General features: G+C 42.7%; 63 protein-coding genes (2 of these 63 running past the window's edge). 7 read left to right on the forward strand and 56 right to left on the reverse strand.

The window, feature by feature from the left end:
* The 6 genes from M1K46_RS11325 to M1K46_RS11350 all read right to left on the reverse strand — a co-directional run.
* Positions 1–271, reverse strand: partial view of a hypothetical protein gene (locus M1K46_RS11325; RefSeq protein WP_053357860.1) — the 5' portion only. It extends 122 nt beyond the left edge of the window; the window shows 271 of its 393 coding nt (coding positions 1–271); its start codon is at positions 269–271; its stop codon lies beyond the left edge, outside the window.
* A 126-nt stretch (positions 272–397) separates the two neighbouring features.
* Positions 398–610 carry a DUF1540 domain-containing protein gene (locus M1K46_RS11330; RefSeq protein WP_053357859.1) on the reverse strand — a complete coding sequence of 71 codons (213 nt, stop codon included), beginning with the start codon at positions 608–610 and terminating at the stop codon, positions 398–400.
* Positions 611–674: 64 nt separating this feature from the next.
* On the reverse strand, positions 675–1,088 hold the full coding sequence (locus tag M1K46_RS11335; protein ID WP_062234930.1) for a Fur family transcriptional regulator: 414 nt from the start codon (positions 1,086–1,088) through the stop codon (positions 675–677).
* 12 nt (positions 1,089–1,100) lie between these two features.
* On the reverse strand, positions 1,101–1,955 hold the full coding sequence (locus tag M1K46_RS11340; RefSeq protein ID WP_091004627.1) for a metal ABC transporter permease: 855 nt from the start codon (positions 1,953–1,955) through the stop codon (positions 1,101–1,103).
* A 15-nt stretch (positions 1,956–1,970) separates the two neighbouring features.
* A complete protein-coding gene (locus M1K46_RS11345) occupies positions 1,971–2,738 on the reverse strand; it encodes a metal ABC transporter ATP-binding protein (protein ID WP_062234925.1) in 768 nt (255 codons plus the stop codon).
* An 84-nt stretch (positions 2,739–2,822) separates the two neighbouring features.
* Complete coding sequence (locus M1K46_RS11350) at positions 2,823–3,473, reverse strand: HAD family hydrolase (RefSeq protein WP_256226063.1); 651 nt, start codon at positions 3,471–3,473, stop codon at positions 2,823–2,825.
* A gap of 158 nt (positions 3,474–3,631) precedes the next feature.
* On the opposite strand from M1K46_RS11350, the gene M1K46_RS11355 reads away from it, so the two are divergent.
* Both M1K46_RS11355 and M1K46_RS11360 read left to right on the forward strand, forming a co-directional pair.
* Positions 3,632–4,915 carry an NCS2 family permease gene (locus M1K46_RS11355; RefSeq protein ID WP_256226064.1) on the forward strand — a complete coding sequence of 428 codons (1,284 nt, stop codon included), beginning with the start codon at positions 3,632–3,634 and terminating at the stop codon, positions 4,913–4,915.
* Between the two features lie 86 nt (positions 4,916–5,001).
* Positions 5,002–5,262: a DUF2624 family protein gene (locus M1K46_RS11360; protein WP_053357853.1), complete on the forward strand. Its 261-nt coding sequence runs from the start codon at positions 5,002–5,004 to the stop codon at positions 5,260–5,262.
* Between the two features lie 27 nt (positions 5,263–5,289).
* On the opposite strand, the gene M1K46_RS11365 is transcribed toward M1K46_RS11360, so the two are convergent.
* Together M1K46_RS11365 and M1K46_RS11370 are read right to left on the reverse strand one after the other, a co-directional pair.
* On the reverse strand, positions 5,290–6,183 hold the full coding sequence (locus M1K46_RS11365; protein ID WP_091004618.1) for a deoxyribonuclease IV: 894 nt from the start codon (positions 6,181–6,183) through the stop codon (positions 5,290–5,292).
* 28 nt (positions 6,184–6,211) lie between these two features.
* Positions 6,212–7,498 (reverse strand): DEAD/DEAH box helicase, encoded by a 1,287-nt coding sequence (locus M1K46_RS11370; RefSeq protein ID WP_256226065.1) that lies wholly within the window; start codon positions 7,496–7,498, stop codon positions 6,212–6,214.
* 178 nt (positions 7,499–7,676) lie between these two features.
* On the opposite strand from M1K46_RS11370, the gene vrrA reads away from it, so the two are divergent.
* Both vrrA and M1K46_RS11380 read left to right on the forward strand, forming a co-directional pair.
* Positions 7,677–8,258, forward strand: coding sequence for a VrrA/YqfQ family protein (vrrA, locus tag M1K46_RS11375; RefSeq protein WP_062234914.1), 582 nt, complete (start codon positions 7,677–7,679; stop codon positions 8,256–8,258).
* A gap of 112 nt (positions 8,259–8,370) precedes the next feature.
* The gene (locus M1K46_RS11380; RefSeq protein ID WP_256226066.1) at positions 8,371–9,315 is read left to right on the forward strand and encodes a 4-hydroxy-3-methylbut-2-enyl diphosphate reductase; all 945 of its coding nucleotides are present in this window, start codon (positions 8,371–8,373) and stop codon (positions 9,313–9,315) included.
* 45 nt (positions 9,316–9,360) lie between these two features.
* Here M1K46_RS11380 and M1K46_RS11385 read toward each other — a convergent pair whose 3' ends face one another.
* From M1K46_RS11385 to gpr, 37 genes are all read right to left on the reverse strand, one after another.
* Entirely contained in the window at positions 9,361–10,482 is a 1,122-nt protein-coding gene (locus M1K46_RS11385; RefSeq protein WP_256226067.1) for a Nif3-like dinuclear metal center hexameric protein, read from the reverse strand.
* Positions 10,479–11,186 carry a tRNA (adenine(22)-N(1))-methyltransferase gene (locus tag M1K46_RS11390; RefSeq protein WP_053357847.1) on the reverse strand — a complete coding sequence of 236 codons (708 nt, stop codon included), beginning with the start codon at positions 11,184–11,186 and terminating at the stop codon, positions 10,479–10,481. Before M1K46_RS11390 ends, M1K46_RS11385 begins: the two co-directional genes overlap by 4 nt.
* A 115-nt stretch (positions 11,187–11,301) precedes the next feature.
* Positions 11,302–11,646, reverse strand: a complete 345-nt coding sequence (gene cccA, locus M1K46_RS11395; protein WP_053357846.1) for a cytochrome c550 — start codon at positions 11,644–11,646, stop codon at positions 11,302–11,304.
* Between the two features lie 230 nt (positions 11,647–11,876).
* On the reverse strand, positions 11,877–13,502 hold the full coding sequence (locus tag M1K46_RS11400) for an AMP-binding protein (protein WP_256226068.1): 1,626 nt from the start codon (positions 13,500–13,502) through the stop codon (positions 11,877–11,879).
* A 21-nt stretch (positions 13,503–13,523) separates the two neighbouring features.
* Complete coding sequence (locus M1K46_RS11405; protein WP_062234899.1) at positions 13,524–14,663, reverse strand: acyl-CoA dehydrogenase; 1,140 nt, start codon at positions 14,661–14,663, stop codon at positions 13,524–13,526.
* A gap of 296 nt (positions 14,664–14,959) precedes the next feature.
* Complete coding sequence (gene rpoD / locus M1K46_RS11410) at positions 14,960–16,084, reverse strand: RNA polymerase sigma factor RpoD (protein WP_053357843.1); 1,125 nt, start codon at positions 16,082–16,084, stop codon at positions 14,960–14,962.
* 36 nt (positions 16,085–16,120) lie between these two features.
* Positions 16,121–17,932 carry a DNA primase gene (gene dnaG, locus M1K46_RS11415; RefSeq protein ID WP_062234897.1) on the reverse strand — a complete coding sequence of 604 codons (1,812 nt, stop codon included), beginning with the start codon at positions 17,930–17,932 and terminating at the stop codon, positions 16,121–16,123.
* A gap of 66 nt (positions 17,933–17,998) precedes the next feature.
* Positions 17,999–18,469 carry a YaiI/YqxD family protein gene (locus tag M1K46_RS11420; RefSeq protein WP_256226069.1) on the reverse strand — a complete coding sequence of 157 codons (471 nt, stop codon included), beginning with the start codon at positions 18,467–18,469 and terminating at the stop codon, positions 17,999–18,001.
* 271 nt (positions 18,470–18,740) lie between these two features.
* Positions 18,741–19,565: a pyruvate, water dikinase regulatory protein gene (locus tag M1K46_RS11425; protein WP_175501848.1), complete on the reverse strand. Its 825-nt coding sequence runs from the start codon at positions 19,563–19,565 to the stop codon at positions 18,741–18,743.
* A gap of 22 nt (positions 19,566–19,587) precedes the next feature.
* Complete coding sequence (locus M1K46_RS11430; protein WP_082316198.1) at positions 19,588–20,238, reverse strand: helix-turn-helix transcriptional regulator; 651 nt, start codon at positions 20,236–20,238, stop codon at positions 19,588–19,590.
* A 92-nt stretch (positions 20,239–20,330) separates the two neighbouring features.
* A complete protein-coding gene (recO, locus tag M1K46_RS11435) occupies positions 20,331–21,074 on the reverse strand; it encodes a DNA repair protein RecO (RefSeq protein WP_256226070.1) in 744 nt (247 codons plus the stop codon).
* Between the two features lie 35 nt (positions 21,075–21,109).
* A complete protein-coding gene (locus tag M1K46_RS11440) occupies positions 21,110–21,253 on the reverse strand; it encodes a YqzL family protein (RefSeq protein WP_082316197.1) in 144 nt (47 codons plus the stop codon).
* Between the two features lie 93 nt (positions 21,254–21,346).
* A complete protein-coding gene (era, locus tag M1K46_RS11445) occupies positions 21,347–22,255 on the reverse strand; it encodes a GTPase Era (RefSeq protein WP_053357839.1) in 909 nt (302 codons plus the stop codon).
* Positions 22,248–22,646 carry a cytidine deaminase gene (locus tag M1K46_RS11450; RefSeq protein WP_062234887.1) on the reverse strand — a complete coding sequence of 133 codons (399 nt, stop codon included), beginning with the start codon at positions 22,644–22,646 and terminating at the stop codon, positions 22,248–22,250. Before M1K46_RS11450 ends, era begins: the two co-directional genes overlap by 8 nt.
* Before the next feature lie 52 nt (positions 22,647–22,698).
* Complete coding sequence (locus M1K46_RS11455) at positions 22,699–23,106, reverse strand: diacylglycerol kinase family protein (RefSeq protein ID WP_305584887.1); 408 nt, start codon at positions 23,104–23,106, stop codon at positions 22,699–22,701.
* The gene (ybeY, locus tag M1K46_RS11460) at positions 23,072–23,542 is read right to left on the reverse strand and encodes an rRNA maturation RNase YbeY (protein ID WP_256226073.1); all 471 of its coding nucleotides are present in this window, start codon (positions 23,540–23,542) and stop codon (positions 23,072–23,074) included. The genes M1K46_RS11455 and ybeY overlap by 35 nt, the downstream gene beginning before the upstream one ends.
* Positions 23,542–25,680: an HD family phosphohydrolase gene (locus tag M1K46_RS11465; protein WP_256226074.1), complete on the reverse strand. Its 2,139-nt coding sequence runs from the start codon at positions 25,678–25,680 to the stop codon at positions 23,542–23,544. The genes ybeY and M1K46_RS11465 overlap by 1 nt, the downstream gene beginning before the upstream one ends.
* Positions 25,681–26,029: 349 nt before the next feature.
* The gene (locus M1K46_RS11470) at positions 26,030–26,992 is read right to left on the reverse strand and encodes a PhoH family protein (RefSeq protein ID WP_053357836.1); all 963 of its coding nucleotides are present in this window, start codon (positions 26,990–26,992) and stop codon (positions 26,030–26,032) included.
* Positions 26,993–26,997: 5 nt separating this feature from the next.
* Positions 26,998–28,191, reverse strand: a complete 1,194-nt coding sequence (gene yqfD / locus M1K46_RS11475; protein WP_053357835.1) for a sporulation protein YqfD — start codon at positions 28,189–28,191, stop codon at positions 26,998–27,000.
* 21 nt (positions 28,192–28,212) lie between these two features.
* Positions 28,213–28,497, reverse strand: a complete 285-nt coding sequence (gene yqfC / locus M1K46_RS11480) for a sporulation protein YqfC (protein WP_053357834.1) — start codon at positions 28,495–28,497, stop codon at positions 28,213–28,215.
* A gap of 101 nt (positions 28,498–28,598) precedes the next feature.
* Positions 28,599–29,000, reverse strand: a complete 402-nt coding sequence (locus M1K46_RS11485) for a hypothetical protein (RefSeq protein ID WP_256226076.1) — start codon at positions 28,998–29,000, stop codon at positions 28,599–28,601.
* Positions 29,001–29,003: 3 nt separating this feature from the next.
* Positions 29,004–30,011 carry a flotillin-like protein FloA gene (gene floA, locus M1K46_RS11490; protein ID WP_053357832.1) on the reverse strand — a complete coding sequence of 336 codons (1,008 nt, stop codon included), beginning with the start codon at positions 30,009–30,011 and terminating at the stop codon, positions 29,004–29,006.
* Positions 30,012–31,346, reverse strand: a complete 1,335-nt coding sequence (locus M1K46_RS11495; protein WP_256226077.1) for an NfeD family protein — start codon at positions 31,344–31,346, stop codon at positions 30,012–30,014.
* A 183-nt stretch (positions 31,347–31,529) separates the two neighbouring features.
* Positions 31,530–31,973, reverse strand: a complete 444-nt coding sequence (locus M1K46_RS11500) for a GatB/YqeY domain-containing protein (RefSeq protein ID WP_053357830.1) — start codon at positions 31,971–31,973, stop codon at positions 31,530–31,532.
* A 14-nt stretch (positions 31,974–31,987) separates the two neighbouring features.
* Positions 31,988–32,161, reverse strand: a complete 174-nt coding sequence (gene rpsU, locus M1K46_RS11505) for a 30S ribosomal protein S21 (RefSeq protein ID WP_007202240.1) — start codon at positions 32,159–32,161, stop codon at positions 31,988–31,990.
* Positions 32,162–32,276: 115 nt separating this feature from the next.
* Positions 32,277–32,942, reverse strand: a complete 666-nt coding sequence (gene deoC / locus M1K46_RS11510; protein WP_091005261.1) for a deoxyribose-phosphate aldolase — start codon at positions 32,940–32,942, stop codon at positions 32,277–32,279.
* 133 nt (positions 32,943–33,075) lie between these two features.
* Positions 33,076–34,428, reverse strand: coding sequence for a tRNA (N(6)-L-threonylcarbamoyladenosine(37)-C(2))-methylthiotransferase MtaB (gene mtaB / locus M1K46_RS11515; RefSeq protein WP_053357829.1), 1,353 nt, complete (start codon positions 34,426–34,428; stop codon positions 33,076–33,078).
* 5 nt (positions 34,429–34,433) lie between these two features.
* Positions 34,434–35,186 (reverse strand): 16S rRNA (uracil(1498)-N(3))-methyltransferase, encoded by a 753-nt coding sequence (locus M1K46_RS11520; protein ID WP_256226079.1) that lies wholly within the window; start codon positions 35,184–35,186, stop codon positions 34,434–34,436.
* Positions 35,187–35,189: 3 nt separating this feature from the next.
* Positions 35,190–36,149 (reverse strand): 50S ribosomal protein L11 methyltransferase, encoded by a 960-nt coding sequence (prmA, locus tag M1K46_RS11525; protein ID WP_256226152.1) that lies wholly within the window; start codon positions 36,147–36,149, stop codon positions 35,190–35,192.
* A 27-nt stretch (positions 36,150–36,176) separates the two neighbouring features.
* A complete protein-coding gene (dnaJ, locus tag M1K46_RS11530; protein WP_053357826.1) occupies positions 36,177–37,301 on the reverse strand; it encodes a molecular chaperone DnaJ in 1,125 nt (374 codons plus the stop codon).
* 348 nt (positions 37,302–37,649) lie between these two features.
* Positions 37,650–39,479: a molecular chaperone DnaK gene (gene dnaK, locus M1K46_RS11535; protein ID WP_256226080.1), complete on the reverse strand. Its 1,830-nt coding sequence runs from the start codon at positions 39,477–39,479 to the stop codon at positions 37,650–37,652.
* A 44-nt stretch (positions 39,480–39,523) separates the two neighbouring features.
* A complete protein-coding gene (gene grpE, locus M1K46_RS11540; protein ID WP_062234851.1) occupies positions 39,524–40,105 on the reverse strand; it encodes a nucleotide exchange factor GrpE in 582 nt (193 codons plus the stop codon).
* A gap of 40 nt (positions 40,106–40,145) precedes the next feature.
* Positions 40,146–41,168, reverse strand: a complete 1,023-nt coding sequence (gene hrcA / locus M1K46_RS11545; protein WP_091004589.1) for a heat-inducible transcriptional repressor HrcA — start codon at positions 41,166–41,168, stop codon at positions 40,146–40,148.
* Between the two features lie 89 nt (positions 41,169–41,257).
* Entirely contained in the window at positions 41,258–42,397 is a 1,140-nt protein-coding gene (hemW, locus tag M1K46_RS11550; RefSeq protein ID WP_256226081.1) for a radical SAM family heme chaperone HemW, read from the reverse strand.
* An 87-nt stretch (positions 42,398–42,484) separates the two neighbouring features.
* Complete coding sequence (gene lepA / locus M1K46_RS11555) at positions 42,485–44,308, reverse strand: translation elongation factor 4 (protein WP_256226082.1); 1,824 nt, start codon at positions 44,306–44,308, stop codon at positions 42,485–42,487.
* Between the two features lie 163 nt (positions 44,309–44,471).
* Positions 44,472–44,822 carry a DUF3679 domain-containing protein gene (locus M1K46_RS11560; RefSeq protein WP_082316307.1) on the reverse strand — a complete coding sequence of 117 codons (351 nt, stop codon included), beginning with the start codon at positions 44,820–44,822 and terminating at the stop codon, positions 44,472–44,474.
* A gap of 63 nt (positions 44,823–44,885) precedes the next feature.
* Positions 44,886–46,001, reverse strand: coding sequence for a GPR endopeptidase (gpr, locus tag M1K46_RS11565; protein WP_053357819.1), 1,116 nt, complete (start codon positions 45,999–46,001; stop codon positions 44,886–44,888).
* A 153-nt stretch (positions 46,002–46,154) separates the two neighbouring features.
* On the opposite strand from gpr, the gene rpsT reads away from it, so the two are divergent.
* A complete protein-coding gene (gene rpsT, locus M1K46_RS11570) occupies positions 46,155–46,421 on the forward strand; it encodes a 30S ribosomal protein S20 (RefSeq protein ID WP_053357818.1) in 267 nt (88 codons plus the stop codon).
* 373 nt (positions 46,422–46,794) lie between these two features.
* Here the strand turns inward: rpsT and holA are convergent, their stop codons facing one another.
* A complete protein-coding gene (gene holA, locus M1K46_RS11575; protein ID WP_256226084.1) occupies positions 46,795–47,814 on the reverse strand; it encodes a DNA polymerase III subunit delta in 1,020 nt (339 codons plus the stop codon).
* A 331-nt stretch (positions 47,815–48,145) separates the two neighbouring features.
* Here holA and M1K46_RS11580 point away from each other — a divergent pair, with 331 nt between their 5' ends.
* Positions 48,146–48,280: a YqzM family protein gene (locus M1K46_RS11580; RefSeq protein ID WP_082316196.1), complete on the forward strand. Its 135-nt coding sequence runs from the start codon at positions 48,146–48,148 to the stop codon at positions 48,278–48,280.
* Between the two features lie 32 nt (positions 48,281–48,312).
* On the opposite strand, the gene M1K46_RS11585 is transcribed toward M1K46_RS11580, so the two are convergent.
* From M1K46_RS11585 to M1K46_RS11595, 3 genes are all read right to left on the reverse strand, one after another.
* Positions 48,313–50,616 carry a DNA internalization-related competence protein ComEC/Rec2 gene (locus M1K46_RS11585; RefSeq protein ID WP_256226085.1) on the reverse strand — a complete coding sequence of 768 codons (2,304 nt, stop codon included), beginning with the start codon at positions 50,614–50,616 and terminating at the stop codon, positions 48,313–48,315.
* Between the two features lie 3 nt (positions 50,617–50,619).
* Positions 50,620–51,201, reverse strand: coding sequence for a ComE operon protein 2 (locus tag M1K46_RS11590; RefSeq protein WP_256226086.1), 582 nt, complete (start codon positions 51,199–51,201; stop codon positions 50,620–50,622).
* Positions 51,202–51,266: 65 nt separating this feature from the next.
* Positions 51,267–51,899 carry a helix-hairpin-helix domain-containing protein gene (locus M1K46_RS11595; protein WP_256226087.1) on the reverse strand — a complete coding sequence of 211 codons (633 nt, stop codon included), beginning with the start codon at positions 51,897–51,899 and terminating at the stop codon, positions 51,267–51,269.
* A gap of 99 nt (positions 51,900–51,998) precedes the next feature.
* On the opposite strand from M1K46_RS11595, the gene comER reads away from it, so the two are divergent.
* A complete protein-coding gene (gene comER / locus M1K46_RS11600; protein ID WP_256226088.1) occupies positions 51,999–52,820 on the forward strand; it encodes a late competence protein ComER in 822 nt (273 codons plus the stop codon).
* An 84-nt stretch (positions 52,821–52,904) separates the two neighbouring features.
* Here the strand turns inward: comER and M1K46_RS11605 are convergent, their stop codons facing one another.
* The 7 genes in view from M1K46_RS11605 to yqeH are tightly spaced (at most 16 nt apart) and all read right to left on the reverse strand, a layout consistent with a single transcriptional unit that may run on beyond the window.
* The gene (locus M1K46_RS11605) at positions 52,905–53,645 is read right to left on the reverse strand and encodes a class I SAM-dependent DNA methyltransferase (protein ID WP_256226090.1); all 741 of its coding nucleotides are present in this window, start codon (positions 53,643–53,645) and stop codon (positions 52,905–52,907) included.
* A gap of 13 nt (positions 53,646–53,658) precedes the next feature.
* The gene (gene rsfS, locus M1K46_RS11610; protein WP_062234829.1) at positions 53,659–54,012 is read right to left on the reverse strand and encodes a ribosome silencing factor; all 354 of its coding nucleotides are present in this window, start codon (positions 54,010–54,012) and stop codon (positions 53,659–53,661) included.
* 16 nt (positions 54,013–54,028) lie between these two features.
* Complete coding sequence (gene yqeK, locus M1K46_RS11615) at positions 54,029–54,601, reverse strand: bis(5'-nucleosyl)-tetraphosphatase (symmetrical) YqeK (RefSeq protein WP_256226091.1); 573 nt, start codon at positions 54,599–54,601, stop codon at positions 54,029–54,031.
* On the reverse strand, positions 54,579–55,169 hold the full coding sequence (locus tag M1K46_RS11620; protein WP_082316194.1) for a nicotinate-nucleotide adenylyltransferase: 591 nt from the start codon (positions 55,167–55,169) through the stop codon (positions 54,579–54,581). The genes yqeK and M1K46_RS11620 overlap by 23 nt, the downstream gene beginning before the upstream one ends.
* A gap of 12 nt (positions 55,170–55,181) precedes the next feature.
* Positions 55,182–55,472 carry a ribosome assembly RNA-binding protein YhbY gene (gene yhbY, locus M1K46_RS11625; protein ID WP_053357809.1) on the reverse strand — a complete coding sequence of 97 codons (291 nt, stop codon included), beginning with the start codon at positions 55,470–55,472 and terminating at the stop codon, positions 55,182–55,184.
* Positions 55,459–56,301, reverse strand: coding sequence for a shikimate dehydrogenase (gene aroE / locus M1K46_RS11630; protein ID WP_256226092.1), 843 nt, complete (start codon positions 56,299–56,301; stop codon positions 55,459–55,461). Before aroE ends, yhbY begins: the two co-directional genes overlap by 14 nt.
* 15 nt (positions 56,302–56,316) lie before the next feature.
* Positions 56,317–57,369, reverse strand: the 3' portion of a protein-coding gene (yqeH, locus tag M1K46_RS11635) for a ribosome biogenesis GTPase YqeH (protein WP_256226093.1). 48 nt of this gene lie beyond the right edge of the window; 1,053 of the gene's 1,101 nt are visible here — the last part of the coding sequence; its start codon lies beyond the right edge, outside the window; the stop codon is at positions 56,317–56,319.

The following is a 57,369-nucleotide window of genomic DNA, read 5'->3' on the forward strand; positions in this document are numbered from 1 at the left end:
CCCCGAAAAGGACAGGAAGAATGAACAATGACAGAACAGACAGGATAACGGAAAACATTCCGATTACCCTTCCTGCCTGGCCGCGGTCATCTCTTTCTTCATGTCTTTCTCTTTCTACATGCTCACGTTCGTCTCGGGGACGATCATACTCAGGAAGAGCTGCTCCGCTCGTGATCGGGACAACATCAGCAGCCATTTCCTCTCTGTAATCCGAATCCCGGTTAACAGGTTCTCTTCTGTATTCCGATTCAAATTCTTTATCTTCTGCCATACCGAATCCCTCACTTTCTTTTGTGGAGCGTTTTTAGTATGGCTTTAAACAAGGTAAATATAGTTGTTAATTTAATGAAAAGCTGAAGCGGCAAATAAAAAAGGAGCGGTAAACGCTCCTTTTTTATCATTGTTTTCGCTTGAATGTATGGCAGCAGGTTTCAGCCGGTTTATCGGCGTTGTCTTTGTGATTGGCATCTCCGCTCAGATCACCGCTTGCTTCCATATCGTATCTATTGTTGGCATGCTTATCGATTTCAACAAGGATGGCATCGGCTACACAATTGTTGCCTTCTCCCCAATATGTGCAGTTGGCTACATTACATTTTACTGTTGGCAAAATGACTCTCCTCCTTTACGGCTAGGATGCCACATTTAGAGGAAAGTCATACCTCAATCCTCGATCAGTTTACACATACCTGGCAGATACCATAAATTTCGAATTTATGTCCGGTAACGGTAAAGTCCGACAAATCTGTGGTTACATTTTCCATAGGACAGGCATTGATTTCCTTTGTCTTTCCGCACTTCAAACAGATCAAATGATGATGATGTTCCTGTGTAGGACAAGTGAACCGGAATTTTTTCTCCCCTTCCAGTTCAGTCTCTTCTAATATATCCAGGTCTGAGAAGGTAGAAAGATTGCGGTAAATGGTATCAAAACTCAATCCAGGATAATTCTCTTTCAGTGAATCTTGAACATCTCTGGCGCTTAGATACCTTTTTTCATCGGAAAACAATTGAAGGATGTCTTTCCGTTTATCGGTATATTTATAGCCCTTCTTTTTCAATAAATCAATGGCGGTTAAAACGTCCATACTGCACCTCCACTATTGGTTAATCGCTATTTTTCTTCTGGAACGCAGCTTTTTCCACAAGAGCGACAGCAATAAAATGATAACCGAGATCATTACGATAGTGCCGCCAGGGGCAAAGTCCAGATAATAAGACAGAATGAGGCCAAGAATGACCGCTGTTTCGCCAAAGATGACAGACAAAACAAATGTCTGCTTAAACCCGTTCGCAAGCCGGATACTGGCTGCAACCGGCAATGTCATCAAAGAAGAAACAAGCAAAATCCCTACAATTTTCATGGAAGAAGCAATGACAAGAGCCACCATGACAATGAATAGAAACTGTATCCACTTTCCTCTAATCCCAGAAACAGCAGCCTGCTCCTCATCAAAGGAGAGCACAAATAATTCTTTATATAAAAACAGTACAAAGGCAAACACAAGCAAAAGAATAAAAAAGATTGTCCATACATCGGATTCTTTAACAGCCAGTACGCTTCCGAATAAATAATTGAATAAGTCCGTGTTAAAACCATTCGCAAGTGAGATAAAAATAACACTCAGTCCGATTCCGGCTGACATGATAATTGGTATGGCAAGTTCTTCATAATGCTTATATACTTTGCGCAGCTGTTCGATCCCCACTGCGCCCCCGACCGAGAAGACCATCCCCATATATAGAGGATTAAGCCCGCTGAAGAATCCGACGTTACGGCCCAGCAAAAGGTTTGCTGCAATTCCTGCCAGTGTAATATGCGACAGTGCATCTGCAATTAAAGATTGTCTTCTAACAACAATAAATACACCAAGTACAGGGGCCAATAGACCAATCATAATTCCTGTAAGAAATGCATTCTGCAAAAAATCATATTGAAAAAACGGGAATGACATCCACTCTTCCTCCGGTTAATGTTGATGTTCTATTACATGGACATGGTGCCCATACATTTGTGAAAAGCCTTCTTTAGAGGTTTTCTCAAACTCAGCTGTATTTCCATGAAAGTGCAGCTGTTTATTCAAACAGGCCACATGGGTGACATAGTCAGACATGACACCTACATCATGTGTAACAAGGAGCAGTGTCAGGCCTTTCTCGCGGTTCAGGTTTTTCAGCATCTGATAGAAGCTGGAAACCGATGCAGAATCGACACCGACAGTCGGTTCATCCAGGATAAGCAGATTCGGGTCGCTGACAAGCGCTCTCGCGATGAACACCCTTTGCTGCTGGCCGCCCGAAAGTTCACCAATATTTCGGTTCATGTAAGGTGTCATGCCTACGGTTTCAATCGCCTCAATGATTTTCTGCTTATGTTTCTTGGTCAAAAACCGGAACAGGCCAACCTTGCCGAACAGCCCCATCGATACCACCTCATAGACAGTCGCTGGAAAAGCTGTATTAAAACTATTGGCTTTTTGGGACACGTACCCTATCTCATCCCAGTTTCTAAATTGGCTCAAGTGCTCTCCGAACAAAAAAACTTTGCCGGATTGCGGTTTTAACAGCCCTAAAATACATTTGATCAAGGTGGATTTGCCAGAGCCGTTCGGACCGACAAGTCCCATAAACGATCCTTCAGGAATCTCAAATGTAATATGTTCAAGAACGTTTCGGTCTCCATAATGGAAGGAAAGATCCTCTATCTTAACGGCTGGTTTAACAGCTTGCTGTGACATACGCGCCTCCATCTAATAGTAACGGTTACGATTTAAATTCCAATAAAGTATACAAGAAACCTCTCATTTTGTAAAATAGCGAGCTTATCCTCTCAGCTTTCTCAGCAAGTACTCCTTCAACCTCCCATGATCTTTGAGAATTTCATCTGCCCTGGACTGCTTTTCTTCAGGAAGTGTGGTCAGTAGCGCAAGAACATAGGCACCGGAATCATCAGCGGCCTGAATACCAAGCGGTGCGTTTTCAACGACAATCCATTCTTCAGCTGAATACGAAAACTGCTTAAACACTTTTTCATAAGGCTCTGGTGAAGGCTTACCTTTTTCAACATCATCGCCTGTAATTACAGCATCAAATGAGATCCGCAGCTTTTCAAGTACTTCCTGTACAAACTCTTTTCTGCTCCCTGTCGCAAGAGCGATCGGTATCCCTGCTTCCTTTAAAGCCAGGATGGCATCAACGGTTTCGTCATAGAAGGCATAGGTAGAATTTTGTATAAAATGCGACCGTTTATTATGATAGATTTCTTCTTGTTCAGTATCAGATAATTTGAGCAGATGGCGGTTATTGACATGAAGAATGGTCTGCATCCCCGGCATTCCTTCCAGCTCGTAAAAGTAATCTTCACTAATGATGTGGCCCTGCTCACCAAAGGCATAGTTCCACGCCTTTGCATGGTCTTTCATCGTATCAACCAATACACCGTCCATATCAAAACATACTGCTTTATATGTCATTTCTATCATCCTTTGCTCTGTTTAATGCTACTTCCCCTCCACTTTGAAACCTTTAAAAAGAAGGAGTAGTCAAGAAGGAGGCATTGCGTTATAATTTTTAATTGGCAGCTCTTGGCTGCTGGGTGGGAGAGGGATAAGTAAATAAAGAAGGGAAACACTTGAACGTATCAAAATTTTTTCAGTTAGAGAAACACAGCAGTTCCATAAAACAGGAAGTACTTGCTGGTGTTACATCATTTTTCACCATTGCTTATATTATTATCGTCAATCCTTTAATACTGGCTGATGCAGGAATGCCTTATTACGGCGTACTTCTTGCCACTATCCTGACCTCTGTAGCCGGATGCTTTTTTATGGGATTCTATGCGAACGCTCCGATCATTTTAACGCCGGGTATGGGCGTAAACGCCTTTTTTACCTATACCATCATACAAGGTATGGGGCTTTCATGGAGAGAAGCGCTTGCTGCTGTTATCATCTCAGGTATTTTATTTTTGGCTGTTGCCTCAACCCGGCTTAAGGATGTACTGTCAGAAAGTATTCCAGCTTCTTTAAAGCATAGTATAACGGTTGGCATTGGATTATTTCTAGCATTTATCGGCCTGCAAAAAGGCGGAATTATTGAAGCCAGTTCTACTACTTTTGTGAAGCTTGGACACTTAGGGCATCCGACCACTTTGCTTACCATCATAGGGCTGGTCGTAACCTTGTTTCTTTTTTCAAGAAATGTGAAAGGCAGCTTCTTGATTGGAATTGCGCTTACTTGCCTGATAAGTTACCTAACCGGCTGGGCGCATGGCACGGAAGATACTCATAATAAGCTTGAATTGGCGCCCTTTATGGAGCTCTTTTTCGGAGCAGATTTCAAAGGAATCTTCAGCCTTCCATTCTGGATTGCTACGTTTTCACTTACGATGATTGTTACATTTGAAAACATGGGGCTCCTTCACGGCCTTCTGCCAGATCGCGGAAAATTCCCAAAAGCCTTTCAGGCAAATGCCGTGGCATCTCTCATTTCAGGCGTACTTGGTACAAGCCCTACCATTTCTACAGTAGAGAGTGCTGCTGGGATTTCCGAAGGAGGCAGAACGGGTTTGACGAGTGTCGTTACAGGGATCTTGTTCCTTGCCTCGATTGCTGTCACTCCATTCCTCAGCATGATACCAGACGGAGCAATCGCGCCGGTACTGATCATTATTGGTGGTCTTATGGTCCAAAATATACAGCATATCCCGCTTTCTGATTTTACAGAAGGATTTCCTGCGTTTTTGATCATCGCGCTCATTCCCTTAACATACAGCATTGTTGACGGGCTGGCCTTCGGTTTCATTGCTTATCCCGTTTTGAAAATGGCAGTGGGACAGCGCAAGCAGATCCCTGCACCACTGTATGTAATCGCCTTATTATTTCTGATAAATTTCATGTTTCATTCTGTGATATAAATTACTAAAAAGCCGCTCTAAGCGGCTTTTTTCTGTTCACTTTTTTTCCGCTCCTTCATAGGATAGGGTGAATAGGAGGGGATAAAATGAATCCTTTTATGGTCCATATGGTCAACTCGAAATTAAATCAGCTTACTGCCCAGGAACTCGTTCAATTGGCAGGACAGTATCAGTTTCCGGTTTCCATGCAGGAAGCCAATAAAGTGATCGGGATTTTAAGAAGATACAACATTAACATAACAAATGCTGCCCAGCGTGCAGAAATCATTGAAGCGATTGCCGCAGAAGTGAGCCGCGAGAAAGCAAATTACATCCAATACTTAATCAACAATTATTTAAACAGATAAAAAAGAGGCGTTTTTCCGCCTCTTTTTTTATACAGTTAGGAGCTGTTCCTGCAAAGTCGGAACAAACTCTTTATTCTTCAGCATTTCGATCTCCAGTTGATATGGAGGTTTTTTATTGTTCTTATCTGTTCCAACATAAGGTGTCTCTAATATTTTAGGGACATCGCCAAGCTGCGGATGGTGGACGATATAGTTTAATGCATCAAAACCGATCTTTCCGAATCCGATGTTCTCGTGGCGGTCCTTTCGGGCACCGCGCTCATTCTTGCTGTCATTGATATGAAGAACCTTCAGACGATCAAGGCCGATCAATTTGTCAAATGTGTTCAGCACTCCATCAAAATCATTGATGATATCATATCCAGAGTCATGCGTATGACAAGTATCAAAGCAGATGGAAAGCTTATCGTTAAGGTGAACCCCATCAATAATAGAGGCCAATTCTTCAAACGTACAGCCGCATTCCGAACCCTTTCCTGCCATAGTCTCCAGTGCAATCTGAACATTTTGTTCAGGTGTCAGCACCTCATTCAAACCTTCAATAATTTTCTTGATCCCATCTTCTGTTCCCGCACCAACATGGGCTCCGGGATGAAGAACGATTTGCTTTCCGCCAATGGCAGCTGTACGTTCGATCTCAGAAGTAAGAAAGTCAACGCCCAGCTGGAAAGTTTCCGGTTTGACTGAGTTTCCGATGTTAATGATGTATGGTGCGTGCACGACCAATTCTGTCATGCCATTTTCTTGCATATGCTTGATACCCGCTTCAATGTTCAGATCTTCAATCTTTTTTCTGCGGGTATTCTGAGGCGCACCAGTATAAACCATGAAAGTATTGGCTCCATAGGAAGCTGCTTCTTCACTTGCCCCAAGAAGCATTTTCTTTCCGCTCATTGATACGTGTGATCCTAGTTTCAGCATACCTGATCTCCTTCTCTAACCTTGATGATTATCTTTTATTGCGATTTTGCCTTTTTTCCATTCTGCGTTTTTCTTCTGCCATCTTCTTTTTATAGCCTGGCTTCACTTTTTTAGGTTTCTGTACACTTGCACCTGTGCTTCCTTTTTGGACAGTGGCCTTTCTTATTCGAAGGGGCACCTCTTTCCATTCCCCGTTCTTCAGCTCTTCTTGAACAAACAGAATTTTTCGATTCTGCAGTTTTTGAATAGCGAGCTGATCAGAAGGTTCAATGATGGTTGCCGCGATGCCTGACATTCCAGCACGGCCTGTCCGGCCTGTACGATGGATATAATAATCCAAATCGGCTGGGAGCTCGAAGTTAATGATATGACTTACCCCTTTAATATCAATGCCCCTCGCTGCCAGGTCAGTCGCTACAACATATTGAAACTCTGCTTTTTGCACTCGTTTCATGATATTCTTCCGTTCACGCGGAGGAACATCGCCGTGCAGCCGCTCGGCATTCATGCCTTCTGCGAGCATGGCATCCGCTACTTCATCTGCTGTTTTCTTCGTGTTGACGAAGACTAAACAAAGGTAAGGATTATACGCTTTTGCAACTTCGATCAAAGTCTTTATCTTGTCCTTATGCTTTAGCGGAATCAAAACATGTTTGATTTCTTTCGCTGTCGTCTGTTCAGGGCTCACATGAACATGGCGCGGATTATTCATATATTTTTTAAGCAGCGGCTGCAGCTTTTCCGGGATTGTCGCGGAAAACACAAGCATTTGAATTTTTGTTGCCATACGTGCTGCCACCTGGTCGACGTCTTCAATGAATCCCATATCGAGCATTTGATCAGCTTCATCAACAACGAGCGTCGTTGCCGAAAAGATATTGATTCCTTCATTGTTCACCAAGTCTTTAATGCGCCCTGGTGTACCGATGATCAAATGCGGAGCATTCTTCAGACGGTCAGCCATTCTTTTTCGGTCGGTTCCACCAACGACCGTCTTCGCCCGGATGAAATCATCTTCAGGAAAGTATTCCGACAGCTTTTCATACTCGTCAAAGATCTGCTGTGCGAGTTCACGGGTAGGCGCCGTGATGATCGCTTGAATTTCATTTTTTTCGGTATTGATCTTATTCAGTACCGGCAAAAGGAAAGCTAAAGTTTTACCTGAACCGGTCTGTGACTGTCCGATAATGTCATAACCGTTCAGAATTCCCGGAACAACTCGCTCCTGAATATCTGTCGGTTTTTTGAATCCTTGCTCGATCATTGCGTTTAATAAAAACGGTTTTATATTTAAACGGTCAAACGCTGTTTTCATTTTTTATCACCTGACTTTTTTCCATTTGTATTGTCTACTTTTAGTATTATAGATGAAGTCTTGAAAATTAGCTATGAAGAAAAGGAATTCTGCCGTTTTGCCAAGACATCCGCACACCTTTGAGCCAGACTTTCATATCTTTAAGTGAAGGGTATTTTTCTGAAGGGAGGGTCAAACAATGCATCCATATCCCCCTATAGGTCCTCAGCGCGGACGATCGGCGGGTATACCGCCTGGACAGCGATTCACTCCTCCAGCGGGCATGCGGTCTCTAGCCGGTCTAGGCGGTGCGGCCAGATCGCCGTTGAACGTTCTGACCATGGTGGAAAACGTTCAAAAAATGCTGCAGGTTGCTGAAACAATGGGTCCCATGGTAAAACAGTACGGGCCAATGGTAAAAAATCTACCGGACATGATGAAGTCCTTAAAAGAATTTAGAGATAACACAAACAAAACGATAAAAGAAAAAAAAGAAGCCAGAGACGAAAGAACAAAAGCAAAAAAAGAAGCAGCTCCTCAAAGCAAACCTAAAAAGAAAGAGAAACCCAAAACTGAAGCTAAGCCTGTAAAAGTTGCAGTAGACAGCGAGATGCTGGAAGAAAGCAGCTTTCCTTATGATATACCGGCAGGCACTCCAGAAGACGCTAAAATTATTATCGGTCCTGCAGCCAGAAAAGTAAAAAATGTTGGAAAGCCGCCGAAATCATCGAGTAAAAGACCGGTCACACGCCTGCAGCCTCCACCAAAGCTGTTCATTTAGCTCAAAGTCCGCTTCATTGTTTTCTTATACGCTCTCCTTTATAATGGGAAGAGGTGTTCAGACCATTTCATCTGAACAGCAGATCTTTTTAGTTTATAAGGGAGAGATGAAAATGAAGGTTGTTAGAATATCTCCTCGAGGTTATTGCTATGGCGTAGTTGATGCCATGGTATTAGCAAGACAGGCGGCTAAAGATCCATCATTGCCCCGGCCTATCTATATTTTGGGCATGATTGTTCATAATAAACATGTTACCGATGCTTTTGAAGAAGAGGGAATTATTACGCTGGACGGGAAGAGCCGTTTGGACATCATCCGCAACATTGAGTCGGGCACTGTTATTTACACAGCTCATGGAGTATCTCCAGAAGTGAGACGCATCGCTCATGAAAAAGGGCTGATTGAAATTGATGCAACGTGTCCAGATGTTACCAAAACACATGACTTGATCCGGGAAAAGGAAAAAGAGGGATATGTAGTCATTTATATTGGCAAAAAGGGCCACCCTGAGCCGGAAGGTGCGATTGGCATTGCTCCCCATGCGGTTCATTTGATTGAAAACACGCAGGACATTGCCAACCTGACGATTGAGAACGCCAAGATTCTTATTACGAACCAGACGACGATGAGCCAGTGGGATGTAGCTGAGATCATTAAACAGCTGCTAATAAAATACCCAAACGCCGAGGTTCATAAAGAAATCTGTTTGGCTACACAGGTTCGACAGGAGGCTGTTGCAGAGCAGGCAAAAGAATGTGATCTTGTTCTTGTTGTAGGCGATCCGAAAAGCAACAATTCGAACCGTCTGGCACAAGTTTCACAGGAAATTGCAGGAACACCGGCTTACCGTATTGCTGATGTAGCTGAAATTGAACTGGATTGGCTTAAAGATGTGAATATCGTCGGCATCACATCCGGTGCCTCCACCCCTACCCCCATCACGAAGGAAGTTATCTCTTTTTTAGAGCAATATGACGATAAAGATCCTTCGACTTGGGAAAAAGAAAGAAAAGTAAGCTTAAGCAAGATCTTGCCAAAAGTAAAAACGAAGCAATAATAAAAAGGCTGACATAACCAAGTGGTTTGTCAGCCTTTTATTTTTTTAATAGAAAAGAAATGGATCGGTATGAACTGCTGAAGAAATGACTTCGGTAGTGTAGCCCTTTTTTTTCAATTCTCCTGATAAAAAAGTAGAGAGTCCTGTTTTCATGATCTTCTCCACATTATGTCCGGGATCGATTATGGACAAGCCTGCTGCCTGGGCATCATGGGCATTATGATAATACATATCCCCTGTTACGAGCACATCTGCCCCCTTCATGATGGCAGCAGATATGAACTTGTTTCCATCACCGCCTACCACAGCAACCTTTCTGACTGGCCTCGAGTGCCCTTTCACCGCACGCAAGGCTGGTACATCCAATGCTTGTTTAACGTGCTGGATAAAATCTTCAAACGGCATTTCTTCCGCAAGACGGCCAATCTTTCCAATCCCGAGGGTTTCTCCTTCGTTTTTCAGTTCATACAGATCATAAGCCACCTCTTCATAGGGATGAGCTTTCTTCATGGAGGATATGACTTGTTTCACCAGGTCTTCAGAAATCATCGTTTCTATTTTGATTTCATTTACCCTTTCAATCTTTCCTTTCGTGCCGATAAAAGGATTTGTCCCCTCAAGAGGCTTGAAGGTACCTTCACCTGACGTATTAAACGTACAATGGCTATATTGACCGATATGACCTGCTCCTGCCGCGGCCATGGCTTCTCTGACAGTATCCGCCTGTTCTTCCGGCACATATACCGCAAGTTTGACCAGGGATATCTCTTTGGTGCCTTTAAGAACTTCTGTCTGTTCGAGGTGCAAGGCCTCAGCCAGCCAGTCGTTCACTCCGCCCTTCGCTACATCCAGATTCGTGTGTGCTGCGTATACTGCTATGTCATTATTAATGAGCTTTTCAATCATTCTTCCCTGCGGCATGGAGAGATCAATTTTTTTCAGCGGTCGGTAAATCATCGGGTGATGGGCGATGATCAATTCCGCTCCTTTTTCAATCGCTTCATCCACTACTTCTTCCAATACATCCAGGGCAATCATGACTTTTTTTACAGGCTTGTTCAAATTTCCGACCTGCAATCCGATCGGGTCTCCTTCTTCCGCAAGATGTTTTGGTGCCAAGGCATGCAGCTCACCAATGACCGAGTGCCCGTTTGCGTATTTATTCACGATTCCAGCTCCTTCTTTACGGATTCTATTCTTTTCATCAATTGCCGTTTTCGCTCCATCGAATCAGGAGATTGGCTTGATTCCATTTGCTGAAGGATTTTGGTCCACTGCTCAAGCTCGCCTCTCCATTTTTCAATGAATGCCTCATTCTTTTGCTTCATCAAAAAAGGGCCCAGCAATAGTTCAAGCGTTTCATTCTCAGTATAGGGCTGGTTCCCTTCTTGGCGATCTGCCACCAGTACTTCATAAATCTTGCCGTCTTCTTTTAAAATTTCCTCCTGAGTTAAGGTCCATCCTTCATTTTTAAGCCAAATTCTGACCGAGTCTGCACCTACATTCGGCTGCAATATTAGTCTTTTAACACCTTCCAGCTTGGATTTCCCTTTTTCTAAAATACTGGCAATCAGTTGACCGCCCATTCCGCAAATGGTGATTACATCCGTTTCGTTGGGAGAGATCACTTCAAGACCGTCTCCTTTGCGGACTGATATTTTAGTCTGGAGGTTCGCTGATTGTACTTCTTTTAATGCTGATTGATAGGGACCCTCATTTACTTCACCCGCAATCGCATATACAACTTGGTGTTCAAGTACTAAATAGCATGGAAGGTAGGCATGATCCGAACCAATATCAGCTATCACTGCCTCCCGGTGCACATAATTTGCTACTGTTTTAAGTCTTAAGGAAAGGTTATCTCGTTTCATTTTTATCCACCTGTTTTTATTATCGTACTACTTATTATTATCATGTCACAGGAAAAAAGTAAAAAAGCCGACTCAATCATAACGCCATAAGGCTGTTGATTGAAGTCAGCTTCTTTTATTTTTTCTCTGAAAGCCATTTTGCAATGATTTGTTGCTCTTCGCCTTTTACGACACCAGCGGGCATTCCGCCAGGTTTACCATTTTTAAGAATATTAGTGATTTGCTCTTTTGAATATTTGGCTCCGACTTTTTGAAGGTTAGGACCAACCGCGCCTTCCAGGTTTTGGCCATGGCAGGAAGAACAGTTTTGTTTAAAAATTGCTGCAGGATCAAGTGCAGCCTGTTCTTTTTCCTTTTTCGCTTGTTCCTGATTATGTATTCCCCAAAATGACATGCCGATAATGAGAATAATGCCAATTACTCCTGTAAAGATAAAAGGAATAAGCGGATTACGTTTCATCATTTTTCCTCCTTCATCTGTTATACATTTGATGTACATTTTGCCTGCTTATGTAAGTGCTAACAATCCATATCCTATTTTACTTGAAAAAAGAGTCGAAGGAAAGAGAAAGTTAAACTTTTACTAGTTTTGTAAAAAGCCTTCAAACTTGGAATTAAACATAGTGTATGGATTTCATATTAAATGATCACCTGATGCAGCAAAGAAAAAACGCCCGCAGTTGCGGACGGTCAGGTCACTATACCTTGTTCTGCTTCAATTTGCTTTTTAGCCTCCTCACGCAATTTATACTTTTGAATTTTACCAGATGCCGTCATTGGATATTCGTCTACAAAAATCATGTATTCAGGAATTTTGAACTTGGATATCTTTCCTTGGCAATAGGCAGCCAGTTCTTCTTTCCCAATACTATGCCCCTCTTTTAGCTGGATGCAGGCAGCCACTTTTTCTCCAAATGTTTCGTCCGGAACTCCGATCACCTGAACATCGAGAATTGAAGGATGCGAATATAAAAATTCTTCGACTTCTCGCGGGTAAATGTTTTCACCGCCGCGGATGATCATATCCTTCAAACGGCCTGTGATGGCCACGTAGCCCTCATCGTCCATCACAGCCAGATCACCGGTATGGAGCCAGCCCTCCTGATCAATCGCATCTCTGGTCGCATCAGGCATCTTATAATATCCTTTCATCACGTGGTAGCCTCTTGTACAGAGTTCCCCCTGTTCTCCAAAAGGTACCGTCTTGCCTGTTGCAGGATCGATAACTTTGATTTCAACACCCGGGTGCTTTTTCCCAACCGTCTCCACCCTCTTTTCAATAGGATCATCAGGTGTCGTTTGAGTAAAGACCGGCGAGGTTTCTGTCTGTCCATAAGCAATTGTGATTTCTGACATTCCCATTTTACTGATGACATTCTTCATGACTTCAATTGGACAAGTAGATCCTGCCATCACTCCTGTCCGAAGAGAACTTAAATCGTACTGCTGGAAATTTTCATAATTCAGCTCTGCAATGAACATTGTAGGTACGCCGTGAAGCGCCGTGCATTTTTCCTTTTCGACGGTCTCCAGGACTTCCTTTGCACTGAATTGAACGATGGGTACCATAGCTGCTCCAGCGGAAACTGCTGTTAACGTTCCGATCACACACCCAAAGCAGTGAAAGAACGGTACCGGAATACATAGACGGTCCTGTTCAGTTAACCTCATGGCTGCCGCCAAATGATGAGCGTTTCCAAGAATATTACTATGCGTCAGCATGACCCCTTTTGGAAAACCAGTCGTGCCTGACGTGTACTGCATGTTAATGACATCTGAAGGCTCCAGGCATTTTTCTCTCTCTAGGAGCTCCTCATCGGAAATGTTTTCTCCTGAACGAAGCATCTCTTCCCAGTTTGACATCCCTTCTGGCTGGCCATTGCCTATATAAATGAATTGATCTAGCAGAGGGAATTGTTCGTTTTTGGATTGAACAGCCTGAGCCATTTGTACATAGGACGTGTTTTTGAAGCCCTCTATGAGAAATAAGGCTTTTGAATCTGACTGTTTTAGGAGGTATTCCAGTTCAGTCTGCTGGTAGCTGGTATTTACCGTTACTAATACCGCCCCCGCTCTTGCTGAGCCGAATTGCAGCAATATCCATTCCGGCACATTGGTTGCCCAGACTGCAATATGATCTCCCTTTTTAATACCGAGTGACATTAATCCTTTAGCTACTTTCGCAGTTAAATCGTAAAATTCTTTATAGGAATACCGGATTCCTAGATTGCTGTATACAACAGCTTCACGAGAGCCGAATTTCTTCACTTGCTCTTCAAGATATTTTCCAATAGTTACGGATTGCAGCTCTGTCATAATTCACCCCATTCTTTAGAATTAACAGCCGATTTCTCTGGATATTACCATTCTTTGAATCTCAGACGTTCCTTCACCGATTTCAGTCAGCTTAGCATCACGGAAATAGCGCTCTACATGATAGTCTCTCATGTACCCGTAACCACCGTGAATCTGAACCGCTTCCGAACAGATCTGCATGCAAGCCTCTGAAGCGTAAAGCTTCGCCATTGCTGCTTCTTTGGAAAACCTTTTCCCTTGGTCTTTTAACCAGGCGGCTTTGTATACCATGTTCCTCGCCAGTTCAATCTTCATTGCCATGTCAGCAAGTTTGAATTGAATCGCCTGAAATTTAGAAAGAGCGGTCCCAAACTGCTTTCTTTCTTTAGAATAAGCAAGAGCCTTGTCATAGGCAGCCTGTGCAATGCCTACTGCCATCGCACCAATACCAATACGTCCGCCGTCAAGCGTGATCAGAAATTGCTTAAAACCATCTCCACGCTGTCCAAGCAAATTCTCCTCTGGAACTTTTACTTGGTCAAGGATTAATTCAGTAGTGTTTGAAGAATGAAGCCCCAGTTTCTCATAGTTATCGATCACTTTAAAACCTTCAGAGTCAGTAGGAACAATAATGGCACTGATCTCTTTCTTGCCGTCATTTTTCCCTGTAATTGCTGTCAGTGCGAGATGCTTGGCATAGCTTGCATTTGTAATGTAGCACTTGCTTCCGCTGATCACCCATTGATTGCCTTGTTTCACAGCGGTTGTTTGTGTTCCCCCAGCATCTGAGCCAGCGTTCGGTTCAGTCAGACCAAAAGCACCCATCGATTCTCCTGTACAGATTGGCACAAGATATTTTTGCTTCTGCTCTTCTGTTCCAAACAAATAGAGGGGAGCTCCGCCAAGAGAAACATGTGCCGAATACGTGATACCGGCAGAACCGCATGCTCGGCTTAGTTCTTCTACTGCGATCGCAAAAGAAATGGTATCTGCCCCTCCGCCGCCATATTCTTCAGGGAAAGGCAAGCCCATGATTCCCAGCTTCCCTAGCTTCTGAAAAATTTCAACAGGGAACTTTTTTTCTTTGTCTCTTTGTTCTGCGCCAGGCGCAACTTCTTCATCAGCAAATTCCCTCATCATTTTTTGTATCATTGCTTGCTCATCTGTCAATGCGTAATTCATGGATGACCCCACCTTTTGTATAATTTCACCATTGTGTGTAATCGCTTTCAAGTTTATTATAGATATAAAGGCAGAATTTTTACAACATTAACATTATTATTTTTACGTTTATTTTTCCTTCTTTTGGAAGTCTTTTTTTATCCGGTTGATTTGCATTCAGCTAAATTTATCAGTAAAATGGATAATAATAACTGGTAAAAATGTTATTATGTTCTATTTTCCTGCATTCGTTCAATAAATCATTGAGCAAAATAAAAAAGCCTGCCGGCAAGGGCAGACTTTATCACTGATCTATTTTATTCCAAGAAATCCTTCAATCTCTTGCTTCTGCTTGGATGGCGGAGTTTACGAAGTGCTTTAGCTTCGATTTGGCGGATCCGTTCACGGGTTACTCCGAAGACTTTCCCAACTTCTTCCAGAGTACGTGTACGGCCGTCATCAAGACCGAATCTTAAACGCAAAACATTCTCTTCTCTGTCGGTGAGGGTATCGAGTACATCTTCGAGCTGCTCTTTTAACAGCTCATAAGCTGCAGCTTCAGAAGGAGCTAGTGCGTCCTGGTCTTCAATGAAGTCACCAAGGTGAGAATCGTCTTCTTCACCAATCGGTGTTTCAAGAGAAACAGGTTCCTGGGCGATCTTCAGGATTTCGCGTACTTTGTCCGGAGTGAGATCCATTTCCGCACCAATTTCTTCAGGCGTCGGTTCGCGGCCCAAGTCTTGCAGTAGCTGCCTCTGGACGCGGATCAATTTATTTATTGTCTCTACCATATGAACAGGAATACGGATGGTTCTTGCCTGGTCAGCGATAGCTCGTGTTATAGCCTGTCTGATCCACCATGTGGCATACGTACTGAACTTATAGCCTTTACGGTAATCAAACTTCTCAACCGCTTTAATAAGTCCCATGTTGCCTTCCTGAATAAGATCAAGGAAGAGCATCCCGCGGCCTACGTAACGCTTGGCAATACTTACAACTAGCCTAAGGTTCGCTTCAGCAAGGCGGCGTTTTGCTTCTTCGTCACCTTCTTCGATTCGTTTAGCAAGGGAAATTTCTTCTTCTGCAGAAAGAAGATCCACGCGGCCGATCTCTTTTAAGTACATTCGGACAGGGTCATTAATTTTCACCCCTGGAGGAACGCTGAGATCGTTGAGGTCAAACTCTTCTTCTTCCTTGCCTGCTTCAAATTTAGGCTCTTCTTCATCAGAATCAGATTCATCGGTTACTTCTACACCCTGTTCTTCAAGGAAGTTGTAGAACTCATCCATTTGCTCTGAATCCTGATCAAAAGGCGCTAGTTTGTTGGTAATGACCGTATAGGTCAGCGCACCATTCTTTTTCCCTGCTTCAATTAATTGCTCTTTTACTTGATCGATGGTTAATTCGCCCTCCGTCTCGCGACGGTTTGGTTTCTCAGCCATTCGATCCCCTCCTTCCACACTTCAACAAAAAAATAATCAGCCTTTTAATTCTTTTTTCATTTGAAGTATCTCCATTGCTATTTGGGCCGCCCTGGCAAAATCCTGCCCGCGTTCCGCTTCCTTTTTGTGCTTTTCTTTACCCTGTATCACCAGCCATTTAGGATAGTTGGTGATCTGTCTTATATAATCACTCATTTCCTTATCGGAAAGATGTTCATTGACAGTCAGCATCGCCAGCTCGGAAGCAATCTTTTTTAACCTGTCATCTTCAATGCGCTGCAGGAACAAACCAACATTGGGCAAATTTCCTTCTTCATAGAAGGCATATAAATAAGCTGCAACCGCATTGTGTTCTTCAATGTTAAATGATGCTCCCAGTAACTCCTGAACCCTGATGGCAACGTCTGTGTTTTTCAGCATATGCGCAAGTAGAATCCGTTCAGCATTATGATAGGCAGGCAAAAGCGGTTTGTTATAGTAAGTATTATTCCTAGGGTTATTATTCCTGTTTGTGTCAACATTATCCTTTTTTCGCTTTTGCTGCTTAGCTGTATAAAACTGCTGCTGCTTTAGAGCTTCCAGAGAGAGGTTAAATTCATCAGCAAGCTGCCTTAAATAATGGTCTTTTTCAACCGCATTAGGCAATTGGCTGATTTCCTTTATTATCTCTTCGATATAGAGCATTCGTTCTCCTTCATCGTTGAGATTTTTACCTCTTCTGTAATATTGAATTTTAAAAGCCATTACGGTTAAACTTGCCCCTATTACATCCCTGTTAAACTTCTCGGCTCCATATTTTTGGATATAGTCATCGGGATCAAGACCGTCTGGCATTTTCGCAATTTTCACATTGCATCCTGCTTTTAATAAAATCGATGAAGCTCTAAAGGAGGCTTCAACACCTGCATGATCCGAATCATAACAGATAACGACAGAAGGTACATTTCGTTTCAGCAGTTTTGCCTGATCTTCTGTCAAAGAAGTTCCAAGTGTAGCCACCCCATTTTCAACGCCTGCTCTCCAGGCAGCAATCGTATCAACATACCCTTCAAATAGAACAGCCTGCTGTTTTTTCCTCATTTCCGGACGGGATAAATGCAAGGCATACAAGTTCTTGCCTTTATTAAACAGCAAGGTCTCAGGGCTGTTTAAATATTTGGGTTCCCCGCTGTCCAAAATTCTGCCCCCAAAGCCGATGACTTTACCGTTTTTATCCCAGATTGGAAACATGATCCGGTTTCTGAACCGGTCAAAGAATTTACCGTCAAAGTCCCGTTTGCCAAGCAAACCGGCTTTTTCAGAGAGCTCCAGCGAGAAGTTTCTTCTGCTGAGGAAGTTGGTGGCCGCATCCCAGGAATCAGGTGCAAACCCGATTTGAAACCGGGAGATGACTTCATCCGAAAACCCTCTGCCCTTTAAATAGTCGAGAGCTTTCAAACCTTGCTCAGTATTGAGCAGATAATGATGAAATAGTTTCGCCAAAAGTTCATGAGCCTCGCCCATGACTGCCCGGTTATCTGAGGATTTGCTGTTTCCAGACTGCCGTTCCAGTTGAGGTAAATCTATTCCCGTTCGCTGTGCAATATGCTTCACTGACTCAAGAAATGAAAATCCTTCGATATTCATTAGAAAAGAGAAAGCATTACCGCCTGCTCCGCAACCGAAACAGTGGTAGATCTGCTTATCAGGCGAAACAGAAAAGGAAGGGGATTTCTCTCCGTGAAATGGGCATAAGCCAAAATAATTGCGCCCTTGTTTCTTCAAGGTTACATAGTCACTGACTAGTTCAACAATATCTTGAGATGTTCGAACTTTTTCTATCAGTTCGTCCGGAATTCGTTCTGCCATGTTTAAACACCGCTTTATTTACTTTCCTCTGTAAAAATCACACAGGTTATAGTTATTCGTTAAGAGTTATTGAAATCCTTCAATATTCGACAACATTTTTTTAAATTGTCCGGAGAAACGTTCAAGATCAGAATCCTGAAACTTCGCTGGTCCTTTTGTACGTTTGCCGGCTCTTCTTTCTTTCCCGGAAATGTACCTTTCAAAAAGCATTTTTTCCATATCTTCCTCCCGGTATAAAAAACCGCGGGGATGGAACGTAATCACACCTTTTGGGACCAGGATACTGGCCAGGCCAAAATCCTGAGTAACCGCAATATCTCCTTTCATTGAATGATTCATTAAATACAGGTCTACTTCTTCACGGTTGGCATCGACCAGAATCCATTCTACACCAGGTGAAGGGGCTGTATAATGGGCATATGAAATGACAAAAAATGCCGATAAATTAAATTCCCGACAATGTTCGATAATAGAATTCCTAATCGGAACCGGGCATGCATCTCCATCTACCCATACTTTTGATTTTGAATTAGACATAAATTAAATTTCTACATCCTCCATAAGAATCCTTCTACAAAATAAACATGTCGAAGAAAACCTTTTTTTGTTTTACGTCTTGTTGAAGAATGCTGTTTCATAGAATCAGTCTGTCCCGTGCTCTGGAAAGAACATTCTTATCCTATTCTAGGTTCCATTGCTAACTTTTAATCACAATTTTATATTATAGCTAAAAATTTATAATAATGCCAGAAAAATTACTTCCGCAGAAAAAAGCGTACAAAATCAAACGATTTCGTACGCGATATGGTTATCGGTAGTTTTTGCCCGTATAAATGTTATAAATGAGATTTGCTGATTCCTCTACGGCTTTGTTTGAAACATCAATGACCCGACAGCCGATCCGGTCTATTGTTTTAGTGAAATAGTCAAGCTCCTGCCTGATGCGGTTGATATTGGCATAATTAGCCTCAGAATTTAACCCAAGAGCCATCAGTCTTTCTCTGCGGATATCGTTTAGTTTTTCAGGAGTGATGCTTAAACCGAAACACTTTTTAGCAGAGACTTTGAACAATTCCTCCGGTGGCTCGACTTCAGGAACAAGCGGAACATTGGCCACTTTCAGTCGTTTGTGAGCCAGATACTGCGACAAAGGTGTTTTAGACGTCCTTGATACTCCTACTAAAACGATATCGGCTTTTAAAATTCCCCTTGGATCTCTTCCATCATCATACTTAACAGCAAACTCAATGGCTTCAACTTTTCGGAAATAATCATCATCCAGCTGATGTACAATTCCTGGCTCATATCTCGGAACCTGCTGAAGAAGCTGCTGCATCTGGTTCATCATCGGACCGATAATATCTACTGCAACCACTCCCGAAACCAGTGCCTGCTGCAGGAGAAACTCCTTCATTTCTGGTATGACAAGTGTAAACGCGATTAGAGCCTGATGTTCTTTAGCTAATGCCACTACTTCTTTAATGGTTTCCTTATCTTCTACATATGGAACCCGCTTAAGCTCAATGGCAGTTGAATTAAATTGGCTGGCCGCGGCTTTTACAACAAGCTCCGCAGTTTCGCCAACAGAATCGGATACAACATAAATCATTGGGCGATTTATATGGTCAGTCATCATTACCTCCTGATTGCGAAGATCAAATAATCATTTCATCCCTGGCCAATTCAACAAAGGCCTTTGTAATATTCGTTTTCGTGATTCTTCCCACTACTTCATACCCTTCGTCATTGGGAGCTTTTTTTACGACCGGCAGCCCGTCAATCTGCTTTTGGATGAGAATATGGGCAACATCCAGTAAATGGTCTTCTTTAAAACAGTATGTGATATTCGGCATCCTGGTCATAATAATGTTGATAGGGACGGCGTTTAATTCCTGTTTTCCCATACTGGCTCTCAATAAGTCTTTTCTTGAAACCACTCCAACAAGATGAGAGTTTTTATTCACAATAAACAAAGTTCCCACGTCTTCAAGGAACATGGTACAGATCGCTTCATATACGGTTGAAGATTCAGGAACTACAACGGGGATCGATGAAAATTCATGGACTTGTATCTTCTTGATTTTTTCAGTCAATAGCTGGGAGCCTGTTTTGCCTGTATAAAAATAGCCAACACGGGGTCTGGCATCCAAATAACCCGCCATCGTTAAAATGGCTAGGTCAGGCCTAAGCGTAGCTCTTGTCAAATGCAAACGGTCTGCAATATGTTCCCCCGTAATAGGTCCATGGTCTTTTACGATCTGCAATATTGTTTGTTGCCTTTTATTCAGTTCGATTGTTCGCACCACCTTAGCAAACTTGAAATGTGTTATACTCTTTATTAAACATTATATACTAATTAAGGGAGCAAACGAAGCTAAAAGGTATAAAAGCAACATTATTATTCAAATTTATTCAATTGATCCAAAAACTTTTTAGATTTGAAGAACATCCCTGAATACTCATCAATGTAGGTAGATAGAATAAACTGGATTTCGTTCTTTGTCTGTTTTTTTAACGATACATTTCCAAGCCGGTTTAAATCAAAATGATAAAACAGGCGAAGGAGTCTTGCAGTTGGTCGAGTCAGCGGAATCCTGTTCGTGTCCAGGTGATAGCACCTGTCACAGAGAAAACCACCTTCCCGCACGGAAAAGGCAAATTCCCCTTCGGTTCTGCCGCAGTTGGCGCAGTGATTTACTTGGGGGCTAATGCCCGCTTGCTGCAGCATTTTCATCTCAAAAATAAACGTGATAACTTGTGGATCTGCACCTTCATTTATAAGGTTGAAAGATTGCCAAACATGTTCAAATAAATAGGGCTGAGTTTTTTTCTCTTCTGTCACCTTATCAAGAAATTCAACCATATAAGCACAATAAGCTGTTTTAAACAAATCTTCCTTGATGCCTCTGAACGAGTCGATGATTTCACCTTGACTCAGAGAACCCAGCCCCCTGCTTTGCTGAAAAACAAAATGACCGTATGTAAAGAGCTGCGCAACAGAAGAGAGGCGACTTTTTGGTTTCTTCGCCCCTCTTGCCATAACTCCTATTTTTCCGTTTTCTCTCGTAAAAAGAGTAAGAATTACGTTTGTTTCACCGTAGTCCACTTTTCTGATAACAATTCCTTCAACCTTTTGCAGCATGATTACACCACCACCAGGTCATTAATGAAGGCATCCTATTGGATGGGAGAGTCAATATGCGCTTGCTGATCTTCTAACTGAGCCACACTTGTTGACATGTCGACCTCAAGTTCTTTAAACAACAAATAGGTATCGATACTGCCCGTTTCGCAAAATACCTTCCAGGTAAATTCTTTCATGGGAATGCTCCACCTTTCAAGTTGTTTTATAAAACTCCCTTGTCTTTAGGTTTGCCTTATATATCTTTTTCATGTGAAGGAAAATATGGAAGATCAATATTCGTCTTCGTTGAATCCGAATTCCTTTAGATTACTCAGCTTGTTTCTCCAATCATTCTGTACTTTCACGAAAAGCTCCAGAAAAACTTTAGATCCAAGCAAGTTTTCAATATCTGTACGGGCTCGTTTTCCGACCTCTTTCAGCATCGAACCTTGTTTTCCTATGATGATCCCTTTTTGAGATTTTCGTTCAACGATGATGGTGGCGTTTATAAATACCACGTCACGGTCCTCACGTCGCTGCATCTGTTCAATGACAACAGCAATGGAGTGAGGAATCTCCTCTCTCGTCAGATGCAGTACTTTTTCACGAATCAGCTCACCGGCAATAAATCGTTCAGGATGATCTGTAATCTGGTCTTCTGGATAATATTGCGGACCCTCCTCCAGATATTCTGTAATCTGGTTCATGAGCGTATTCACGTTGTTGCCCTGTAGAGCAGAGATCGGAATCACTTCCTGTACATCAACCTTGCCTCTGTAAAAGTCGATCAGCGGAAGCAGCTGGTCAGGGTGGATCGTATCAATTTTATTGATCACAAGGAAGATCGGCTGTTTGATGTCCTGAAGTTTATCAATGATAAACTGATCTCCTCTGCCATACCCTTCTTCTGCATTGATGACAAAAAGAATCAAATCTACTTCCCTTAATGTCTGCTGAGCGATTTTTGTCATAAAATCGCCTAAACGGTGCTTAGGTTTATGAATACCCGGAGTGTCTATAAAAATAACTTGTGCTTGATCTGTTGTATACACTCCCTGGATCTTATTCCTTGTTGTCTGCGGCTTGTCACTCATAATGGCGATCTTTTGGCCGATGATATGATTTAACAACGTTGATTTCCCAACGTTCGGCCGTCCGATTATAGAAACAAAGCCTGATTTGTAACCTGTTTTATTCATTCAAATCCCCCGGTGAAAACGCCCCTGGAAGCAATTCTTCCACAGTCGTTTCCATGATGTTTCCTTTTAAATTTGTCAAATAAACTCTCATGCCTGGCGGGCATAGTTCTGAAATGACTTGTCTGCAAGCTCCGCAGGGCGGAACGGGCCGATCTGTATCTGCTACTACAGCTATGGCAGCAAACTCTTTATCACCTTCAGAAACGGCTTTGAACAATGCTGTCCGTTCTGCGCAGTTTGTTACACTATAAGCAGCATTTTCAATGTTGGATCCCCGATAGACCTTGCCGTCTTTTGTTAAGAGTGCAGCACCCACTTTAAAATTCGAATAAGGCACATAAGCATAATCTCTCGCTGAAACCGCTTCCTCAATCAGTTTTTCTTTTTCCATCTCTTGTTCCACCTTTCAACACCAGCCTTAACTCATTTCAAGCGGCTGATATCTAAAAGAAATAGTGTAAGGCAGGTTTTAAAAATAGCAGTAATCCGATTATAACAGCAATCACCGAAAAAACCAAAACTGCACCCGCCGCCATATCTTTGGCCTGCTTTGCTAACGGGTGGTAATCATTCGTGACCAAATCGACGAGGCGTTCAAGTGCCGTATTTACGATTTCAAGACAGATCACATTCCCAATGACAATCAGCAGAATGGAAAACCTCTCAGCTGAAAATTCAAGGACATAGGCCGCCAGTAAAACGATACAACTCACAGCGAGATGAATTTTAATATTCTGCTCACCTTTAACTGCAGCCTTAATTCCTTCCCAGGCATATCCAAAACTTCTAACAAATCTGCGGGCTGATGGCCGCATCTTATCTGGTGAGACCGTATTCGTTAAGAATTTCATCTTGCCTGCTGAACATTTTCTTTTCTTCTTGTTCGTTCAGGTGATCATAGCCTAAGAGGTGAAGAAAACCATGAACGGTCAAAAAGCCAAGTTCTCTCAAGAATGAGTGTCCGTATTCTTCTGCCTGATTTTTAGCAATCTCTGCTGAAATAATAATGTCGCCAAGAATTCTCGGTAAACAATCTCCAGTTATTTCCAGTTCCCCCTCGCCCATTTCTTCCATCGCAAAAGAGATCACATCTGTTGGCGTATCTTTGTTCCGATATTGTTTGTTGATCTCATGGATCCGCTCGTTTGTTACAAAGGTAACAGAAAGCTCAGTCTCATCGGGAATGTCTTCCATGACCGCTGCCTGATTTAAAAGGTTCGTTAACTCCTCGATCTGGGCTGGGGAGATTTGTTCGGTTTCGTCTGTAAAATCAATGTGTAAGCTCATTATAAGTCCACCTTCTTTTTAATTTGCTGCTCAGGATATTCAATTCTTGAATGAAAAATCCCGTTCAATGTTTCACTGAGTGTCTTTGCTACCGTATTTAATTCTATAAACGTAAGATCACATTCATCAAACTGCCCGTCCTCAAGGCGTTCAGTAATAATCTTGCGGATAATAGCTTCAATTTTAACGGGTGTCGGTTTGGAGAGGGAACGGACAGCTGCTTCCACACCGTCTGCAATTCCTACTACCGCGGCTTCTCTGGATTTAGCTTTCGGACCGGGATACCTGAAATCTGTTTCCTGGATCTCGACATCACTCAGTTCAACTGCCTTGTGGTAGAAATATTGAAGCAGGGATGTCCCGTGATGCTGTTCAGCTATATCAATAATTTCTCCAGGCAGCTTATATTCTTTCAACATTTCTGCTCCGTCATACGGATGGGCAATAATGATGGTCTTACTAAGCTGCGGTGTCAGTTTATCATGCGGATTCTCCATATTCATCTGGTTCTCAATAAAGAAATGCGGCCTTTTTGTTTTGCCGAGGTCATGATAGTAAGATCCTACTCTGGCAAGAAGGCCGTTAGCTCCTATGGATTCACAGCCGGCTTCTGAAAGGTTGGCCACCATGACAGAATGATGATAAGTGCCAGGAGCTTCAATCAATAGTTTCCTTAACAGCGGGTGATTAGGGTTCGAAAGCTCGATCAGCCGTGTCGTAGATAAGATGCCGAACCAGGATTCAAAAACCGGCATCAGCCCCAAAGCTAGTACAGATGCCAGGCATCCGGATAAAAAGCCAAATCCGATTTCCACCCCAATCTGCACAGGAGAGTACTTTCCATTTTGAAGCAACAGAATGATCAATATGGATAAAATATTGGTAAATGAAACGAGAACACCAGCCTTTAATATTCTTGATTTTAAATGCCGTTTTCCCAGATAAATGATTCCTGCCACACAGCCGAGCAATACGTAGATGCCAAGTGGAAAATTAAATGTTCCGGTAGATCCTTCATTAAAAATAAGTGTCGCGCAAACTGCAAATAGTACACTGGAAAGAATAGCTGTAAATTCGTTGAGCAGCATTTTAATCATCATAGCTCCTGCAGCGATCGGAACCACAAAAAAGATTCCTGTGATCTCCAGTTTATCAATGAAGCTTGTCAGTTTCATTACGATCAAGGAAAACGTGATCAGGATGACATACAGCAGCATCTGTTTTTTTTGTAGAGGCGCCGTAGCTTTTAAAGATTCTTTAATAAAATAATACAGGCCTATGACTAAAATAAGAACAAAAAGTAAAAGTCCTAAATACGGATATATCGCAACTTCCTTATCAAGAAGCCCTACCAGCTTAAGCTGCCTGAATTTTTCAGGAGTCACAACGTCTCCCTCTCTGACGATGATCTCTCCTTCTTTAATCTCGACTGGTTCCGCTTCATCGATCGCTTTTTGTTTCGCCAATTTCGTTTTATCAACGTCCAGCAGAAAATTAGAGATGATATTGCTTCGGGTCAGTTCAACAACAGCATTTTTTAAAGAACTCGAAAAATTTGAATTCTGCTGTATTTTATCTTCTGCCCTGTCACGGAAAAATTCGATCTGATCGACCCTGATCTTATTTTTAAGCGTGTCGTTGATCACTGAGCTTGCAAGGTCTCTGCCGTTTCTGAGTTCAGACGGAGAGGCATTAAACAGGGCAGTATACGCTTCGGGAGAGATCTGGTCGTTTCCAACCATCCCCTTGATCTGATCTATTTTCTGGTCAAGTGTCAGTGGGTCTTTATCTTTTTTATTCTTGCTCTCCGCTTCGTTGATCTTTTCGATAGCCTTAAAGATTTCATTGGACTTTTCCGCCTGTTTCAGCGGACTGTCTTCATCATAGGAATAAATATTCTCTACTTTGTCCGCTGCATCGTTTTGCTTTTTCAGCGTTTCTTCTTTCATCTCAATCGTGATCGGTGATTGAATATCACGCGGGGAAATGGAGTACGGCCCAACATCCACCGTATCAGGGGTTACATTGCTGAGCAAGCTGGCGTAGATAATAAGAGCTAGCAATCCAAACATAAAAAAATTCCATTTATTATGCAGTCCCTTTTTTATTCGCAAACGTTTTTTGATCTGTTTCGTCACCTCGTACCATCCCCCGCCTGTCTCTCCTATTGTTATCTTCATATTAACAAAAACTGGACATAGAGGATAGCAAAGAAAAAGAATAAAAAATTCAGCATGCATTGAAGTGGTGTCCAGCTCCGGCGCATAAAGCTGAAAACGTTTTTCCTGTTTTCAGCATGGGTCCTCGTTAGATGAAAAGTAAGATCTTCTTTTCATCTTAGTCGTCTTCACTCTTACTTCTCAACACAAAAGAGTGTTGTTGTGTAAGTGTTCCAGCCCTTGTCGGACCTTAGCAGGGTGCTAACGCTTTTCTTCACAAAAAAAGAAAAAGCATTCAGGTTTTCTTTCAAAAACCCTCAAGCTTTTTCTACTTCTCTGTCTTTTCGTATGCTGAAATAATTCGTTGAACAAGCGGGTGCCTTACTACATCCAGCTGCTTTAAGAATATAAATTGAATGCCTGGCACACCATTGAGCGTCCGTTCAGCGATTTTAAGGCCTGATTCTTTTCCTTTCGGAAGATCGATTTGTGTCAGATCCCCCGTGATGACCATCTTAGAGCCGAAACCAAGACGGGTTAAAAACATTTTCATTTGTTCTGGCGATGTATTCTGTGCTTCATCTAAAATGACAAAGCATTCATCCAGCGTCCGTCCCCTCATATAGGCAAGCGGAGCTATTTCGATCGTGCCTCGTTCCAGCAGCCGTTCCGTATGCTCCATCCCAAGAAGGTCATGAAGTGCATCATACAAGGGGCGAAGATATGGATCGACCTTTTCTTTTAAGTCACCCGGCAGGAATCCTAAGCTTTCGCCCGCTTCAACCGCCGGCCGTGTAAGAACTATCTTTTTTATTTTTCCTTCTTTTAGAGCAGCAACAGCCATAACAACGGCTAAGTAAGTTTTACCCGTACCTGCTGGACCGATTCCAAAAACGAGGTCTCCTTTTTTCATCGCAGATACGTAATGGCGCTGACCGAGTGTCTTTACCCTGATTGGTTTACCTTTGACGTTGGTTGTAATCTCCTGCTGATACAATTCGGTGATCTCTTCAAGCATCCCCCGTTCAGAAAGCTGAACAGCATAAACAATGTCTCTTTCTGAAATATGGATCCCTTTACGGATAAGGTTTAGAAGTACGATTAAGACATCCTCCACTTTCTGAACCGTGTCGGATGTTCCACTGACAGAAATATCTTCACCTCTAGTGACAATCGTGACTTCAAGCTTATCTTCAATTATCTTCAGAAAAGCATCGTTAGGTCCGAAAAGCGCTTGGGCTTCCCCTTGATTTTCTAGTTGTAATCGCTGTAATTTAATGGGTTCTGACAAACTACTCAGTCTCCTTGTTGGATAAGTATAGGTTGTTCAGATGCAATATTTTCAATTACCTGGTAGTGCATCGATAAATTAACTTTACCATTAGATACTGACTGGCGCAAAATTTTCTCTTCTTTTATCTGAGCATCATGAGCAAGCAGTTTTCTCACTTCTTTTTTTGCCATGGCCCTGCCTGCTTGCACAGCTTCTTCCTTCGTATAGACCCTTTTTACACCATCTGTTTCCCTGATCACTTTTTTAATATATGAGACGGGGAGCGTCCATTTCCAAAACTTCAGAGGTGTTTCGTTTTCACTGACATCTTTGGTTTTATATTCCCCGTCTTTCCATCCCCAAATCGGGATCCTGAGACCAAAAAGGCGGAGTTTATGCTGTGTCACAGTGTTGCCTGTATACGTCTGAAATTTCGTTGCAAGCGGGATGGTCACATTGGTCGTATACCACGTTTCACCAAGGACTACTCCTTTTGCAGGGACAAGCTTGGTTTTTCCTTCTTTACCGATATATCCAGAGACAAGAAGAGCCCCTTTATAAACAAATTGATGCGGAGCCACAACAGGTTGTCCCTTTTCAACGAACATGTCATAGATCACAGCATCCTTTTTTGCCACTAAATGTCTTGGTGATAGAGCTTCTTTCCGCTTTGGGATCTCTTTTTCCACCACTTGAAAGTTATAGGTTGTCCCATTAAGGCTTACTCCGATCCACGTCACATTATCCATGGCGTTCGTTAGCTGCTGCTGAAGCTGCCTGACATTCGGCAGGAGAAAGATAAATTTCCCTTTCTTAATGCCCAGTTCTTTTGCTGCTTTTAGCAACTGGTATTCTGTTTTAGGATTTGCTCCTGTCACATTAATATTCCAAACCATGTTAGATAATAGGAATAGAATGACTAAAAAGCCTGCAAGACCTAAGATAAGGCCGTTTCTCCTCCACATTCTGGCTGCCCAGAACGGCAAACCGTTCTTTTCTATAAAACGAATTTTGCACCCTGTCTGTTTTAAGAGGGGCCGGAAACCCTTAATATTCTTAGTATAAAGATAAGCTGTTACGGCGTTCTCATTCGTCCGCCTAATGTTCCATATCGAGATATTTTGAGCGAGACATTCGTTAATAAAGTCTTCGATGTTTTCTCCCCGTATTTCAACTTTCACATAACTGTTTATAGGTTCCAGCCAGTCCTTTTTCATAACAGCCTCCTGTCCACAGGTTTACGTGGCTTTGTCATAATAAACTCCATCTATGCTGCCCTCAAGCAGAATTTCTTCCGGCAATATCGTTTTAATTACAAAATCCTGGCCCTTGATCACGAGGTTGCCCTGCTTCAAGCGGAGTTTTAATTCCTCTTTTGAAAAAGCTATGACTCCCCTGTGATTTTCTATATAAATATGTAACTGGCCAATCATTGTAATACGGGGCAAATCCATCATGGCATCCGCAGGGAGATCCAATTTTTCCACAAGCCACTTTGTTACCTGCTGTCTCCACTTTGCCATCCGCAACACCCCTCTCATCTCATTTTTATGAAGACGTGGGATAAACTATCACACCTAAATGAAAAAAGACCGCCAAATCTGGCAGTCCTTTTCGTCTAATCTTATTTTTTTCTTCCGTGCAGTGGATTGATGGCCCTTGGTTTTCCTAATATCTCTGACCAGATGATACCTTGCACAATGTTCTCTTTTTTTACTTTAACTGTAAAGATCTCATTGCTTCTGTCTTTATAACGGTTACTCTTAAGTGGTTCTATTGTAAAGGTTTCCTGAGCACTTCTTCTGGCTTGCTGGTAGGTCGCTTCAGACAACGGAGGCGCTTTTTCCTTTGATTCTTTCGTCTCAGGATGAGAAAACGTGCTGGCACTTCTTTGCGGCTTGGCCGTGCGCTTTGGAGGGGTTGAAAACTTCTGCTCCAGTCTTTTTTTGATTAATCCTAACAGCCCGACAACCACAAAGATTAAAAAAGGGATCAGGTCACCAATGGCATCCAGGATATGATCCATCGGTTATTTTCCTTTTTTTCCTGGAAGTTCATCGTCACCATTCGGATCTGCAGATTTTCCGATAGACTCCCGCATCGAAGTATCAGCCATCACATTTGTTAAGTTGGCATAATCAAGAACTCCAAGCTTTCCGGAACGAAGCGCTTCAGCCATAGCTAACGGAACTTCAGCTTCAGCTTCCACTACTTTCGCTCGCATCTCCTGTACTTTCGCAATCATTTCCTGTTCGTTTGCAACCGCCATCGCTCTTCTCTCTTCAGCTTTTGCCTGTGCTATATTCTTGTCGGCGAGAGCCTGATCTGTCTGCAGTGCAGCACCTATATTTTTGCCGATGTCAATATCCGCAATATCGATGGATAAAATTTCAAATGCAGTGCCTGAGTCCAGACCTTTTGAAAGAACAGTCTGTGAGATCGTATCAGGGTTCTCCAGCACTTTCTTATGATTTTCACTTGAACCAATGGTGGATACAATCCCTTCACCGACCCTTGCAATAACCGTTTCCTCACCCGCACCGCCGACGAGCCGTTCGATGTTGGCTCTTACGGTAATTCTAGCCTTCGCTTTCACTTCAATCCCATTGAGCGCTACACCGGCAATGAACGGAGTTTCGATGACCTTCGGATTAACACTCATCTGAACCGCTTCCAGTACATCCCTCCCAGCCAGATCAATAGCTGCCGACCGTTCAAAGCTCAGTTCGATATCCGCCCTGTGCGCGGCTATTAAGGCGTTTACAACACGGTCCACATTTCCCCCTGCCAGGTAGTGGCTTTCCAGCTGATTCGTCGTTAAGTTAAGCCCTGCTTTCTGAGCCTTGATCAGCGGATTGATAACTCTGGAAGGGATAACCCTTCTTAATCTCATTCCAATCAATGTAAAGATGCCAACCCGCACACCTGCAGCCAGTGCAGAAATCCAAAGAGCGACTGGAACAAAGGTAAACAAAACGGCCAGGACGATAACGATGACTCCTATTAGAACCAGTGTAGCAATAGGTCCTGTAAACATCTACATTCCTCCTTCATGATGATCTTTCACTTCTCTTACTACAATTCTTGAACCTTGAACTTTTACAATCTTAATCCGCTTTCCTTTTTGAATGAAAGACCCTTCAGTCACAACATCCAAGTATTCTCCATCCAGTTCTGCTGTTCCGGACGGCCTCAGCGGGGTAATAGACTCTGCAATCCTTCCAGTTAAATCATGCCTCTGCCTGCTTGAAACATAGCCTTTCTCGGTACTCGTGCTGTCGAACAAAACAAGTTTTCGGAGCGGGCCTTTGTATCCGAAGAATTTAAGGAACAAGAATGCTCCAATGATTGTCACGAGTATGGCGATGGCGATTGAGGTCACAATGGTGGTTAATGACCCTGCAGCCATGACCAGGCTGGCAATCACCGCAGTCAGCCCTAATATCCCGACAATACCGCCCGGAACAAAAACTTCAAGCAACAGAAAAATGATTCCTAAAATAAATAAGGCAATCGATTCCCATCCCGCTAGCCCTGCAAGAAGGTGTCCGAAAAAGTAAAGAAACATTGAAGAAAGCCCAATGATTCCAGCTACGCCAAAACCAGCTGTGAACAGCTCGATAACCATTCCGAGGAAGCCAATCGAGAGCAAGATCGGAACAACGACCGGACTGGTAACAAACCGGGCAACCCTTTCCGCTAAACTTAAATCTTCTTGTGTGACAGAAGCATCATCCAGTTTTAAATAAGAGAGCAATTCAGAACGGTCTTTTACAATCTTTTCTGCATAGCCGACTTTAACCGCCTGATTAGCAGTCAATGTTAATAATTCTCCTTTTTTTAGGGCGAGCTCTTTTAACTCCATATCATCATCAGCCATCGCACGAGCGTACTTTGGATTTCGGTTATTTAACTCTGCTGCTGCTTCCATTTCTGCGATCCATGCTGATTCTGCCTTTTTTCCAGCTGTATTCCCGCGCGAGTCTATAACAGCTGCTGAACCTATCGTTGTGGAGGGTTTCATTACAATTTCATCTGCATTCAATGCAATATATGCTCCTGCAGAAAAGGCATCCTTCACTATGTATGCTGTAGTAGGTATCTTCGTATCTCTTATCACTTCAGCGATGTTATTTGCTGAATCCACCCTTCCCCCAGGCGTATTGATTTCAAAAATGATATGGTCTGCCCCTGCACTTTCTGCGTCTTTAATACTGCGTTTTAAAAACGCTTCCAGTCCTCTCTCAATTTCCTGCTGAACAGGGATAACGTACACCTTTTTACCGCTTCCCTCACCGCTTACAGGTTGAATTGAAACCATCAGAGGGATCATGATTAACGCAAGAAAAAATACGAATCGGACTTTTTTCACTATTAGCCCCCCTTTTGTTCCCTCTTTAATGATTACGCTTGACGAGTGAAAAAGTTTCAAATATTGGAAAGAACTCATATTTATTTTACAGGATGTACTCTTGTAGGACCAGAACTTCTCCAGCTTTTAACGCATGCAAAAAGACGCCCTCAAGGTTAGAACCTTTCAGACGTCTGTTCGAGTTTAAGATAAATTTTGTTGGACAAGGCGATTGACAAGAGCACCATCGGCTTTGCCTTTAACTTTTGGCATTACCGCTCCCATCACTTTCCCCATATCTGCTTTAGATACAGCTCCAACTTGTTCAATTGCTGCCAGGACGATGTCTTTAACTTCTTCTTCACTTAACTGTTCCGGCATGTAATCCGTAATGATGACAATTTCGTCTTTCAACGCATCCGCCAAGTCATTACGGCCGGCTTTTTCAAATTCTTGGAGGGAGTCTTTTCTTTGTTTCATTTCACGTGCAAGAACAGTGAGCTCTTCTTCTTCATTCAGGTCGTGCCCGAGCTTGATTGACTCGTTTTGAAGAGATGCCTTCAACATACGAATCACAGAAAGCTTTTGCTTGTTTTTGTCCTTCATCGCTTGTTTCATATCCTGGTTTAATCGATCAAGAAGACTCATAACTTACACCTCTCTTAGAACTTGCGCTTTCTTGCTGCCTCAGCCTTCTTCTTACGTTTCACGCTTGGCTTTTCATAATGCTTGCGCTTTTTAACTTCTGCCAAAGTTCCATCTTTGGAAACGGATCTTTTAAAACGACGAAGAGCATCATCAATGGATTCGTTCTTGCGAACACGAGTTTCTGCCATTTTCTTTCCCTCCCTCCAGACCATTCCGGCATGAAAACCATGTCAGGAATGCGTCACATATCTTTTGCCATTATAATATACCAATCGGTAATGGTCAATAAGAAACCGCTTAGTTTTAATAATCAGAATTGGAATCTTCGCCTTTTACAATGGCAATCCCAGCACTTGCACCAATTCTTGATGCACCTGCTTCAACCATAGCCAGTGTGGTCTCTCTGTCGCGTACACCGCCTGAAGCCTTTACACCGATATTAGGACCGACTGTTTTGCGCATTAATTGAATATCTTCAGCTGTAGCCCCTGCAGAAGAAAAACCAGTCGAAGTCTTCACAAAATTAATTCCTGCTTTAACAGCAATTTCACACGCTTTAACTTTTTCTTCATCCGTAAGGAGCGATGTTTCGATAATTGCCTTAGTTAAGGCCTTTCCTTTCGCTGCTTCAACCACAGCCCGTACATCCCGCTCTACAAGATCATAATCCTGCCCTTTTAAAGCTCCAATATTGATGACCATGTCCACTTCGGTCGCACCATTTTCAATGGCATTTCTCGTTTCAAACGCCTTTACTTCCGGCGTGCTCGCTCCAAGTGGAAAGCCGATCACTGTACAGACAGCTACATCTGATCCTTTAAGCTGTTCAAAGGCTGTGTACACCCAGGTTGGATTAACACAGACAGAGAAGAAATTATATTCTTTTGCTTCTGAACAAAGTTTCAGAATATCTTCCTTTGTTGTTTCAGGTTTTAATGCTGTGTGGTCAATTAATTTTGCAAGATCCATAGCAGACATCTTCTATCATCCCTTCAGCCATTAGTACATTCTTATATATTTTACCAAAACTTCTCTACAAATTCGAGATAGTTGTGATTAAGCAAAAGAAAGCCCGGTTTCCCGGACTATACGATTGTGAATTTTATAGGTTAACGATCTGTTTTGATGACTGGTCCTCTATCACTTTAACAAATTGTCCATCACTATATGGATAGCCTGCTTTTTCGATTTTTACCAGCACCTGTTTTCCGATCATTTCTTCATTCGCAGGGAATCTAACCTTCAAATAGTTAGGTGTATACCCTACATATAGGCCTGTACCGGCTTCTTCCTTGTACGCTTCTTCAGGGATTACTTCTACCACTTCCCCTTCGTAGTCGGATGCATACTCTTTTGCCAGCTGGTCAGAAAGCTCAATCAACCGATGGACGCGTTCGTTCTTAATATCTTCAGGAATCTGATCATCCATTCTTGCCGCCGGAGTGCCTGTCCGTTTTGAATATGGAAAGACATGAAGTTCTGAAAATTTATGATCACGGATGAAATTGTACGTTTCCATAAATTCTTCTTCTGTTTCGCCTGGAAACCCTACAATAACATCTGATGTGATAGCCAGGCCAGGCAAAGCTTTTTTAAGCTGCGTGATCCGATCCGCAAACAGCTCCATCGTATATTTTCTTCGCATTCTTTGCAGCACAGTATTAGAGCCTGACTGCAGTGGAATATGAAGGTGAGGAACGATCTTATCGGAACGATCCATTACTTCAATAACCTCATCAGTAATTTGGCTAGCTTCAATGGATGATATTCGAAGACGCTTTAATCCATCCACTTTTTCATCCAATTCAGAAAGAAGCATGGCAAAATTGTAGTCCTTTAAATCTTCTCCATAGCCGGCAGTATGAATGCCTGTCAGGACGATTTCTTTATATCCTGCATCAACAAGCTGCTGCGCCTGATGGACGACTTCCTTTGAATCCCGGGAACGCAGAAGGCCACGAGCCCATGGGATAATGCAGAACGTACAGAAATTGTTGCATCCTTCCTGAATCTTGAGTGACGCACGAGTACGGTCAGTAAAGGACGGAACATCAAGCTCCTCATAGACGCGTGCTTTCATAATGTTGCTGACCCCGTTTATCGGAAGACGTTCTTCTTTATATTGAGCAATATAAAGAAGCATTTTAGATCGATCCTGTGTTCCTACAACAATATCCACTCCAGGAATCGCCATAATTTCGGCAGGCGAAGTCTGGGCATAGCACCCTGTAACACAGATCACAGCGTCGGGATTTTTTCGGATCGCACGGCGGATGACCTGCCTGCTTTTTTTATCGCCTGTATTCGTAACAGTACATGTATTGATTACATAAACGTCAGCTGCCTGCTCGAACTCCTTGCGTTCGTAGCCATCACCTTGAAACAGCTGCCAGATTGCTTCTGTTTCATAATGGTTTACTTTACAGCCTAATGTATGAAAAGCCACTGATGGCATTTCAATCACCTCATTAATTCAAAATGGTAAGATATTGCGGAAAGTATATAAGAGCTTGCCGTTTCCGTACGGAGTATCCTTGGTCCCAGCCCGCATGGGATAAAGTCGGCTTCTTTTAACTCATCAACTTCCTGCTCGCTCAAACCGCCCTCTGGACCGATGGCACACAGGATGGAAGTACCTGGAGCCATTTGGTTAAAAAGCTCAGAAAGACGCTTGGTCTCCCCTATTTTAGCCTCTTCTTCATAGGCAACGATCTTATAGTCAAATTCCGCGGCTTGTTTTAATAAAGACTTAAATGAAACAGGAGATAAAATGTCGGGTATACGGCTTCGATGCGATTGCTCTGCAGCTTCTTTTGCTATCTTCTCCAGCCGCTGTGTTTTTTTCTGCCCTTTCTTTTCATCCCATTTAACAATACACCTCGAAGAAGAAAAAGGCAAAAAGGCCATAGCACCCAGTTCTGTGCCTTTTTGGACGATGGTTTCAAGTTTGTCCCCTTTTGGAATTCCCTGGGCAATGGTAACCCGTATTGGACTCTCTTTACTCTCCTGAATAGACTCTATAATGCTGGTCTGTACGGTATCACGATCGATTTCCGTTATTTCGCAAAGCGCCACTCTGCCTTGATTATCAGAACAGATGACATGGTCGCCGATTTCCATTCTCATCACCTTAACAATATGGTTAGCGTCGTCTCCGATAATGGTCACGGAAGAATCATTCATCTCTGCAGATGAGACAAAGTATCTCTGCATGGGTTAAACCTCTTTCGCAAATGGTCCATCATTTCGTGCAATGATGGCTACCCAGTCTTCCATCTCTAAAATTTCAACAATTGAAAAACCGCTGCGTTTCAATTCTTCCTTCACATCATTCTTTTTCCCTTGAATGATGCCTGATGTAATAAATAAACCGCCTTTTTTAAGTACCCTTGCCGCATCTGGGACAAATCGCAAAATAATTTCCGCGAGCAGATTTCCTGCAATTAAATCAACAGGACCTTCAATTCCGTTCAACAGATTATTTTGTTTTACAGTAACAGAATCGGCTACTTTATTTAATTTTACATTAAGCCTGGCACTCGCAACTGCTACATCATCCAGATCATATGCCTGAACATGCTTTGCTCCCAAGTGGGCCGCAGCGATACTTAAAACCCCGGATCCTGTTCCAACATCAATGACTTCATCATCTTTTTGCAGGTATTTCTCGATCGCCTGCAGACACATGACAGTCGTTGGGTGGGTTCCGGTACCAAATGCCATCCCCGGATCTAGTTCGATGATGACTTCATCAGAGCTAACCGGCTTATAGTCTTCCCATGTCGGCGTAATGGTTATTTTTTCAGAGATCTTAACGGGCTTGTAATATTTCTTCCAAGCCGTTGCCCATTCTTCTTCATTTACTTCACTGATCGTAACCTTATTATGTCCAAGGTCAATGTCGTAGGTCATGAGATTATTGATAGCTTCTTTAATCTCATCAACCGTTTCCCCGAGAAAGCTGGTCACAGGCAGATAGGCCTTAACAATAACTCCCTCATCAGGATAATCATTAGGATCGAGTTGATAGATTTCCCCATAAACGGATGATCTCTCTTTAACTAAATCTTCCGGGTCCTCAATGACGACTCCGCTTGCACCTGCTTCGTGTAGAATGTTTGAGATTGGTTCAACCGCTTCCTGGGTAGTGTGAATGCTAATTTCTGACCATTTCAATTCTATCAACTCCATTCCTATGATCCTTTACTCGCCTTTAAAGGCTCTTTTCACTTTATCAAAAAATGATTCTTCATGTTCATCAGGCACATCGCCGCCGATTTCAGCAAAATCACGGAGCAGCTGTTTCTGTTTCTCAGATAATTTCGTAGGAGTCAAAACTTTTACCTGGATATGCTGATCACCCTGGCCTCTTCCCCTTACGTTTTGAACTCCTTTGCCTCTTAGGCGGAAATGAGTTCCGGTCTGCGTTCCTGCTGGAATCTTAAGCTTGATTCGGCCATGCAGGGTAGGGACTTCAATTTCGTCACCTAATGCGGCCTGAGCATAGGTAATCGGCATTTCACAGAAAATGTCGTCTCCGTCTCTCTCAAAGAACTCGTGAGGAAGCACCCTGAAGACAACATAAAGGTCGCCGGCTGGACCGCCGTTCACTCCTGGTTCTCCATGCCCTGAAAGACGGATCTGCTGTCCATTGTCCACTCCCGCAGGAATCTTAACTTTGACTTTCTTTGTAGTCGTTACCTTCCCTTTTCCGTGGCATGTTCCGCATTTTTCTTTTATAAGCTTGCCTGTTCCGCTGCAATATTGGCACACACGTTTATTGACAATCCTGCCAAACGGTGTGTTTTGTTCAACATTCAGCTGGCCCGTTCCTTTACAATGGGTACAATTTTCCGGATGGGTACCCGGTTTAGCACCTGAACCGTGGCATGTTCCGCACGTTTCTTCTTTAGGAATTTCAATTTCGGTTTCTTTTCCGAAAACAGCTTCTTCAAATTTCAAGTTCATATTATACTGCAGATCGGATCCCTGGCGAGGAGCATTTGGATTTCTTCTTCCACCACCGCCGCCGCCAAAGAACATATCAAATATGTCTCCAAAACCGCCAAAGTCGGCTCCTGCTCCTCCAAAACCGCCGAAACCCTGGTTTGGATCGGTATGCCCGAATTGGTCATACTGCGCTTTTTTTTGTGGATCCTTTAATGTATCGTACGCTTCACGGACTTCTTTAAACTTTTCAGCTGCATCCGCTTCCTTGTTAACATCCGGATGGTATTGCTTCGTCATTTTCCGGTAAGCTTTTTTTATTTCATCGCTGGATGCGTTTTTATCCAGTCCTAGCACTTCATAGTAATCTCGTTTACTCATAGAAATCCCACTCCCGAATCTTCACATAAAAATTATCTTACCATTGTTCCTTTTCTTTTTTCAAGAAAGATCTTTAAATATGTGAAGGGTTATTTAGAAAAGCGCAAGCGCCCTGCTAGGTCCGACAAGCGCTGGAATTCTTACACAGCAACACGCTTTTTGTGTTGAGGGGTAAGAGTGAAGCGACCAAAGACGAATTGTTTAATTCGTCCTCGAGGACCTATGACGAAAATTGCAATTCATTTTCGTACTAGGCGCTGGAGCTAGACATTACATCTTAAAACGGAAAAAAAGTCAAAGCCAAGATGCTCGCCTGACTTTGACTTTTTCCTCACTGAAAATCAGTTATTATTTCTTTTCGTCGTCGTTCATTTCTTCGTATTCAGCATCGACTACGTTGTCATCGGTTTTTTTCTCGCCTTGTTCTTGGCCTTGAGCTTGCTGTGCTTGTGCAGCCTGCTCATAAAGCTTGACAGAAAGCTGCTGAACGATCTCGTTCAAAGCGTCTTTCGCTGTTTTAATTGCTTCGATATCTTGGCCTTCAAGCGCTTTTTTAAGCTCATCTTTCGCGTCATTTGCTTTTGTTACTTCAGCTTCTTCCACTTTTCCTTCAAGATCCTTCAATGTCTTGTCAGTAGCAAAGATCAGCTGATCAGCTTCGTTTCGAAGATCAATTTCTTCACGTTTCTTTTTATCTGCTTCAGCGTTTTCTTCCGCATCTTTTACCATTTTTTCGATCTCATCATCTGAAAGGCCAGAAGAAGATTTAATCGTAATGGATTGTTCTTTGTTCGTTCCAAGGTCTTTGGCACGAACATTTACGATACCGTTTGAATCGATATCAAATGATACTTCGATTTGCGGAACTCCGCGCGGTGCTGGAGGAATATCCGTAAGCTGGAAGCGGCCCAATGTTTTATTGTGAGCAGCCATTTCACGCTCACCTTGCAGTACGTGAATGTCTACAGATGGCTGATTGTCTGCTGCTGTTGAGAACACTTGAGACTTCGTTGTAGGGATAGCCGTATTTCGGTCAATAAGCTTCGTAAATACGCCGCCAAGTGTTTCAATTCCTAGAGAAAGTGGAGTTACGTCAACAAGAACAACATCTTTAACGTCTCCTGTGATAACACCGCCTTGAATCGCTGCACCAAGTGCAACTACTTCATCAGGGTTAACCCCTTTAAACGGATCTTTACCAGTAAACTTCTTGATCGCTTCTTGTACAGCAGGAATACGTGTAGAACCACCAACTAAGATGACTTTGTCGATATCGTTTGGAGAGAATCCTGCATCATTAAGCGCCTGACGAGTTGGCCCCATCGTGCGTTCAACAAGGTCAGATGAAAGCTCTTCAAATTTCGCACGGCTCATGGAAACCTCTAAGTGTTTAGGTCCTGTAGCATCTGCTGTGATGAACGGAAGAGAAATTTGAGTTTGTGTAACCCCTGATAATTCCTTTTTCGCTTTTTCAGCAGAATCTTTTAAACGTTGAAGCGCCATTTTGTCTTGAGATAGATCGATGCCGTTCTCTTTTTTGAACTGATCAACAAGATAGTCGATAATGACTTGGTCAAAGTCGTCTCCGCCCAGTTCATTGTCACCAGATGTAGCAATTACATCGAAGTTTCCGTCGCCGATTTCAAGGATGGATACGTCAAATGTACCGCCGCCAAGGTCAAATACTAGAATTTTTTGATCGTTGTCTTCTTCTAAACCATAAGCTAGTGCAGCTGCTGTAGGTTCGTTAATGATACGTTCAACTTGAAGGCCTGCAATCTGGCCGGCATCTTTTGTTGCCTGGCGTTGTGCATCGTTGAAGTATGCTGGAACCGTGATAACGGCGCGCTCTACTTTTTCTCCAAGGTAGCTCTCAGCATCATTTTTCAATTTTTGAAGAATGATTGCAGAGATTTCTTGAGGAGTATACTCTTTTCCTTCTGCATCCACTTTATGGTTTGTTCCCATATGGCGTTTGATGGAGATGATTGTATTTGGGTTCGTGACAGCCTGACGCTTTGCAACTTCCCCTACTGAACGTTCGCCATCTTTAAAGGCGACAACTGAAGGAGTTGTACGGTTTCCTTCAGGATTAGGGATAACTGTTGCTTCTCCGCCTTCCATAACGGCAACACAAGAGTTTGTTGTACCTAAGTCAATTCCAATAATTTTGCTCATGTTACATACCCTCCACTTTTATATGTAATATTAAGAACTTAATATTACTGATTTACTTTAACCATTGCTGGACGAATGACACGATCCTTAAGTCTGTAGCCCTTTTGCAGGGTTTCAACAACGACATTGGATCCGTATTTTTCATCCTGGACTTGCATAACTGCCTGATGCAGTTTTGGATCAAACGCTGAGCCTTCGGAGTCGATCACTTCCAAGCCTTCACTCTTCATGGCCTCAAGCAGCTGGCGGTATACCATCTCCACCCCTTGAAGGACAGAAGCAGCTTGAGCATCCTCAACCTTCACATCCAATGCTCTTTCGAAATTATCAAGAGCAGGCAGCAGCTGTGTCAAAAGGCTCTGTGATTTATATTTTAACTGAGCGGCGTTGTCTTCACGTGTACGCCGCTTAAAGTTTTCAAAGTCAGCCTGTACGCGGAGCAATCGGTTTTCAGTGTCAGCAAGATTGGTTTCAAGCTCTGAAATTCGTTGCTTCTCTTCAGTTGTCTCAGCCGTTTCCCCTTCATTTTCCAAAGGCTCAGAGCCGGCTGTTTGATCAGCTTCCACATACGTTTCAGCGTTTTCCGTTTGTTCAAATTCAGCAGTTTCCTTTTGTTTGTCTTCCATGTTGTCACCTCCCTAAAATAATCGGAGTTTATTGTTATTGTTAGAACCTAGCGTTAAATAAGTTCGTAAACTCTTTGCTGATCGTGTCAAGCAGACCGATTACGCGTTTATATTCCATTCGGGTAGGCCCGATCAAGGAAATCGTGCCGATATGCTTGCCGTGAAACGAATAGGAAGCTTTGATCAGGCTACAGTTTCTGACAGCTTCTACCTGATTTTCCTGTCCGATCGTTACGGTTATGCCATCATTATTCGCTGTAAGCAGCTGTTCAATGACCGCCTTTTCCTCCAGGGCGTCCAAAAGAATACGAACTTTTTCTACATCCCTGAATTCAGGCTGATACAGCATTTTGGTTTTACCGCCAAAAAATATCTTATCTTTGTTGCTCCATTTAAAGATATCATCAATAAACAGGGAAGCCTGCCGATGATTCATCAGATGCTTTCTGAAAACAACGTTGAGTTCATCCTGGATTTTTTTGTGAAGTTCAGCGAGAGGTACCCCTGCCAGCTTCTCATTTAAGATATTGAGCAGCTTCTCAATCTCTTCGGGCGCAATTCCTTCGGGCAGGATCACATGCCTGTTTTCAACATGTCCCGTACTCGTCACAAATATAGCAACGGCCTGCTGGGATCCTAAAGGAATCAACTGAATGTGTTTTAATGTCGTTTCAATCGCTTCCGGTCCAAGAATGATTGATGTGTAGTTGGTAAGTTCAGAAAGAATTTTAGCAGATTGTTCAAAAATACGTTCGGTTTCTTCCAATTTCTCGTTGAATAGCGCCTGTATATTAAAAATATCCGCTGTCGAAAGAACCGTGGGGCTCAAAAGGTGATCGACGTAAAAGCGATACCCTTTCTCGGACGGAATCCTGCCTGATGAAGTGTGAGTCTTTTCAAGGAATCCCAAATCCTCCAAGTCCGCCAGCTCATTCCGGATGGTGGCCGGGCTGAAATGGACATCTTCTCTTTTGGAAATGGTCCTTGATCCTACAGGTTCAACATGCTGGATGTAATCATCAATCAGCACTTGAAGTATAAAAAGCTGTCTTTCAGATAACATCCTTTCACCTCCGAGGCTGTTAGCACTCCGAAAGAGCGAGTGCTAAATCTAATATTAAATTACCAAAAGCAACTGAAGATTGTCAACGATTAAACCACACCGATAAATTCCTGAAACACTTCATTCCCTAAAAACGTTCCATCCTTCGTCAGTGATACCCTGTCACCGGACTTTTTAAGCCACCCCTTTGCCAGCAGCTGTTCGATCTGCGGGCCAAATACTTCATACATGGACTTTCCGTACCTTTGTTTAAATCGGGTATCAGATACACCATCCATTTTTCTCAATCCCATAAAAAGTTCTTCCTCCATTTTAGCTGATGGAGCCAGCGTTTCAGAATGAACATAAGGAAAGCCTGTCTCATCGATCAACGACATATATTTCTTCAATGGCCCTGCATTGGCCATTCGTTTGCCATTTACATAGCTATGGGCACCTGCTCCTATGCCATAGTATTCGTTATTATCCCAGTATTGCAGATTATGCTTGCTTTCATAACCGGGTCTCGCAAAGTTTGAAATTTCATACTGGACATAACCGTGCTTCTCCATCTGTTCCATAAGGACTTCATACATTTGGGCTTCTTCCTCCTGCTCCGGCAGCAGCAAGTCCCCTTTTACCGCACGATTGTAAAACACCGTCTTTTTTTCAAGCTGAAGGGAGTAGGCCGAGAAATGGGGGACGTTTAATGAAAATGCAATTTCGAGCGTTTCTTTTAGCATATCAACGGTTTGATGGGGCAGTCCGAACATAATATCCAGAGAAATATTCTCGATGCCAACAGCTTTTGCTTCTGAGACTGTTCGAATAACGTCCTCTTTCACATGTGTCCGTCCAAGTTCTTTTAAAAGCTGTTCCTGAAAGGCCTGCACACCAATGCTCAGCCTGTTCACTCCATAGGCCTCCATGATCTCCAGTTTCTTTCGATCGGTTTGTTCCGGATTAGCTTCTACGGTGAATTCATCGAGTTCGTCAAAAGAAAAGTGTCGGTTCACCATCTTAAGAAACGTTTCAAATTGTTCATAATCGAGTGCAGTGGGCGTACCTCCGCCGACAAAGATGGTTTTCATCCTGGAATATGGGGTCTGTCTAACTGTGTTGATCATTTCTTTTTCCATATACGTTAAATATTCGTTAACGGGCTGTCCTTTTAAGAACACCTTGTTAAAATCGCAATAATGGCAAATGTTCACACAGAACGGGATATGAAAATAAGCCGCTTCTGGCATATGATCCCTGCTTTCTTGTCTAAAATTTGTGAAAGACCGCAAAAATATGCGGTCTCGTCCTGTTGCTTATTTTATTTCGTTGTGGAATTAATCGTTGTCCATTCGCAGTACCGCCATGAAGGCTTCCTGCGGCACCTCGACTCGTCCAATGGTTTTCATGCGCTTCTTACCTTCTTTTTGCTTTTCAAGCAATTTTCTTTTACGGGAAATATCTCCGCCGTAACACTTGGCAAGAACGTTTTTACGAAGTGCTTTAATATTGGACCTTGCAATGATCTTTTGTCCGATTGAGGCTTGAATAGGTACCTCAAACTGCTGGCGAGGAATCAGTTCTTTAAGCTTTTCAACGACTACTTTTCCGCGTTCATAAGCAAAATCTTTATGAACGATGACAGAAAGAGCATCGATTTTTTCTCCGTTTAGCAATATATCCATCTTAACCAGCTTGGAAGGCTTGTAGCCGATCAACTCATAGTCAAGTGAAGCATAGCCTTTCGTGCTCGATTTCAGCTGGTCAAAGAAATCATAGACAATTTCAGAGAGAGGGATTTCGTAAAGCACGTTTACCCGGTTATTTTCCAGGTAATCCATCGTCTGGAAAATCCCGCGTTTTTTCTGGCAGATTTCCATGATGGTCCCTACATAATCATTCGGTGTCATAATCGTCGCTTTTACATAAGGTTCTTCTACCTTTTGCAGGAGCTGTGCTTCCGGCATGTTGGCCGGGTTATCAACGATCATCTCTTCACCGTCAGTTAACAAAACATTGTAAATTACACTTGGTGCTGTTGCAATGAGGTCAATGTTAAATTCACGTTCGATCCTCTCCTGAATAATCTCCATGTGAAGCAGCCCCAAGAATCCGCAGCGATAGCCGAACCCGAGTGCTTGAGAGGTTTCAGGTTCATATTGAAGTGCAGAATCATTTAAAACAAGCCGTTCCAATGCCTCGCGCAAATCATTATATTTTGCGTTATCAACTGGATATAATCCGCAATATACCATCGGGTTCATTTTTCGGTACCCAGGCAGCGGTTCGCTGGCTGGTTTGACAGCACTCGTAATGGTATCCCCGACTTGAGTATCGCCTACATTTTTAATGGCAGCAGTCAAGTAGCCTACGTCACCGACTGTTAAGAAATCCCTGTTGACAGCTTTTGGCGTGAACACACCGAGTTCCACCACCTCAAATTCTTTCTCTGTCGCCATCATTTTGATTTTATCGCCGATTTTAACCGTGCCTTCGGTTACACGGATATACGTTACTACTCCCCGGTATGGATCATAAAGCGAGTCGAAAATAAGAGCTTGAAGCGGGCCGTCCGGATCTCCAGATGGCGCTGGCACCTTTTCGACAATCTGTTCCAGTATTTCTTCAATCCCGATCCCAGCTTTCGCTGAAGCTAAAACAGCTTCGGAAGCATCAAGCCCGATGATATCTTCAACCTCCTGCCTCACTCTCTCCGGTTCAGCACTCGGAAGGTCGATCTTATTAATGACAGGAAGGATTTCCAGATCATTCTCTAGCGCAAGATAAACATTAGCAAGGGTTTGGGCTTCGATTCCCTGGGCAGCGTCAACAATCAGAAGCGCCCCTTCACAGGCTGCAAGGCTTCTTGATACTTCATACGTGAAGTCAACATGTCCTGGAGTATCAATCAGGTGAAATGTATACACTTCTCCATCTTTAGCTTTGTAGTTTAACTGAACAGCATTCAGCTTTATGGTTATCCCCCGTTCACGTTCAAGGTCCATGGAGTCCAGAAGCTGTTCTTTCATTTCTCTTTGAGTCAAGGCGCTGGTTTTCTCAAGGATCCGGTCAGCCAGCGTTGATTTTCCATGGTCAATATGAGCAATGATGGAAAAATTGCGAATCCTTGATTGCCTGTCCAGTTTTTGTTCTCGATTCATTCATTTCACTCCTACATTTTGCGCAAAGTACACTATTTTAGATTATAGCAATACAAAGACCGTTGTTCAATGCTGAACCAAATGAAAAGTGGAGACGCCTCGAAATGTTCCACTGGATAACAAACATGAAAAAACAGTTATTTTTCTTAAATGAAAATAACTGTCAGCTTAATGATCCAAATATCTGTGAAAGTATTGCGGAGATAAGACCGATGACCGCTCGAAAAAGAGATGAAATGAGAACAGACACTTTCTCACCCAGCGAAGAAAAGAAGTTGAAGGCTTTAGACTCTTCTAATTGTTTCTGTTTCGCCGTTAAATCTTTAGCATCTATTGCAGCCCCCAGTACTTCAGCATCAGTATGTCCTTTGCTTTCCTTTATCGCTAAAGCTTTACCTGTGTCCGTATTGCCTTTTAAATGATTCATCCCTACTGAGGCCCTCTGCATTCCAAGCAGGACACCGAAAAACAAAACAGCCGTGATCAGAAAACACTTCAGCATAAATTTACCCACAGGACCCACCCCGTTTACCATTGGTTTCTTTACATCCTATGAAACAGCTTGTCCTTTTATGTGTCAGTGCGTATAGGAAGAACTGTTGGATTGGTCAACCTGCCTGTGAAGCGCTGTGTTCAATCCTACGGCAAGAACATTTGCCATGTCCTCTATAAATGTATCCACCTCTTTTGGCGTTACCATGAGATTATGTCCGATTGGAGAGAGGACCTCCCGAATCAGCATTCTTTTTTCATCTTCATCAAGGGTTCCTATCATTCCCAGGAAGGATTGCCGTTCCGCTTCTGGCGGAAGATCGTCCTCTTTCAGAATTTTCTTTTCCCCAAACGTCATCCATGTTGGTGCGAGAGACTTGGACGGCTTATCCTTTTCTTTGATCTCCCTGCCAAAATGTTTGAGGATATAATCAATGGCATCGCTCGTGATCGTAACGGCATCGACAACGGTAGGAATACCGATCGCGATAACCGGGATACCCAGTGTGTCTTTGCTCAGCTCTTTTCTTTTGTTGCCGACACCAGACCCTGGATGGATTCCACTGTCAGAGATTTGAATAGTCGTGTTTACCCGCTCGAGAGATCTCGAAGCCAGAGCATCGATCGCGATCACAAAATCAGGGTTAACTTTTCGAATGACGCCTTCAATAATATCGCTCGTTTCGATCCCTGTTATCCCCATGACCCCAGGCGAGATGGCACAGACCGGCCGGAACCCTTCTTCCACATTTTCAGGCGACAGAGCAAATAAATGTTTTGTGATCAATAGATTTTCCACTACGTTGGGTCCTAGAGAATCAGGAGTAACATTCCAGTTTCCAAGACCGACAACCAGGCACGTGTCATTATCCTGAATTCCAAGTTCATTAATAAAGTTTTTAAAGTCACGGGCAAAGACCTCCTGCACCCGTTCCTGAAGCTCCGAATCCTTTTCCCTAATCCCCTGCATCTCGAATGTTAAATATGTACCCGGTTTTTTCCCGGTAGCCTGTGCCCCATTTTCATCTATCTCTACCCTCGTATATTTAATTCCATCATGATCCCGTTCTTTAATGATGATGCCTTTAACAGAGCTCTCCTTCTCCTTCATCTTCTCTTCATTTACCAGCATTTCATGTGCTTCGATCGCTAAGTCTGTCCGAATGGAATAGTTGTTCAGATCCAAATCTTTGTTGTTCATTTTGGCACCGTCCTGTGATAGAGATATATTGTCTCTATTTTTGCCATTAAAAAGCCATTTCATTCTTGTATTGCAATTGAAGAATTAAACTGATAAAATACTCTGTGTCCTATTTTTTTGCAATCCAGTTGCAATGTTAGGGAGGTGAATGGATTGGCTAATATTAAATCTGCTATTAAACGTGTAAAAACAAATGATAAGAACCGTGCTCATAATGCTTCTTTAAAGTCTGCTATGCGTACAGCTGTGAAAAACTTTGAAACTAAGGTCGCTAACAAAGATGCTGAAGGTGCTAAAGAAGCTTTCACAGTTGCTACTAAAAAAGTTGATAAAGCGGCAACTAAAGGACTTATCCATAAAAATGCAGCTTCCCGTCAGAAGTCTCGTCTTGCTAAAGCGTTAAACGGAATCAACGCATAATCACGGGAAATGACACGAAACGGCCTTACAGGTCGTTTTTTTCATGTCTTTTTTTGAAAGCTACTGTTAACAGTCGCTTTTCAAAAAAATGACATCCATATTAATAATAATAATAAAAGATTCACCATGTTGTCCGTGATGTTCTGGTTTAAAACGAATGCGTTGAACCCTGTCGTAAGTTGTCGCATATAAACGACTTGAAAATAAAAGCGTAAATTTTAAACATAAATCGGTATTTTTCATTTCCCTTAAAAAAATGACCCTATAATTGCCAAATGGATGGTTTTTGGCAACCTAAAACAATATCAACAGTATGATTTAAAACAGCATGAACAAAAAATGTCCAGCCGATATCCAATCGGCTGGACGTTTTTTAATTTGCCATCTTCAGCATAATCAGTTCCAAAATAAGCTGTTTATCCATTTTCCCTGTTTTCATCTCATAATCCGCCTCAGCTATGCGATCCAGCATGCTGAGAAGCTCTTCTTCCTCAAAAAGCCTCGCTTGTCTGGAAGCCAGCTTTACTGCATAGGGATGCAGCTTTAAAGCTCCTGCAATCTGTTTTTCTCCATAGCCTTTTGAAAAAAGTTCTTTCACCCCATATATAATACGAAACTGTCTTGCCATTAGGGAGAGAATTTTAATCGGTTCCTCATTCTGCTTGGCTAGGTCATAAAAAGTTCTTAGTGCAGCGTCAATTTTTTTATGAACAATATCATCAATGAGCGAAAAAATATTATCTTCCAGTGTTCTCGGTACAAGTTCATCAATGACGGGTATCGTGATATTTCCGCCATCCCCAACGAATAATGCCAGTTTGTCCATTTCTTGAATGAGTGCCATCAATTCATTTCCTACCTTGGCCGTCAAATATTGCGCTGCATCTGTATCGATGTGCACTTGCCGCTGAATCGCCCGGTCCTTAATCCATTCCACTGCCGAATCACCGCTTAAAGGGGTAGCTGCGATCAGTTCTCCTGACTTTTTCAGCGTTTTAATTATTTTCTTTCGTTCATCTAATTTCTCAGCTGGGACCACGAAAACGAGAAGCGTAAACTCAGCTGGATTCTGAATATATCTTTCAACGGTTGCAAGATCATGCTCAACTTTGCTCTTGTCCTTTACCCCCGTTAGAAAATAAGCATTTTTCACGACGACAACACGCCTGTCCCCCATAAACGGGAGCGTTTCCGCATCTTCCATAATCGCTTGTATAGGAGTTTCCATATAATCATATACAGAGAAGTTAAAATCCTTATCCTCTTCATTCAGCGAATGCTTCACAATGGCGGATATGGCTTGCTCAATAATATAAGATTCAGTTCCGTACAGAACATAATACGGAGAAAATTCCTTCTGTTTCAACTTTTTTTGTAATGGGACGATCGACAAAACCACTCACCTCAAACTTTCTCTGTTCCTATCGTATGCCGTATAGCTGTTTTTTTCAATAGGAATCAAACCAAAAAGAAGAAGCAGCTTTTGCTGCTTCTTCATTTATATTAAACGCTGATCACCAAGACCCCGGGACTCCCAGTGAACAGCGAGTAAACCGCTCTATTCCTTGTAATGTTATGATATCCTATGCCAATCTGCAGTATTGGTGACAACAGTTAGCAAAAAAGGAAAAGAATATGCATTTTATAGACAACGCTTCCAATCAAATATGGATTTTTTTATCTGAATGACTTATACTTATTATCGAAACGGGAGGGTTGCGGAAATGAATCATTTCGAAAAAGACGTCCAAAGCAAACGCAATGATTTAATCGATTCAGGCATGGGCTTCGTTTGGTCCTTTGGTTTTTTCACGTTAATCTTTGCAATTGGAGTTATTATCAAACTTATCGCTACATAATCAATAAAAAGAAGCCTGAAAAAGGCTTCTTTTTATTTGGATCCGGTTACACTGTGATGTATCTTTAACTTGTGACCCAGCATTTGGATCTCGATATCCCCAAGCTGATCGGTACGCAAAATGACCGCAGCATTTTTTTTGAAACGTGACACAACATCCGGATGTGGATGTCCGTACCGATTGTTTTTCCCGGCTGATATGACGGCATAAATGGGATCAACAGCGTCGATAAAAGCCTGTGAGGACGACGTTTTACTCCCATGATGGCCAGCCTTTAAAAAATCTGCCTTTAAAGGGACATTTCCACTTAAAATACGCTTTTCCCCTTCTTCTTCTAAATCCCCAGTGAATAGAAAGGAAAAACGCTTCATCTTTGCTAATAGGACGATGGATTGGGCATTGCTCTCGGTCTCATCACCATAAGGAGAAAGTACATAAAAAAGATGATCCCCAACCGACCACCTTTGCCCGCGCTGAGTAACACGAATAGGAATATCCAGACTGGCCGCATGATTCAGCACACTGGTTTCCAGCACTCCGTCAATTGTGCCTTTTGGATACAACAATTCACCTATCCTGACTCCAGACAGAACCGTTTCCGCCCCGCCGATGTGATCCATGTCTCCATGCGTCAATATCAATTTATCGATCTTCCGGATCCCCCGCGCTTTTAACGCGGGAAGAACGACCTCTTTCGTAATATTATAATCCACCTTTCTTTTTCTCCATTCTTCCTTTTCAAAATTCAGTGTTCCTCCCGTATCTATTAAATAAACCCCTTGCCTGAATGGAAGTTCAATCAAGGTACTGTCTCCCTGCCCAACATTTAAATAGGTAATTGTGCTGCTTGGATCAAGGGAATGAACATTCCAATGAAAAACACCGGCCAAAACAAGAAAGGAAGCAGGATAAAGCAGACGCTTATGACATCCATACCTTTCCCATTGAACGAACAAATTGAAGATCCCAAAATAATAGATCGGGATAAGATAGGCAGGAGGCTGTCCAAACACAAAATTAAGATTGTTCTTCTGCGCGTGAAGAAGGATTGAATTTGTGAATTTCATGAGGATGACAGGAAGATAAAGGATTATTTTAGCTGCATTGAGCGATAGGAACAAAATCGGAAGTGAAAGACAGGCAAGGGGCAGAACCACAAAAGACAGTAAGGGAATAAACAGAAGGTTCAGAGGCACTGACCATAATGACGTTTCATAAAAATGATAGATAATGATGGGGAAAGAAACAATTTGGCATATGAGGGTAGTTACCAAAGCTTGAGCTAAGTAGGAGGTATATCGGCTGAAGATCAGACGCGATGATATCAGTAAAGCAAACACATTCATAAAAGATAGCTGAAAACCAAGTTGAAAAACGTAATAAGGGTTCATCAGAAGCATAAGAAGGCACACACCACTCACAGGTGACAACGGATGAATCCTCCTTCTATATCGCCGGAACATCAGCAGCGCCATACCCATAATACCTGCACGGACGATGGAAGCTTCACTGCCGGTCATCACAACATAAAGAGGCAGGACCGAAGCGATACCTAGAGCTGCTCTTTCCCTGGTGATGCCCATTCGAAGACTGCCCGCAAAGAGCATGCCCATGATGATCGCCACATTAAACCCTGATACTGCAAGCAAATGTGACAAACCCATTCGCTGGTAGGCCTCATCAATATCGACCGGTATTTTTTCACGATAGCCAAATACCAAAGCATTGATTATCCCGGAGACATCCTCTTCAACCACTTTTTCTATCAGACGGATGCCCTTTTCACGCAAAGCAGCTGCATGCCCCAATAGATCAGGCGGTTTATCCCGGCAAGCAGAGACTGAAAGATGGGCCGCCTTTATGCTCCAGTGGATTCTCTGGCGTTTTAAGTACGAGGCGTAATCCATTCCTGCGAAATTCCCCCGCCCCTCAGGGACGATCAGTTCACCATCAAACGTACAGACCATCCCCTGATGAAGATGCTGTTTAAGCCGTTTCTGCATCCCATGAGATAGTATGATATGGTGAACAACAAATTTCTCATATTTTGTTTGAAGTTTGAAGGATAGTAAATCTCCGTCAATCTCCGGAATGGTCATGACGGTCCCGGTAAAGGTTCGTTCATCTCCAGAAAACTTCGTCACATTTTGCTTATCGGTAAACTGGAAATAGACGTAAAAGAATACAAATACGGCTAAGCAAAAGCTGATGGTCAACGTATTCGCACCTTTTTTGCCATAAAAAAGAGCGATGCCTGCGATCGCCCAGATGTAATGGTAAGATGATAAAAAAACGCCTGCTGCCGCACTTATCGCGTAGAAGTATCCGGCTCTCATGTTTTATTCCAAGTGCAAAGAACGGGGATACAGATACTGCACCTTGCTTTTCAAAGCCTCAAGTTTTTCTTGATCTCCCGCTCCACCTTCCTCTACAGCTCGCAACAGTTCAAAGGTTAATTCCATCTGTTCTATGTAATGAGGGTTGATATTATGGTCATTAAAAGGGACTTGCTTCACAACCAGTCCTGCTTCTTTAAATTGTTCAATTGCGTACGGGTGATTCTTATAATCTTTGGCATAGTAAAGTGTCTTTATTCCGCTCTGAATAATCGTACGGCAGCAATGCAGACAAGGAAAATGGGTGACATACATTTCTGCCCCCTCCACTGGTACACCAAATTTTGCACATTGCAAAATGGCATTCATCTCGGCATGGATCGTCCTCACACAATGGCCGTCTATCACATAACAACCTTCATCTATGCAATGCACGCCCCCGGATATGGAACCATTGTAGCCACCCGCAATGATCCTTTTATCCCTTACGATTGTTGCTCCCACCGCAAGTCTTGTACATGTGCTTCTGTAGGCAAGCAGATGGCTCTGTGCCATAAAATATTCATCCCAGGAAATACGGTCCATCTTTTCTCCTCCAATCTTATTTATTTTTAGTGTAGGCATTTACGCTGCTTTGAGTCAATGATAACTTAGTCAACCTCAATCTGTTCCTTCATGTTTTCCAGAGACTTTTCTCCAATTCCTGGTACATTCAGCAAATCCTCAATTGTTTTAAACGGTCCGTTCTCTTCACGATAGGCCATGATCGCTTTGGCTTTAGAAGGACCTATGCCATTCAGCGTTTCCAGCTCCTGCTCTGCTGCAGAATTAATATTAACCTTTGTTGTGCCACCACCATCCTGTCCTCCTGCATCAGGCCCAACCGGCAACCGTTCTTCGCCTTTAGCTGGGATGTAAAGAAGCATTTCATCCTTCACCCGTGCTGAAAGGTTAACTCCTTTTTCCTCCGCTTTTTTCGAAAAACCTCCTGCTCGATTAACTGCATCAATCACTCGGTCCCCTTGCTTCATCTCGTACACTCCCGGTTTCCTGACTTCACCTTTTATATCGATCTCAATTCTCTGAGAATCTGCATCCTTTGCAATAGGGGTTATTTTACTCGCTGCCCCTTTATTCTCCATCAATTCGACCGGAATGCCTTGCGCAGGCTCTACTTCATCCGGCATTTTTCCTGCAAAATAGAAAATTGCGGCTAACAAGCATGCCGCAGCAGGAAGAATGTAGCTGAGTTTGCGAACGGCTCCATCATATTTTCTGATCATCATTCGTCTCCTTTCAATACGTTTATTTCAATTTTCATATTCTGGGCAACTCAAGCATATACATCAAGGTAGGAAAGATAAGGGAGAGGAGGAGTTAAAGTGAAACTAGGTTTTATTGGAACCGGGAACATGGGGAGCATTTTAGTGTCATCTTTTATAGAATCATCGGCTGTACAGCCTTCACGTATAATGGTCACAAACCGGACGCTTTCTAAAGCAGAACGTCTGCAGTCTGCCCACCCCAAACTCCGAGTGGGAGCAACAGCTGAAGAGGTGATCCGTTTTGCCGATATCCTTTTCATCTGTGTAAAGCCGCATCAATTCTATGATGTTCTTTCTGAAAATAAAAAGTTTATATCCAAACATAAACTCGTGGTCTCGATCACGAGCCCCATTTCCTGTGAACAAATTGAAAACTTGCTTGATTGCAGTGTCGCCCGCGCCATTCCAAGCATCACAAACCGGGCCCTTTCAGGAACCTCATTGATCACATTTGGTTCGAAATGCCACACGGAATACAAAGAGAAACTCTTATCATTGATGTCGTTTATCTCTAAACCAGTGATCATCGATGAAAATGTGACACGCATCTCATCCGATATCGCAAGCTGCGGCCCGGCATTCATTGGGTATCTCGTACAATGTTTTGTTGACAGTTCCATTAAAAAAACAGATTTGACAAAAAACCAGGCGACATTGCTTGCCAGTGAAATGATTATTGGAATGGGAAAATTGCTGGAGAACGAAGTGTTTTCTTTGCCTTCACTCATTGAGAAAGTTTGCGTGAAGGGCGGAATTACTGGTGAAGGAATAAAAATATTGAACGAGGGAGCAGGTGATGTTTTCGATAAAGTCATAGACCGTACGCATGCAAAATACCACGATGAGTGTGAAAAAATCAGTGAACAGTTCGAGGTATAAGAGGAATTAAAGTAATCATTCGGCAGCATTTGAAATATTCCTTCAAGAATAAAATAAAAAATAAGCCAATCCATGGCTTATTTTTTATTTTTTACAGATGAAGAATATCCGTTCGGCTTCAGGCTGAATATCATCCTGAGAGAAATCTCCTGTTACTGCCAGAACTCGAAATCCGGTGCTTTGAAGCATCCTTTTATAAACCTCAATTGACAAGGTTCTTTGAATATGTACTTCATCAAATCGTATATAACGGTTTTCGTCCTCTTGAACAAAGAAACTAAGCTCATGTTCAACACTGTCTGGTTCTTCCCCTTCATAGCACTGCCAAATATACGAAAGCTGCTCTTCGTTGGATCCAAACGTGCTGCCCATAAATATGTTATGAATTTTATAAAGACTGTGTACATCGAATAAAAAGAGGCCGTCTTCTTTTAAATGCTGATAAACGGATTGAAACGCAGCCAAGACCTTTTCTTCAGAAAGAATATAATTAAGTGAATCACAAAAAATGATGGCAGCATCAAATTCCTGAAGCCCTTCCAGTTCCGTCATATCCTGCTGAATGTATTGTACGGGCACCTTCTGCTGCAAGGATTTTTCATTTGCCATCACCAGCATGTCCTCAGAAAGGTCAACGCCAGTTACGTCATAACCCTGTTTTGATAAGCGGATGGACACAGACCCTGTACCGCAGCCAAGATCCAGGACACTGCTGACGTTTCCCCCATATGACTGAACGGCCTGTTTAAAAAAAGCAACCCATTGATCATACGGTGCATCTTCCATTAGCTGATCATAGTAATACGCAAATTGTTGATAGCTCATCGCTGCTCCTCAATTAGGAAAGGATCTTATTCAGATCAACGGTAGGGGCGTCTCCCCAAAGTTTCTCCAGGTTATAATAAGATCTCTCATCACGATGGAATACATGGACAACCATATCTCCCATATCAACAAGGACCCATCTTGCCTGGTCATAGCCTTCCATGCGCTTGATGATGATCTCTTTTTCAGCTGCTACATCTTTAATTTCCTTAGCAATGGCCTGCACCTGCTTTTCGGAGTTCCCATGACAGATTAAGAAATAATCAGCAACAAGGGAAATGCCTTTCATATCGAGCATCATAATATCTTCCGCCCGTTTGTCATCCACCGCTTTTACGACTAACTCAATTAGTTCCTGTTCTTTCAAAATTATATTCCTCCATTCACTTTTTGTTTTTCACTTCAGCCAACAAGCTGTTGTACGTATAAATTGTTTCCGGGTATATCAGTTGGTTTTGTTTCATTAAGAATCCTACAGTATTTTTTAATGCCTGAATACAAGCGAGGTTCAGGTTTTCCTTAGCCTGTTGACGGACTTCATCAACGCCCGGAAAATTCCTGCCCGGTTCGATATAATCCGCAAGAAAAATAATTTTCTCAAGCGTACCCATCGCTGCTCTGCCCGTCGTGTGATAGGCGATAGCCTCGAGTACCTCAAGGTCTTCGATTCCTGCTTCTTCTTTCACCAGATAAGCACCGACCGGGGCATGCAAAAGTTCTGTACCATAATGAAGGAGGCTCTCTGGCATGCCCTGCTGCATGACTATCTCCCGCATCTCATTCTTTGAACGGAATTTGGCATAATCATGAAATATGGCTGCAAGTTCGGCTTTTTCCTTGCTTGCTCCATATCGGTCTGCAAGCTCGATAGCCGTTTCCATTACACCAAGTGTATGAATGTACCGATGTTCCGTTAATTGAGCCTTAACAATTTCAAGGGCTTTTTCTCGATCCATAAAGTCCCTTCACCTCTATAATTTTTCTTACATCATCCGGAATTAAATATTTTGTGTTCTCTCCAGCTGCTATTCTCTTTCTGATCAGGGTCGAAGAAACATCAAAAACCGGTACTTCCAGCAACTGGACTCCATAAGGATTTTGGTTTTCATCAAGGGGATGGCCACTGCGGTTAATACCGATAAAGGTTACAAGCCGGCTAAGCTCCTCGATCCCATGCCAAGTGGATAACGAATCAGCCATGTCACCGCCAATAATGAAAAAATAATGATGGTTCGGTTCCCTCTTTTTCAGTTCCCTGATGGTATCTATAGTATATGAAGGGCCTTCCCTTTCAAACTCTATAAGAGAGAGGGAAAATTTAGAATTTCCCTGGATGGCAGCTTTCACTAAGTCGATTCGGTCCTCTGCTGAAACACCTGATACCAAATCCTTATGAGGCGGATGGCTTGCCGGTAGCCATTCAACCCTATCAAGTGAAAATGCGGCTAATGCCTCCTGGGCAATGAGAAGATGCCCGTTATGCGGAGGGTGGAAAGAGCCGCCGAAAATACCGATTCTCGCCATGTAATCAATCCTTTACGGAAGTACAATCTCTTTATTTTCTTTAGATTCTTTATAGAGAATAATGACATTTCCAATCACTTGCACGAGGTTGGCCTTTGCGCCTTTAACCAATGCCTGAGCGACGTCTTCCTTGCTTTCCTCGCAATTTTGCAGGATGCTGATCTTGATTAACTCACGCGCCTCAAGTGCATCTTCAATTTGCTTGACCATATTACTGTTGACTCCGCCTTTTCCTACTTGAAAAATAGGCTGAATCGGATTTGCTTTTGAACGTAAAAAACGTTTTTGTTTACCTGTTAACATAATTTCCTCCCAATTTCTCGATCACGATCGTTTCCATCAGTTCGATGTCTGGCTGCATACCTGTCCACTTCTCAAAAGAAAGAGCACCTTGAAGAACCAGCATGGACACTCCGTTGTCAATAATTGTTCCCCGCTTCTCACCTTCCTGCAAAAAAGCAGTTTTATACGGGTTGTATATGATATCGGAGAGCACTGTACCCGGTGCAAGATGAAGGAGATCGATAGGAGTGCTCCCATCATTCTTCATTCCGATAGACGTCGTGTTAATTACGATTTGAAAATCTGAAAGAACGGCAGCTGCTTCTTGTAAGCTTATCACCTTGTCATGCTCTCTCAAACACTCTTTTTGAATATCTCTTGCTTTTTCCATCGTCCGGTTAGCAATGACGATGGATTTAGGAGCCGTTTGCGCCAGAGCATAACCAATGGCTCTAGATGCCCCGCCTGCTCCAATAATAAGAACCTTCGCTTGCTCAATAGGAAAATGGACATGCCGCATTAATCCTTTTACAAAACCGGCCCCGTCCGTATTGTATCCAATCAGCTTTCCGTTCTCATTCACCACCGTATTTACGGCTCCGATCTTTTTAGCCTCGTCCGAAATTTCGTCCAGATAAGGCATAATGGTTTGTTTATGCGGAATCGTCACATTCCAGCCTGCAAAACCCTCTGTTCTCATATTGTAAACTGCCTCTTCCAAACGATCAGGATGAACTTCATATTTGTCATAATAAAAAGGAAGCCCTGATTTTTGGAAAGCTGCGTTATGCATCTCCGGTGACATGGAATGGCTGACAGGATATCCAATTAGACCGACTAATTTTTTCATTTTGATCACTCCCGGCTATATGAGTGAAGGCCTCAATGTTACCGCAACGCCTTCAGGTGCATAAGCTGCGATTTGAGCGCCCGGTTCTTTAACCGACACCCATCCAAGTCCAGAAAAGACAACATCAGTATCTTTATCTTTGATCTTAAATTCATGTCTTCTGAGCGGCGGCAGATTCTCCGCTTCTGAAGGAGGCGATAAAAGATCACCCAGGTGGTTCTTGTATAGTTCATCCGCCTTTTCAAGCTTGGTTCTATGAATGGTTAACTCATTGGAAACGTGGCAGACAAATGATCTTCGTCCCCCACTGATGTAATCAAACCTGGCCAGTCCGCCTAAAAATAAAGTCTGGCCTTCATTTACCTGATAAACCATCGGCTTAATCTCTTTTTTGGGCATGATGATTTTCAATTCATTCTTCCCGACAAAGTGAGCCATCTGATGATGGTTGATGATTCCCGGGGTATCATACAGTGCTGTTTCAGCATCAAGTGGTATATCGATCAAATTCAGTGTTGTACCAGGAAAGTGAGAGGTTGTGATAATATCATCCTTCTCTGTTCCAAGCTGTTTGATCAGACCATTAATGAAAGTGGACTTTCCTACATTGGTACAGCCGACAACGTAGACATCCTTGCCATCTCTCAGTTCATCAATCCGTTCAGCTACGTTCAACAGGCCGGTGCCTTTCGCTGCAGAAACAAGGTGTACTTCTTCTGCCTTTACACCAAGTTCCTTTGCCATAGTTGACATCCATTGAGTCATCCTGTTTTTATTGACCGATTTTGGAAGCAAATCCACCTTGTTTCCTACAAGTATAAGCTTATTGCGTCCAATGTAGCGGTGTATACCAGGAAGCCACGAGCCGTTGAAATCAAAGATATCTACAATTTTGACGACAAGGGCATCTGTTTCTCCAATGCCTGACAAAATTTTCCGGTAATCGTCATCGGTAAGACTGACATCTTGAATCTCGTTATAATGCTTAAGACGGAAACAACGCTGGCAGATCACAGCATCCCTTTTTAAACTGGACGGCGGTGCATAGCCTAGCTCGTCCTTATTTTC

Origin of the sequence: Fictibacillus sp. WQ 8-8 (assembly GCF_024494405.1) — a bacterium.
Taxonomy (GTDB): domain Bacteria; phylum Bacillota; class Bacilli; order Bacillales; family Fictibacillaceae; genus Fictibacillus_C; species Fictibacillus_C marinisediminis.

Coding starts and splice junctions, on each gene's coding strand:
- M1K46_RS11370 (WP_256226065.1), bottom strand. CDS start 7,498: ATGAAAACAGCGTTTGACCGTTTAAATATAAAACCGTTTTTATTAAAC.
- M1K46_RS11405 (WP_062234899.1), bottom strand. CDS start 14,663: ATGAATTACGCATTGACAGATGAGCAAGCAATGATACAAAAAATGATG.
- M1K46_RS11400 (WP_256226068.1), bottom strand. CDS start 13,502: ATGACAGAGCTGCAATCCGTAACTATTGGAAAATATCTTGAAGAGCAA.
- M1K46_RS11590 (WP_256226086.1), bottom strand. CDS start 51,201: ATGGACCGTATTTCCTGGGATGAATATTTTATGGCACAGAGCCATCTG.
- mtaB (WP_053357829.1), bottom strand. CDS start 34,428: ATGCCATCAGTGGCTTTTCATACATTAGGCTGTAAAGTAAACCATTAT.
- M1K46_RS11455 (WP_305584887.1), bottom strand. CDS start 23,106: ATGAAATTCTTAACGAATACGGTCTCACCAGATAAGATGCGGCCATCA.
- rpoD (WP_053357843.1), bottom strand. CDS start 16,084: ATGGCTGAGAAACCAAACCGTCGCGAGACGGAGGGCGAATTAACCATC.
- M1K46_RS11595 (WP_256226087.1), bottom strand. CDS start 51,899: ATGATCAGAAAATATGATGGAGCCGTTCGCAAACTCAGCTACATTCTT.
- M1K46_RS11365 (WP_091004618.1), bottom strand. CDS start 6,183: ATGCTGAAACTAGGATCACACGTATCAATGAGCGGAAAGAAAATGCTT.
- M1K46_RS11360 (WP_053357853.1), top strand. CDS start 5,002: ATGAATCCTTTTATGGTCCATATGGTCAACTCGAAATTAAATCAGCTT.
- M1K46_RS11520 (WP_256226079.1), bottom strand. CDS start 35,186: ATGCAGAGATACTTTGTCTCATCTGCAGAGATGAATGATTCTTCCGTG.
- M1K46_RS11425 (WP_175501848.1), bottom strand. CDS start 19,565: ATGACTGACCATATAAATCGCCCAATGATTTATGTTGTATCCGATTCT.
- M1K46_RS11450 (WP_062234887.1), bottom strand. CDS start 22,646: ATGGAAAAAGAAAAACTGATTGAGGAAGCGGTTTCAGCGAGAGATTAT.
- gpr (WP_053357819.1), bottom strand. CDS start 46,001: ATGAACAACAAAGATTTGGATCTGAACAACTATTCCATTCGGACAGAC.
- yqeK (WP_256226091.1), bottom strand. CDS start 54,601: ATGGATCGAGAAAAAGCCCTTGAAATTGTTAAGGCTCAATTAACGGAA.
- M1K46_RS11620 (WP_082316194.1), bottom strand. CDS start 55,169: ATGGCGAGAATCGGTATTTTCGGCGGCTCTTTCCACCCTCCGCATAAC.
- M1K46_RS11585 (WP_256226085.1), bottom strand. CDS start 50,616: ATGAGAGCCGGATACTTCTACGCGATAAGTGCGGCAGCAGGCGTTTTT.
- M1K46_RS11390 (WP_053357847.1), bottom strand. CDS start 11,186: ATGAAACGAGATAACCTTTCCTTAAGACTTAAAACAGTAGCAAATTAT.
- dnaJ (WP_053357826.1), bottom strand. CDS start 37,301: ATGAGTAAACGAGATTACTATGAAGTGCTAGGACTGGATAAAAACGCA.
- ybeY (WP_256226073.1), bottom strand. CDS start 23,542: ATGAGCTTACACATTGATTTTACAGACGAAACCGAACAAATCTCCCCA.
- yqfD (WP_053357835.1), bottom strand. CDS start 28,191: ATGAAAAAGGACTGGCTGGAACCTATAAACAGTTATGTGAAAGTTGAA.
- M1K46_RS11340 (WP_091004627.1), bottom strand. CDS start 1,955: ATGTCATTCCCGTTTTTTCAATATGATTTTTTGCAGAATGCATTTCTT.
- vrrA (WP_062234914.1), top strand. CDS start 7,677: ATGCATCCATATCCCCCTATAGGTCCTCAGCGCGGACGATCGGCGGGT.
- rpsU (WP_007202240.1), bottom strand. CDS start 32,161: ATGGCAGAAACTCGTGTTCGCAAGAACGAATCCATTGATGATGCTCTT.
- dnaG (WP_062234897.1), bottom strand. CDS start 17,932: ATGGCAGAACGAATTCCGGACGAACTGATAGAAAAAGTTCGAACATCT.
- dnaK (WP_256226080.1), bottom strand. CDS start 39,479: ATGAGCAAAATTATTGGAATTGACTTAGGTACAACAAACTCTTGTGTT.
- M1K46_RS11500 (WP_053357830.1), bottom strand. CDS start 31,973: ATGAGTCTTCTTGATCGATTAAACCAGGATATGAAACAAGCGATGAAG.
- cccA (WP_053357846.1), bottom strand. CDS start 11,646: ATGAAACGTAATCCGCTTATTCCTTTTATCTTTACAGGAGTAATTGGC.
- M1K46_RS11350 (WP_256226063.1), bottom strand. CDS start 3,473: ATGACATATAAAGCAGTATGTTTTGATATGGACGGTGTATTGGTTGAT.
- hrcA (WP_091004589.1), bottom strand. CDS start 41,168: ATGTTATCTGAAAGACAGCTTTTTATACTTCAAGTGCTGATTGATGAT.
- M1K46_RS11605 (WP_256226090.1), bottom strand. CDS start 53,645: ATGAGCTATCAACAATTTGCGTATTACTATGATCAGCTAATGGAAGAT.
- M1K46_RS11420 (WP_256226069.1), bottom strand. CDS start 18,469: ATGTCTAATTCAAAATCAAAAGTATGGGTAGATGGAGATGCATGCCCG.
- yqfC (WP_053357834.1), bottom strand. CDS start 28,497: ATGGCAAAGTGGAGACAGCAGGTAACAAAGTGGCTTGTGGAAAAATTG.
- grpE (WP_062234851.1), bottom strand. CDS start 40,105: ATGGAAGACAAACAAAAGGAAACTGCTGAATTTGAACAAACGGAAAAC.
- era (WP_053357839.1), bottom strand. CDS start 22,255: ATGAATAAAACAGGTTACAAATCAGGCTTTGTTTCTATAATCGGACGG.
- hemW (WP_256226081.1), bottom strand. CDS start 42,397: ATGCCAGAAGCGGCTTATTTTCATATCCCGTTCTGTGTGAACATTTGC.
- floA (WP_053357832.1), bottom strand. CDS start 30,011: ATGTTTACAGGACCTATTGCTACACTGGTTCTAATAGGAGTCATCGTT.
- lepA (WP_256226082.1), bottom strand. CDS start 44,308: ATGAATCGAGAACAAAAACTGGACAGGCAATCAAGGATTCGCAATTTT.
- yhbY (WP_053357809.1), bottom strand. CDS start 55,472: ATGTTAACAGGTAAACAAAAACGTTTTTTACGTTCAAAAGCAAATCCG.
- M1K46_RS11380 (WP_256226066.1), top strand. CDS start 8,371: ATGAAGGTTGTTAGAATATCTCCTCGAGGTTATTGCTATGGCGTAGTT.
- aroE (WP_256226092.1), bottom strand. CDS start 56,301: ATGAAAAAATTAGTCGGTCTAATTGGATATCCTGTCAGCCATTCCATG.
- M1K46_RS11440 (WP_082316197.1), bottom strand. CDS start 21,253: ATGAAAGAATTTACCTGGAAGGTATTTTGCGAAACGGGCAGTATCGAT.
- deoC (WP_091005261.1), bottom strand. CDS start 32,942: ATGGATCTTGCAAAATTAATTGACCACACAGCATTAAAACCTGAAACA.
- recO (WP_256226070.1), bottom strand. CDS start 21,074: ATGCTGCAAAAGGTTGAAGGAATTGTTATCAGAAAAGTGGACTACGGT.
- M1K46_RS11345 (WP_062234925.1), bottom strand. CDS start 2,738: ATGTCACAGCAAGCTGTTAAACCAGCCGTTAAGATAGAGGATCTTTCC.
- M1K46_RS11580 (WP_082316196.1), top strand. CDS start 48,146: ATGAATCATTTCGAAAAAGACGTCCAAAGCAAACGCAATGATTTAATC.
- M1K46_RS11335 (WP_062234930.1), bottom strand. CDS start 1,088: ATGGACGTTTTAACCGCCATTGATTTATTGAAAAAGAAGGGCTATAAA.
- M1K46_RS11485 (WP_256226076.1), bottom strand. CDS start 29,000: ATGGATCATATCCTGGATGCCATTGGTGACCTGATCCCTTTTTTAATC.